Below are 57,671 nucleotides of genomic sequence, written 5' to 3'. Positions count from 1 at the left end.
TCATTGCCTGCCATTGATCGATATCGGAAAAGACGATCCTGAGTTGTTTTTTCGACGCTTCGCTTTAGTGGCCGACATTGACGAGACCGGAATAAGAACGGTTTACCGCATGGCGGCCTTGTTGCTGGGGGCAGATGAGCATCCCTTCGCCGGCTCGCCATTGGGTGCCTCTCTTTTCAAGGAGGCGTTGATCACGGCCTTCATGCAATCATGGCCGCAATCCGTACAAAAGACCGTGATCCAGAGCGCGCGGCCACGCAACCTGAAGCGGGCGCTGGACTGGATTCAGACCCACCTCGGCGACGAGTTCACGGTGCTCGATATTGCAAGAAATGCCGGCCAGAGCGTGCGCAGCCTGCAGCTTTCCTTCCAGCACAACATGGGCATGAACCCTTTGAACTACGTGCAGCGCCTGCGGCTACAGCAGATCCATCACGACCTGCTGCACGGCGATGTGGACGAGAATATATCCGAGATTGCCGCACGCTGGGGTTTTAGTCACATGGGGTATTTCGCTGCCCGCTATCGCGCCATGTATGGTGTATCGCCATCATCGACACGCATCAGCCGTCGCGACTTCCATGCGACTGGCAACATTTGATATCAGAAAAACGCAATCTTATCATTTAATCGCAGTTAATTATAAAATCACCTACAGGTTGAGCATTAATTTAACGCACCGTTAGCCATTTAACGATTTCGTTACCTCAGCCAAGATTCACAATCATTGTGACGCGGCCCTTTCATCAGAAAGGCCTCCAACAATCCTCCAGCCGAAAATCCTGAGTAGATCCGTGGGTGTACCGCGGGCGCTCCGCGGGGTAGCTATGCGCGTCTTCGTAATCGATGACAGTCCTTCCGTCGTGGCCACGCTTCGCCGCGTAGTCGAAGCCATCAAGGGCAGCGAGGTGTTGTCGTTCCTTCATCCGAACGATGCCCTCAAGCGGCTCGACGACCGGACACCGGACCTCATTCTCGTGGACTATATGATGCCCGACATGAACGGGATCGACGTGATCAGCCATGTGCGCAGGAACGCGCTGACGGCCCACGTACCAACCATCATGATCACATCCCGCAGGGAAGCCGATATCCGTTTGGCTGCCATAAAGGCAGGCGCGACCGAATTCCTGAACAAGCCGATCGACGAGACGGAGCTGACGCTGCGTGTCCGCAACATTCTCGACATCGGAGAAGAGCGACTGGCGCTGGCCGCCAAGGCGGCAACATTGCAGCGCGATTTCGACGCTGCGATGCAAAGGATCGAACGGCACGAAGAAGAGATCATCTGGCGCCTTTCCAAGGCCATCGCTTGCCGCCATGGCGAGACGGCCGACCATCTGGACCGCGTCGCGATCGTTGCGCGCATGATCGCTGAAGAGATGGGCCTGGATACCGGCCAGTGCCGCATGATCTTTCTGGCGAGCGCCCTGCACGATGTCGGCAAGATCGGCCTGCCGGATGCCATTCTCTCCAAGCCCGGCCCCTTGAGCCCGGATGAGCGCCGGCAAATGCAGCAGCATGCCGACTTCGGCGCCGAAATCCTGAGCGACAGCTCCAGCGAACTGATCCAGATCGCAGGCAAGATTGCCGAGAGCCATCACGAAAGATGGGATGGCGCGGGCTATCCGAGGGGTCTTTCGGGGGACTCGATCCCAGTCGAGGCCCGCATCGTCGCCATAGCCGATGTCTTCGACGCGCTGTGCTCAAAGCGGGCATACAAGGCCGCTTGGCCGATCGCCGACGCTTTCCGCGAGATCGTCAACAGCAGCGGCACCCATTTCGATCCGGCCTGCGTTGCCGCCTTCTGCCGCCGCTGGACGGATATCAAGGCGCTCTTCGAGTCCCAGCACAGCGACGACACCGCAACAACGGTTTCCACACTTCAGTTATCCCGAGGTTCGGCATGAGCGAGCAATCTGAGATTTTACACCTGCATGGACCGCTGACGATCAAGACGATCACCAATGTCAGAGACATCGTTCAGGTCTATCTCCAGGAAGCGGCGTTACGCAACCACACCCTCGTCATCGATGTCGATGGCGGCGAGGAAATCGACCTCACCCTACCGCAACTGCTTCTCTCCGCACGGCAAACAGCCGCTCGTGCCGGCGTGGCAGTCACATTGAGCAAACCAGCAGACGGCAATTTTCTGACCGTCCTGCAACGTGCAGGTCTCCTTTGCGGAGACCGGCAAAAAAACAGTTTCTGGCTAGAAGGAAAAGCAGCATGAGCGCCAATATTCTCACCGTCGATGACTCCGCCAGCATTCGACTGACCACGCGCATTGCGCTGACCAACGCCGGATATTCCGTCACCGAGGCGGTCGACGGCGCAGACGGCCTCACCAAGCTGAAATCGGGCAATTTCGATCTCATCGTCACCGACCTCAACATGCCGAACATGGATGGCCTGACGATGATCCGTAGCCTGCGGCAGCTGCCGGCATACATGGGAACGCCGGTCATCTTCCTGACCACGGAGTCGGACGGCGATCTCAAGCAACAGGCGAAGGCCGCGGGCGCTACGGGATGGCTGACGAAACCCTTCGATCCCGAAACCCTCATCAAGATCGCGCGCAAGGTTCTCGGCAAATGAACGAACTCGATCCGATCGCCGTTTTCAGGACGGAGGCCGCCGAACAGCTGGAGCTGATCGAGGCAGGCCTCCTCGATCTGATGCGCGATCTGAGCGACCGCGCTCAGATCGATGCGGTCTTCCGGGGCCTCCATACGCTTAAGGGATCGGGCTCGATGTTCGGCTTCGATCAGCTGGCCGCCTTCACCCATCATTGCGAAACCGCCTTCGACCGAGTCCGCAAGGGTGAGGCTCCCGCCACGAAGGAACTGGTGGGCGCCGTTCTCGACGCGCAGGGCCATATGCAGGCGCTTCTGGAAAACCCGAACGGCGATCACGAGACCATGAGTTCCGTGCTCCTCGAAAAATTGCGTCAGGCCGTCGGTGCAGCCGGATCGCATGCTCTAACGACGGCATCTGCCAGCGTGCAGCCGGTTGCGGCCCCTGCTGCAAGCGCCGGCAAAGCAAAGACCTGGCACCTGAAATTCAGCCTGCCGGCCAACTCGATGGTCAATGGCACCAATCCGCTCGGGCTGCTGGACGAGCTACGCGAGCTCGGCGAATGCCGGATCGAAGCCGATACCGGCGCGATCCCGCTGCTTGCGTACCTCGAACCGCGCGATCTGCACGTCGGCTGGACGGTTCATCTGACGACGGAAAAGCCGCGCTCGGATATTGAAGACGTCTTCATCTTCGTCATGGATGACATGGTGATGGAGCTGCAGGAACTTCAAACGCAGACCGAACCGGTCCCTGCATCGGTCGCCGCAAAGCCGGAACAGCCGATCGAGGACGAACCGTCAAAGGCCGTCGCCCCGCCGATCGATGCTGGCAAGGCTCAGCCTGCCGATGCAAAATCGCAGAAGCAGGCAGACAATGTCCGTGTACCCGCCTTGCGCCTCGACGAGATGATGGACCGGGTCGGCGAACTTGTTATCGCCCAGTCACGCCTGAGCCAGATGGCAAATTCGGCCGCCGATCTCGGCCTGCGTTCGGTCTCGGAAGAAATCGAGCGTCTGGCCGGCGAATTGCGGGACACGATGATGGTCCTGCGCATGATGCCGGTCGCAAGCCTCTTCAGCCGCTTCCGCCGTCTGGTTCACGATCTCGCCCGCGAGACGGGCAAGGATATCGAACTCGTCACCGAGGGTGAAGGCACCGAGGTCGACAAGACGGTCATCGACCGCCTGGCCGATCCGCTCGTCCACCTCGTCCGCAACTCGATCGACCATGGACTTGAAAGCCCGGATGACCGCGTTGCGGCCGGCAAGCCCGTGACGGGGCGCGTCTTCCTCTCGGCACATCAGACCGGCAGCGAAGTCGTCATCTCCATCAAGGATGACGGGCGCGGTATCGATCGCCAGAGGGTGCGCGCCAAGGCGGAAGCCAACGGCCTGATCCAGCCCGGCGCCCAGCTGACCGACAAGGAACTGCTGCAGCTGATTTTCCAGCCGGGCTTTTCGACGGCGGAAAAGGTTACGAACCTCTCCGGCCGCGGCGTCGGCATGGACGTGGTCAAGAAGACGATCGAGACGCTGCGCGGAGCGATCGACATTACCAGCGAATTCGGCAAGGGTTCCGAGATCGCACTGCGCATTCCGCTGACGCTCGCCATCATCGACGGCCTTCTCGTCCGCGTCGGCAATGGACGCTATGTGATCCCGCTCGCCGCCGTCGAGGAATGCCTCGAACTTTCGGTCGAACAGGATCTGCGCTCGCGCGGCCGCAGCTTCATCTCGCTGCGCGACGATCTCGTGCCGTTCCTGCGCCTGCGCGAACTCTTCCGGACCGGCACGGAGCCCGATCCCTACCAGAAGGTCGTGGTGATCTCGACCGGCAGCGAGCGCGTCGGCCTTGTCGTCGATCAGATCATCGGCGACCACCAGACCGTCATCAAATCGATGTCGAAGCTTCACGACCACGTCTCGACCTTCTCCGGCGCGACCATTCTCGGTGACGGCAATGTGGCCCTGATCCTCGACGTCGTCCATCTCATCGCCGCCGGACAACACCAGGAGGCGCAATTGCGGGCAGCAGGATGATCGAAGCAGACGTAAAATCGGACCATCGCGCCATCTGGAAAGGCGCCGACGAGCTTTCGGTGCTCACCTTCAGCCTCAATGGCGAGACCTTTGCCATCGAAGCAGTCGTCGTTCAGGAGATCCTCGATCTTCTGCCGGAGACCAGCGTTCCCGGCAGTCTGCCCTTCGTCGGCAGCGTGATCAACTTCCGCGGCAAGGTCATTCCGCTCGCCGATATCCGCATCGCCTTCGGCATGGAGGCGGCCAATGTCACCATCGACAGCCGCATCGTCGTCACCGAACTCGAACTGGACGGCGAGACGACCCTGATCGGCATTCGCACCGACAAGGTGCACGAGGTGACGCAGCTTTCGCAGACGGCGAGCGAACCGCCGCCGGTCATCGGCATGCGCTGGCGCACCGACTATATCCATGCCCTCGTGAAACGCGGCGGCGAATTTATCATCCTGCCGAACCTCCAGGCGATCTTCTCGTCGCAGCGGGCGGTTGCGGTCAGAGCAACAGCATGAATTTCAAGGACAAGGAGGCCATCAGATGCGCTTTACGATCAAGCTCAAACTGCTACTAACGTTTGCTGTCGTCATTGCCATGCTTCTTGGCACGGCCGTCTACAGCATCACGACCCTCGGCCAGGTCAACGACAATTGGTCCGATACGCTATCGGGTCCGGCCGAACGCCTACGGCTCGCCCAGAATCTCGATATTGCCGTCCTGCAGCAGTTGCGGCAGCAAAAGAACATGCTGTCATCCGCATCGGTCAATGAAACCAAGGACTATATTGCAAAGAGCGACGCCGCACGGGCGGAGTTCGACGCCGACCTTGCAAAGATCCTGGCCAATACCACAGCTCAGGACATGGCATTCTGGACACAGATCAAGGATCTCTCTGCCAATTGGCGCAATGCCGACGACCGTATCCGTGCCATGATGCTTGCCGGAGATACTGCCGGCGCGCTGCATATTTCAACGACGGATGCCCGCGACATAAGCACCAAAATCGACAATGTGCTTGCACAGGTCTTCGATTCCGAACGGGCGAGACTGAAACAGGCGGATCAGGATGCCGCCAACGACTATGCGAATGCACGCTTGATCCTGATCGTCATCGCCTCGACGGCATCGATCCTTGCATTTCTTTCGGCAATCTGGATCATCCTCTCGATCAACAAGGGTATCAGCCGCGCAGTTAAGACCGTCCAGACCGTCGCCGATGGCGATCTGACCGAATTCGCGGCAATCACGACCAGGGACGAGATCGGCGAGCTTTTGGGCCACGTCAACTCGATGATCGAGCGGCTGCGCGGCGTGGTTGCCGATGCGCTCTCGGCCTCCGACAACGTCTCGTCCGGCAGCCAGCAGCTGTCTGCAGGTTCCGAGCAGCTGTCGCAGGGCGCGACCGAACAGGCTTCTTCCGCCGAAGAAGCTTCCGCCTCGATGGAAGAGATGGCCGCCAATATCAAGCAGAATGCCGACAATGCGGCCCAGACCGAAAAGATCGCCCGTCAGTCGGCCAAGGATGCCGAGATCAGCGGCCAGGCTGTCGATCGTGCCGTCAACGCCATGCGCACCATCGCCGAGAAGATCTCGATCGTGCAGGAGATCGCCCGTCAGACCGATCTGCTTGCCTTGAACGCCGCCGTCGAGGCGGCACGTGCCGGCGAGCATGGCCGCGGCTTTGCCGTCGTCGCCTCCGAAGTGCGCAAGCTGGCCGAACGCAGCCAGGCGGCAGCAGCCGAGATCTCTAGCCTCTCGGGCGAAACCGTCACGGTCGCGACCGAGGCCGGCGACATGCTTTCGCGCCTCGTTCCCGACATCCGCAAAACAGCCGAGCTGGTGGCCGAGATCTCGGCTGCCTGCCGAGAGCAGGATATCGGTGCCTCACAGATCAACGAGGCGATCCAGCAGCTCGACAAGGTGACGCAGCAGAATGCCGGCGCATCCGAAGAGATGTCGGCAACTTCGGAAGAACTAGCCGCCCAGGCTGAGGAGCTGCAAGCCTCCATCGCCTTCTTCCGCGTCGATCAGGCCAATGCCCGCAAGGCCCAGGCCGCCCATAGCCCGGTCCACGCTCCTGTCCATCACGCCGTCAGCTCGGCCAAGGCCAAGCAGCCACCACTCGGCAAGGCACCGGCTGCTAGACCCGCCGCTACACGCGCTGACAACAGCGTCGCTGCACAGCAGGCTCGTCTCAAGGGCTTCACCCTCGACATGTCCATGGGTGGGCCGGATGCCGATGACAATGATTTTCGCCAGAGCGCCTGAGCGCTTGGCCTGACATCAACAAACACCGGCGCCGGAGGCGCCGGACCAAAGGCCGGCAAATGCTATCGCCGACCTCAAGAACCGGTCCCGGTTCGCGGAAGGGTGAATGTATCGGTCTTCGCGCATCAAGACGGCTCCCCGTCTGACATTTCAAATATCAAACCCTTCATCTCCAGGAGCTTTTCAGAGATGCGCTTCACCATCAAACTCAAACTGGCCCTTGCCTTCGGCCTGCTGATCGTCATGTCGACCGGCATGTCGGTCCTCGCAATCATGAGCCTGTCCTCCCTCAATTCCGCCATCACCGACATCGTTCAGGGACCGGCCAACAATCTGCGCAATTCCGGTGACCTCTCCACCGCCGTGCTGGATGCCATCCGCAACGAAAAGAACGCCATCCTCAACACCGATCCGCAGGCGATCGGCGGTTATATCGACGCCGTTCACGAGAAACAGGCGACGATCGATCAGCTCGTCCGGACGCTGGCGCAAGATCCGGCGATTTCAGATAAGGTTGCCGAGTTCTCCAAGCAGTATCCGGCCTGGAAGCAGATCGACGATCAGATTCTGAAGCTTGCGACTGAGAATACCGACGAAAGCAACCGCAAGGCCGGTGCCCTCTCCATGGGCGAGGGACGCAAGGCAAGCGACCTGCTCCAGGATGCCCTTGAGAGCCTCAACAAAGCAATCCTCGCTGATCTGCACGCGACCGATCTTGCGACCAACGACCAGTATGCTTTTGCACGAAATCTCCTGCTGACGACGCTCGCGGTCATGTTCGTGCTGTCGACCGCCGTCGCCATCTGGATCGCGCTCGGCATCAATCGAGGCCTGAAGAAAATCCAGGCTGTCGCTGAAGGTGTTGCCATCGGCGATCTCGATCAGGATATCGAGATCAAGACCAATGACGAAATCAAGGATCTGGTCAACACGATCAACGTCATGACCAGCAACCTGCGCAATACCGCAACGATCGCCGACCAGATCGCCAATGGCGACCTGACGGTGAAGCCGAAGCCGATGTCGGAGAAGGATACGCTTGGCATGTCGCTGCAGTCGATGGTCGAGCGGCTGCGCGGCGTGGTTGCCGATGCGCTGTCGGCCTCCGACAACGTCTCGTCCGGCAGCCAGCAGCTGTCTGCAGGCTCCGAGCAGCTGTCGCAGGGCGCGACCGAACAGGCATCGTCCGCCGAAGAAGCCTCTGCCTCGATGGAAGAGATGGCCGCCAATATCAAGCAGAATGCCGACAATGCGGCCCAGACCGAAAAGATCGCCCGTCAGTCGGCCAAGGATGCCGAGATCAGCGGCCAGGCTGTCGATCGTGCCGTCAACGCCATGCGCACCATCGCCGAGAAGATCTCGATCGTGCAGGAGATCGCCCGTCAGACCGATCTGCTTGCCTTGAACGCCGCCGTCGAGGCGGCACGTGCCGGCGAGCATGGCCGCGGCTTTGCCGTCGTCGCCTCCGAAGTGCGCAAGCTGGCCGAACGCAGCCAGGCGGCAGCAGCCGAGATCTCTAGCCTCTCGGGCGAAACCGTCACGGTCGCGACCGAGGCCGGCGACATGCTTTCGCGCCTCGTTCCCGACATCCGCAAAACAGCCGAGCTGGTGGCCGAGATCTCGGCTGCCTGCCGAGAGCAGGATATCGGTGCCTCACAGATCAACGAGGCGATCCAGCAGCTCGACAAGGTGACGCAGCAGAATGCCGGCGCATCCGAAGAGATGTCGGCAACTTCGGAAGAACTAGCCGCCCAGGCTGAGGAGCTGCAAGCCTCCATCGCCTTCTTCCGCGTCGATCAGGCCAATGCCCGCAAGGCCCAGGCCGCCCATAGCCCGGTCCATCATGCAGCCAACCCGGTCAAGACCAAACCTGCCGTCAAGGCGCCAGCTACCCGAGCTCCGGCGGCGCGCACCGACAACAGCGTCACTGCACAGCAGGCCCGCCTCAAGGGTTTTACCCTCGACATGTCCATGGGTGGGCCCGATGCGGATGACAACGACTTCAGGGAGAGCGCGTAAATGGCTGCAACCAGCACCGAAGCGCAATATGTGACGTTCGGTCTCGGCGACGAATGCTTTGCCGTGCCCGTCACGGTGGTCCGGGAAATCCTGGACCATCAGGACGCCTTTCGCATTCCGCACGGGCCGGACTATCTGCTCGGCCTGCGTGATGTGCGCGGCCAGGGCGTGCCGGTCATCGATCTGCGTCTGCGCCTGGGCATGTCGGCCACGACGAAGACGCCGCATACGCGGATCCTTGTGATCGACATCCCGACCGCCGAAAAGATCCTGACCCTCGGTCTCGTCGCCGATCGCGTTTTCGAGGTCACATCCTTCAAGCATGAATCGATCGAAAGCGCCCCCGATATCGGGGTGCGCTGGCCATCCGAATACATTGCCGGCGTCGTGCGCCGCGATGGCGGGTTCGTTGTCATCATCGATCTCGCAAAGCTCTTCTCATCGACCGACAAGGTGTCGCTGATGGACGTGGGGACGGGCCTGAGAGCCTCCGAATTGGCCGCTGTTTGAGTGGGACGTAAAGTGGCGTTGCAGGATGTAAGAGACTACGGAGACAATGGGCTGAGCCGGCGGAACTTCGATCAGCTCGCCCGATATATCTATGACTATAGCGGCATCAAGATGCCTCCGGGCAAACGGACGATGCTGGAAGGGCGATTGCGCCGCCGGCTGCGGGCGACCGGAATCGGCGACCTCGACGATTACTGCGACTATCTGTTCAAGCGCGGCGGCATCGATCGCGAAGCGATCCACCTGATCGATGCGGTCACGACCAACAAGACGGACTTCTTTCGCGAGCCGAAGCATTTCGAACATCTCGAGAACTCTGCCGTACCCGAGCTTCTCGCTGCGGGACACGGCCGCCTTAGGATCTGGAGTGCCGCCTGCTCCATCGGCGCGGAGCCCTACACGATCGCCATGGTCATGGAAGATTATCGCGACGCCCACGGCACCCCTGAATACAGCATCCTTGCCACGGATCTGTCGACCGATGTTCTTCGGGCGGCGCGCAGGGGTGTCTATCCCGCCGGGATGATCGACCCCGTCGATCGGCCGCGGCGTTTGCGCTACGTCATGGAAGCGCGCGACCCCGAGCGCGGCGAAGTTCGCATTCATCCCAAGCTGCGCTCAAGGATCGGCTTTGGCCGCCTCAATCTCATGGATCGCGCCTATGAGATCGGCGACAAGGTTCATATCGTCTTCTGCCGCAACGTTCTGATCTATTTCGACAAGCCGACGCAGGAGAAGGTTCTCTCCAGGCTTTGCGAGAAACTGGTGACAGGCGGCTTCCTCTATGTCGGCCATTCCGAGACGATCAGCGGGCTCAATCTGCCGGTCAAGCAGGTCGCCAACACGGTCTTCAGAAAGGTCTGACGCGTATGGCCAGGAAGATCCGCGTGCTCATCGTCGACGATTCCGCCAGTGTCCGGCAGGTCATGACGCAGGTGCTGTCGGCCGATCCGGATATCGAGGTCATGGGCGTCGCGTCAGACCCCTTCATGGCAGCAAAGAAGATCCAGGAAGAAATCCCTGATGTCATTACTCTCGATGTCGAAATGCCGCGCATGGATGGCATCACCTTCCTGCGCAAACTGATGGCACAACGGCCGATCCCGGTCGTCATGTGCTCCTCACTCACCGAAGCAGGTTCGGAAACCTTGATGCAGGCGCTGGAGGCCGGCGCCGTCGATATCATCCTCAAGCCCAAGATCGCCGCCGCCGACCATCTGGCGGAAACGGCTGACATGATCCGCGAAGCGGTCAAGGGTGCCGCTGCAGCACGGCTCGGCGGCACTCGCCGCCGGATCGTCACTCCAGCCGAGCCGACGGCCAAGCTGACCGCCGACGCAGTTCTGCCGCCGCCAAGCGGCAGAGCCATGGCCAAGACGACGGAGATGATCGTCTGCGTTGGAGCCTCCACGGGCGGCACGGAAGCCCTGCGCGAAATGCTCGTGGCGCTTCCGGCCAATACGCCCGGCATGGTCATCGTGCAGCACATGCCGGAAAAATTCACGGCGGCTTTCGCCAAGCGTCTCAACAGCCTTTGCGAAGTTGAGGTGAAAGAGGCCGAACATGGCGATGCGGTCTTGCGCGGCCATGTGCTGATCGCCCCCGGCGGCAAGCACATGCTGCTGGAACGACAGGGCGCTCGCTATGTCGTCGCGATCAAGGACGGCCCCCTCGTTTCACGGCATCGACCCTCCGTCGACGTACTCTTCCGCTCGGCGGCGCGCTCGGCAGCGGGAAACGCCATGGGCGTCATCATGACCGGCATGGGTGACGACGGTGCACGCGGCATGAAGGAAATGCACGATGCCGGCGCCTTCACCGTTGCACAGGATGAGGAAAGCTCCGTCGTCTTCGGCATGCCGAAGGAAGCGATCGCCCATGGCGGTGTCGACAGAACCGTCGGGCTGGATCAGATCGCCCGCGAAATCCTGGCGGCTGATAAACGGCATTGATGATGTTGCCTGCTATCTCTTCGGCTGCTCCCATCTGGAACTAGCAGAAGGGATCTTGCAGAATACCCGCCTTCCAGCAACGCATGCGTTTATTTGCACTCAGTGAAAAACACGATAAGGTTTATTATTTACTGGACAGAATATCTTTGTGCGACGACGCTCTGTTTGTAACAAACAGAGGGGAATCCAATGAAGACCAAAGTAATAATTCTTTCCACCTTAACCGGCCTAGCCGGATGCAACACATTACCCCGCATGCCCGACGCTCAGCCAGAAAGTATAAACAAGCTGGCTGACATCGTTGAGTGCGAGATCTTGACCGTATTTAAAGAGAACAAGAGCCAGGGCGGCTTTGACTTCTCCAATTGGACATCGACTTATGCGATTACTCAAAATGTGACAGCAAACGACGACGCCAACGTCGATCCATTGAAATGGATAGCACCGGCAGGCGTCGACAAGCTTCTATACTCTGCAAATGCCAGCGCTTCGCGTGAAGCCTATCGAAACGGTAAGGTCGAATATAGCGTCTTCGTGCTTGAGAAACGTTCAAAGGCATGCGCGAGAAAAGAGAGCTACAAGGATGTACACGTCGACGTAAAAGACTTCAGATTGCGTGATTGGGTGTCTCAAGTTTCGCATCACACCGAGCGCCAAATGAATAGTTTCAGCTATTCCGTGAGAGTGACCGTCACCACGGGCGCGGGTGTGGGCGCTGACTTCGCCGACGGGAAATGGATCGCGACCGGCGGCATATCTCATGCCAGAACGACCATAGAGACGATTGATTTCACCTTTTCAGAGCTGCCGAAAACGCCGAAGCCAACAAAGGTCATCGTGGTCGCCCCTATTCCGGAAAGCCACACCCTGCCGCCGGGAAAAGAGCTTCAGGGCACTTCTCCTTATATTCTTAAATCGCCGAATATTCTAAATCTGCCATCAAAGAACGATGCCGGTAAGTCGACTCCCGTCGGGCCGAGAAGGGTTCCGGAGTCAGCAGTCGATCGCAATCGCGGCATCATGCAACTGCAGCAACTTGATCGCATTACGCCGGATTTCTTGAATAACTGATCCTTCGTTCATTCCGAAATGGAGGGCTCGCATTTTGCGAGCCTTCTTCCATAGCCAAGCTATATGGCGCGGCAGCTCCCACTGATCGACGACAGAATATGGCAAATCGCCTAACCGGAAAAATACGGACGAAGCGACACCTCGAAGCGCTTACAGCCGCTTGATCCGGTAGAAGGAGTTGACGGATTGGGCCTCATCCAAAAGGGTTTGTTAACCATAGATGGGTAACGATTTGCCCAAGCCATGACAGCTGCCCGCCTGCCCCATTGCGTTGTCCATCCGATCAGCCCAGGAAGCTCCCATGGCCGTTTTGACCTTTGCCAACACCAAGGGCGGCGCTGGCAAGACCACTGCCGTCGTCATCGTCGCTTGTGAACTCGCACGGATGGGCTTTTCGGTAGCCATCCTCGATGCCGACCCGCAATTGTGGATATCCAAATGGCATGAGCGGCTGGGCGAAAGAGCACCTTCTTCGCTTTCCGTCATTCCCTACGTGACGGCGGCCAATCTCGGCCAGCATGCGCGCAAGCTTCGCGACGAGGTCGATTTCCTGCTCATAGACCTGCCCGGCGCCCGCAGTCCGCTTCTTGCACAGGCACTCGGCTATTCGAATTATGTGCTCATTCCCGTGCAAGGTTCGGCCATGGATGCGGAGGGCGCCACCAACGTCATCGAGCTTCTGCAGTATCTGGAGGATCGGGCCGATATCCGCATCCCGCATTCGGTGGTTTTGACACGCGTCAACCCGATGGTCACCACGCGCGCACTGCACTCTGTAAAAGAGCTGCTGTCGAGCCGCCGCGTCCATGTGCTGTCCACACCCATCATCGAGCGCGCCGCCTATCGCGAAGTCTTCGGCTACGGCCAGACCCTTTATTCGATCGATCCAGAAACGGTGAGCAATCTCGACAAGGCGCAGCAGAACGCTCAGACGTTTGCTCAGGAGGTTCTGCGCCGCATTCTGCCCTATACCGAACAGGCGAAAACCGGCGCGTTCAAGCTCTCGGCCTGACAAGCCCCATCCACGGGTCCCGCCTGCCGCGACCACTGCATCGATGTTTCGATGGCAAAAATTTACGTGAGAAAAGATTTTTTATTGACGGGTAGAGGTCGCCTACCTAGGCTCCCCATTGGCGGAGAATTTCCAAGACTCCACCAATGGGGAGGACATCTTGGGACAGAAGCTTGAAGGCAAGGTCGCGCTGGTCACAGGCGCAAGCTCCGGTATCGGGCGAGCAACCGCATTGGCGCTCAGCGAAGAGGGAGTGAAACTCGCACTTGTCGGCCGCTCCGCCGAACGGCTGGAAGCGGTGGCCGCAAAGGTTGGCGGCGACGCGCTGGTGCTGCCAGCGGATCTCACCGAACCGGCTGCCGTCAAGAAGGTGGTCGATGCAGCGATCAAGCGTTTCGGCCAGATCGACATTCTCCTGCCCAATGCCGGCCTTTACATCCCTGGTGACGTCGCAGAAGGCGATCCGGACGCCTGGGATCAACTCATTTCGATCAACGTCAATTCCGTCTTCCGGCTGGCGCGCGCCGTGCTGCCCGATATGATTGCAAATGGTGGCGGGCAGATCGTCGTGACGTCATCCGTCGCCGGGCATCAGGCCATTCATTGGGAGCCGATCTATTCGGCATCAAAGCACGCGATTCAGGCTTTCGCGCACGGGCTGCGGCGGCAGACGATGAAGCACAATATCCGCGTCGGCTCCGTCGCACCCGGCGTCGTGCTCAACGAACTCTGGGGCTATACCGACCCTGCCGCCATCAATGCCAAGGTTGCTGCGCGGGAGGGTTTGAGGTCGGAGGACGTGGCCGATGCGGTGCTCTTCATGCTGACGCGGCCCGCCAACGTCACCATTCGCGATCTCGTGATCCTGCCGCAGATTCAGGATATCTGAGCCTTGCCTGATTTCGACTACATCATCGTCGGTGGCGGTGCTGCGGGCTGTGTGCTCGCCAATCGCCTGAGCGAGGATCCCGCAACTCGCGTCTGCCTCGTCGAAGCGGGCATGGATCGCAATGCGCGCAAGGCGATCGTGCGCATTCCGCTCGCCATGGTCACCTTCATGGCCCCGGCACTCGCCTTTCTGGGCGGCCCGAAATTCATGTCCTGGTTCGAGACCGAACCCGAACCCGGCCTGCAGGGTCGCTCGATCGCCCTGCCGCGCGGCAAGGGCACGGGCGGCTCGACGAATGTCAACGGCCAGATCTTTATCCGCGGCCAGCGTGAGGATTTCGACCATTGGCGCGACCTCGGCAATCCCGGCTGGGGTTACGACGACCTGCTGCCCTATTTTCGCAAGCTGGAGCGTTTCGAAATCCTCGCTGAACCGGGCTCCGCCAAGCACATTCGCTTCGGCGACATGCCGCTCGAAAAGCAGATCGACCTCGCCTACCACGGCGCGGACGGACCGCTGAACATCGCGCCGCTCCGAAGCGTCAATCCGATGGCTGAAGTGTTCCTGGGGGCCGCGCAGCAGGCTGGTCATTCCTTGAATGCCGATTTCAATGGCGCTCGTCAGAATGGCGTCGGTCTCTACACATTTACGCAGAAAAACGGCGAGCGCGTCACCGCGGAAGGCGCCTATCTCGATCCTATACGGCATCGGCCGAACCTGAGCGTGATGAGCGAAACCGAGGTAACGCGCGTCCTTTTCGAGGGCCGAAAAGCGACCGGCATCGCCTTCCGGCGGCAGGGCCAGCATGGAACGCTCGACGCCCGCGAAGTCATCCTCTCGGCCGGTTCCTTCGCGTCGCCGCATCTGCTGATGCTATCGGGCATCGGCAGTGCCAAGGAGCTTGCCCGCCGCGGCATTCCAGTTGTCGCGGACCTGCCCGGGGTCGGAGAAAATCTGCAGGATCATCTCGACGTCACGATCGAATATCGGGCGAAATCCATTGCACCCTATGGCGTCTCGTGGCGTGCCTTGCCGCGCAATGTCGGTCACATACTCAACTGGATCTTCAACAAGCGGGGGCTGTTTTCCTCAACGACGGGCGAAGGCGGCGGGTTTATCTCGACAGATCCTGAAAGCGAACGGCCTGATATCCAGCTCTTCTTCTGCACCGGCCGAGCCAATACACAGTCGGCATCGGGTTTCACCGGCCATGGTTTCCTCATGCATGTCTGCCAGCTTCGACCTGGGAGCATCGGTCGCGTCGCCTTGAAGAGCGCCTATCCCGACGAAAAGCCCGCAATCCTCTATAACTTCTTTCGCGGCGACAGCACGATGGATGTGCTGCGCAAGGGCATCCGGCTCGCACGAAAGATTACCGCGCAGGCTCCCTTTGCACCGCATCTCGATGCCGAGCTCGATCCGGGTCCGGACATCGAAAGCGACGGCGCACTCGACGCCTTTATCCGCGAGCGGGTCGGCACGCTGTTCCATCCCGTCGGCACCTGCGCCATGGGGCGCGGCGATAGAGCGGTCGTCGATCCCTTAACCATGCGCGTGCATGGCGTCGAGGGTCTGCGCGTCGTCGACGCCTCAATCATGCCGAGCATCGTCTCGGCCAACACGGTCGCGGCCACCTATTGTCTTGCCGAGAAGGCCGCCGATCTGATCCGTGCCGATGGCAATAAGCGCGGCTCGACCTAGCAAGACTATATCCTCCTTGAAAGACATGCGCGCGAGGCACTTATCGAGGCGCCATGCCTTGACATGGGTGGCATAGCCGCAAACATGTCGCGGCTCGTATTTGCCGATCGACTCAAACAGGTAGACCTGAAAAATGCGCCTCTCCCTCCTGCTCCCGCTGCTCGTCTCCTTTGCTCCTCCTTCTGCCGTTGCCGCCGGGACGCCCTGTACGGACCTCATCGAAAGCAGTGGTATCATCCAGCATGCGGACGGCTTCGCCATTTCCGATCTGCACGATGGCTGCGCGGTTACGAACGGGCTGTTCAAATCCGGCAGCAGAATCGGATGGACCTTCGAACGCGGCGAGTTCAAGGGAGACGGGCTGGCCGACTTCCTGAAGACCATGGCAAGCAAACCAGATCACCTGCCCACCTGGGGACGATTCTCGGTTGAAGGCGTACGCTTCACGCCGATGCTCGACAACGCCATGGCCAATTACATCACGACGGTCCAGCAATGGCCCATGGACATATCAGGCGCTTTCCGTTTCGATCCGAAGGACGGTTATCTCGATATCCAGGAGCTGCAGCTCACCAATCTGCGCCTCGGCAAGGCCTCGCTCTCGGCCGAACTGAGCCTGCCCAAGAATGCAGGCATGCCGGCTCTGACGCGAGATGGATCGGTCGGCCTCACCCATCTGCGCTTCCGGCTCGATAATATGGGGCTGTTCGAAGGCATGGCGGTGCCATCGCTGGCTGCTTTTCTCCAGCAGATGACAGGTTCGGACGATCCCGCCCAAGGCATCAACCAATTGCGTGATACGACGGTGACAGCGCTGCAGGCACTCCCCGACAGCCGGATCGATGCGGACTCGAAGAAAGCCCTGCTCCGCTTCGTGCAGGATCTGCCGCACCCCACAGGCTTCTTCATGCTCGATCTTGCCTTCGACCAGCCATTGAAAATCGGTGCGCTCGACTTCAATAGCGCGCAGCTGGCACAGACCGCGCTCACCAGCGCCAAGATCTCTGTCAGCTACAAGGCGCGCTGACCTCGCGCCCACAAGCGCGGGTCAGATCGATTTCACCTCGCCGCCATCCATGCGCAGGGCCGAACCGGTCATCCAGTGCGTTCCTGGCGAGACCAGGAAGGCCATCAGCTCTGCGATCTCCTCGGGTTCGCCATAGCGCGCGATCCCGGCTTCCTGCGGGAACTTGGCGGTTGCTTCTTCGACAGTCATGCCATGCAGCGGCGCCCAATGTTCGAGATAGGACTGCCGCCGCCCGGTCATGACCGGGCCGGGCAAGACGCTGTTGACCTGAACGCCATCGGCGATACCGCGATCGGAAAAGGCCTTTGCCAACGCTATGATTGCAGCGTTTATAGTCCCAACGGCCGCATAGGGCGCTTTGGGAAAAATTGCCGAATTGCCCGACATCAGCACGACCGACCCTCGGCTCTTCTTCAATGCCGGCCAGGCGGCAATGGTCAGCCTGCGCGCACCATGCAGTTTCAGCGCCAGGCCATCATCCCATTGCTGATCCGTCATGTCGAAAAGATCGATCTGCGGCACGGCGCCCGCGATATTCAGAAGCGCGTCGATCCGGCCGAAAGTGGATAAGGCTTCATCGACAACGCGCTGAGCCGCCGCTGGTTCGCCAAGATCGGCATCGATCACAAGCACTTTGCTGCCCGCCTCCTCGGCCGCCTTGGCCGTCTCTTCCAGCTTGGCCCGGTTGCGGGCAACGAGGACCAATGCGCCAAAGTCCTGAGCAAGGCGAAGGGCCGTCGACCGGCCGATACCCTGGCTGGCGCCGGTAATAACAGCGACTCTGTCGGACATGATGTTTCTCCTGTTTTCGTAAGATATTGCCCATGCCGCGCCGGCAATCACCGGCGCGGCAGGGTCCGATATCAACCGAGGAAAGTGCGGATTTCAGCTGCGATCTCCGCTGCGTGGGTTTCGAGAGCGAAATGACCCGTATCAAGGAACTTGACGACCGCCTCGGGAATGTCGCGATGATAGGCCTCGGCGCCGGGCGGCAAGAAGAAGGGATCGTGCTTGCCCCAGACGGCCAAGAGACGCGGCTTATGGGTGCGGAAGTAATTCTGGAATGTCGGATAAAGGGCGACGTTGCTCTTATAGTCGCCGAAGAGGTCGAGCTGAACCTTTTCCGCACCAGGGCGGGCCAGATAGAGACTATCAAGCGAGTAGCCGTCTGGCGAGACCCTCGACGGGTCGGGCACGCCGTGCGTGTACTGCCACGCCGTCGCATCCGGCTGCAGAAATGCCTTCAGCGCATTGCGATTTTCCTCGGAAGCCTCACGCCAATAGGCCTCGATCGGGTTCCAACCCTCGCTCAAGCCCTCTTCATAGGCATTGCCGTTTTGAGAGATGATCGCCGTGATCCGCTCCGGATGCTTTACCGCCAGCCGAAAACCGGTCGGCGCACCATAGTCGAAGACATAGACCGCATAGCGGTCGAAGCCGACGACTTCAGTGAAACGATCGATCGTCGCGGCGATGCTGTCGAATGTGTTGCTGCCCTTCGGCGCATCGGATTGGCCGAAGCCCGGAAGATCCGGTGCGATGATGTGATAGCGATCGGCAAGCAGCGGGATGAGATCGCGGAACATGTGGCTGGAAGTCGGAAAGCCGTGCAGCAACAGTAGCTTGTCCGCCCCTGGAGAGCCTGCCTCACGATAGAAGACCTTGACGCCTTCGACATTGACGGTGCGATAGCTGATATCAGTCATGATAAAGCCCTTTCATAACCTTCATAATTGAGTTTATTGAGTTACAAATCCGAAACTCAGATGGTAGCGGCAGCATCCCGGACGACGTCGACGATGGCGGCCGGAGCCGTAATCATCGGCATATGATCGACCGGGATGGAGCGCTGCTGTGCCTTCATGCGTGCCGCCATGAACCGCTGGTTTTCGACCCGGATCATCCGGTCTTCCTCGGCGATCAAGAACCAGGTGGGACGATCCTTCCAGAGCGGACGCCCGACAGGGACGGTGATACATGCCGGCGAGATCGGCCGCTGCGAGGCCGCCAGAACTGCCAGTTCGTCGGCCTTCGCGTTCTGGGCAAAGGCGGTGGCGAACGCGTCCTGCGGAAGATAGATCAGCCCGTGGCTGTCAGGCGCCAATTTTGGCGCCTGCGGGTGAGGCTCGCCGCGATAGAAGACATCGGCAACCGTCTCACCTTCATCCGGTGCGAGCGCTGCTACATAGACCAGAGCCTTGACCTTTTCGCTGGAAACCGCGGCAATCACTGCGCCGGCATAGGCGTGGCCAACCAGGATCACCGGTCCCATCGTCCGTTCCAACGCACGTTCTAGGGCGGCGACATCATCAGCAAATGACGTCAACGGCAGCGGCGCGGCGGTTACCGAAAAGCCGGCGGCCGCCAACGGCGCGATCACCTTTGCCCAGCCCGACCCATCCGCCCAGGCGCCATGGACAAGAACAACATCTACATTTTGCGACAGCATCAGCTTTCTCCATGTGGCTTGGCGTTAGTAACCTGTCAAATTGCGCTAGTAGGGTTACTCCTGATGAGCGTAACTTGTCAAGAGGTCTTTGATAGGTTATATCTCGATCATGTTTTCGAATGGCCGTTCAACATCCTCGTCGGCGGCCGGAAAGGAAGTAGTCCATGGACAACCACTCGCCCGCCATCTTCGTTGGCGATACGCTGGGGCTGGATTTCCTCAATTCGGTCGCAACGCCTGTGGATGTGCCGATCGACTGGATTGACGATGGGGAGGGCTTGCTTCGCTGGCTGGAACAGGCTGGCCTGGTGCCCCGTGAGACGCTCGCTGCCATGCGCGAACGGGCGCTGCCCGGCGAACTCGACAAGGTTGCCGATCAGGCAAGAAGCCTGCGCGAATGGTTCAGGGCCTTCGTAAATTCCCGCAAGGGAAAGCCGCTGACATCGGATGCCTTGAACGATCTGGAGCCACTAAATCGCCTGCTGGAACGCGACGAGGGCTTTAATCGCATTGTCGCAAGGCAATCCGACGAAGAAGAAGGGCTCGGCTTTCAGCCGATGCGGAAATGGCGTTCGCCGGAATCACTGCTATTGCCGATCGGCGAAGCGCTGGGGCGTTTTGTCTGCACGGAGGATTTCTCTGATGTGAAAGCCTGCGAAGGCCACGCATGCACCCTGCTTTTCGTCGACCACACGCGCGGCCACCGCAGACGCTGGTGCAGCATGGCGATGTGCGGCAATCGCGCCAAGCAGGCGGCGCATCGGCACCGGCTCAAGCAGAACTGACGCTTGCCACGCAAGAAAATGGAGGTTTTGCGGAGGGATCGTGAAATCGGCCGGAGCTAAGCACAGCTCGCTCCGGCCCGATTATTATTAAAGTCAGGCCGACAGGCACCCTCTCGGCTCAAGCAGGATCTTCACGATGCAGGTCATGAATGGCGACAGCATCATCACTGAAGGGTGGCAGCAGCCATTCAGTGTGGCGCAGCGTGCGCTTGGTATCTTCCAGTCCCATGTCCCAATGCTCGCGCATCGAGGTGCCGGAGAACTCATAGTCCTTGGCATGGCCTTCGTAATTCTTGTGCTGATAGATCAGATGCACGATGTTGACGACGCCGGCATCGGAATAATCGGCGATCAGCTCTTCCTCTTCCGGGGTCAGCTGATCCTTCGGAACGCGCTTCAGCGCACTCAGGAGCTTCATCTTCAGCCCGTGGATGCGCTTGAAATTGTCGGTGTTCTGCCGCGTACGGCTCGAATACATGATGTCCTTGTGGCGCGACAGCACATCGGGCATGCTGCGCGGCAGGACGCCGCGGGCGCTGAACAAGTCCACCTGGAACACCAGCGAGCTGCGATCCTCCTCCTGATCGAGCAGGTATTGAAGCGGCGTATTGGAGACGATGCCGCCGTCCCAATAATATTCGCCTTCGATGCGGATGGACGGCAGGGCGGGCGGCAGGGCACCGCTCGCCATGATGTGCTCGGGGCCGATGCGGATATTGTCGGTGTCGAAATAGACGAAGTTGCCGGTGCGCACATTCACGGCACCGACGCTGAAACGCTTCTTGCCGTCGTTGAGCACGTCGAAGTCGATCAGCATCTCCAGCGTCTTCTTCAACTCCGAGGAATCGTAGAAGCTGGTCGCGCCTTCCGCACCCGGCAGCTCCAGCCAGGGATTGGGGAAACGTGGCTTGAAGAAGCCGGGCTGGCCCATCGTCATCGTCATCCACGAGCTGGTGCGATTGCGGATATCGCGGAAGAAATCGCCTTCCGGCGTATAGGCCCAGATCTTGCGGCCGGAGATGATCTGCCAGAACTGCTCCAGACGCTGCAGACGCCGGCCCGGCTCGTTACCGGCGATGATCGCGGCATTGACCGCGCCGATCGAGACCCCCGAAAGCCAGGTCGGCTCGCATCCCGCTTCGGCAAGCGCCTGGTAGACGCCAGCCTGATAAGCACCTAGCGCGCCGCCACCCTGGAATACCAGAGCGACGCGATCATATTGCATGGCAATTTCCGGAATAGTCGGGGCTGCGGCCTTAGTATTTCGTTCAAGCACGATCCGTCTCCAGCATGAAATAGCAATGAGGTTTGGTTATCTGCGCTCTGCGAGATAGTCGTGAACGACTTCGCCGAGACCGAGCGTCAGATCGGCGGTGAAATGAACCGCGGAAACCACTTCCAGCACGGGCAGCCGTGCGACGTCGGCCATGACATGCGGCCGAAGATCGAGAGCAGCCGGCGAAGTCCAGGCTTCCTTGATGGTGATATCGGTCAGGTAATAGCGCACCAGCTCGCAGATGCGCGGGGTGGCGTCGACATGCGGCACGATCTTGATCAGGAAATTAGGCTCCGAGAGAGCGGACAGAAGCGGTCCCTGGTCGACCGGCTTGTGCTTGTAGCCCATCGTTCCGGTGGCGCAGAGAACACTGCCGTAATGCAGCGTGCCGACGATGACTTCGCCCTCGTTGACAATCTTCGGGCTGGCAAGCTTCTTCGGAAAACCCCAGATCTCACGGCCGCCGGTGATCGGCGCATCGTCGTCGAGATACATGGAGTGAACATAGCCGCCCTTCTGCCCGCGATATGTGACCGGGATGACCTGCCCGGTCTCTGTATAATCGCCAAAGCCGGTGGAATCGGGCATGCGGATGAATTCGTATTTCACCAGCGGCTCGTCGATTTCGAGCGGCGCGGGTACGACGGCCTCAAGAGCCTCACGCGAGGTGCGGTAGGTGATAATGATGTATTCACGATCGAAGAACCGATAGGGTCCCGGAGGGTAGGAAGGGTTGGTCAGCGGCATCGCATAGGCATGCTTGAGAATGTCTTCGACCTTCATCGTATATTCCGTCGTTGGAGGAAATCGCCGGGCACCGGAGCGAAAACTTGCACGGTTGCATGACAGAGAAGTGTCAGGTGTCGATGGCTCGCGGCACGGAGCAAAATTGCACTGTTATCAAAGCGACATACGAGGCTGGCAGTGTGCGCTCATCTTGGCATTTTCCATTTACCCAACCATGTCATAGACATTGCAGGAGTTGCATCATGGGTTCGTTGACTTCGAAGAATGCGCTGGTCACCGGTTCGACGAGCGGTATCGGGCTTGCGATTGCCCGCGCCTTTGCCGCCGAAGGCGCGAATGTGACGATCAACGGCCTCGGCGATGCCGATGCAATCGAGAAGGAACGCGCTGGCATCGAAGCCGATTTCGGCGTGAAGTGCCGCTACTCCGGTGCCAACATGATGAATGGCGAGGAAGTGACATCAATGGTGCGCGAAGCCGAGGAAGCCTTCGGCAGTCTCGATATTCTTGTCAACAATGCCGGCATCCAGTTCGTCGCCCCGATCGAGGAGTTTCCCGACGACAAATGGGAAGCGATCATCCGCATCAACCTGCTTGCCGCCTTCTACGCGATCAAGGCCGCCATTCCGGGCATGAAGGCGCGCAAGTGGGGCCGCATCATCAACACGTCCTCGGCGCATGCGCTCGTCGCCTCGCCCTTCAAGTCGGCCTATGTTTCGGCCAAGCACGGCATTACCGGCCTCACCAAGACGATCGCTCTCGAAGCTGCTCAGAACGGCGTGACGGTCAACTCCATCGCTCCCGGCTATGTCTGGACGCCGCTCGTCGAAAAGCAGATCCCCGAGACCATGAAGGCACGTAACATGACGGAAGAGCAGGTCAAGCATGACGTGCTTTTGGCCGCGCAGCCGACGAAGGAATTCGTGACCGTCGACGAAGTGGCCGCGATTGCCGTCTTCCTCTGCGGCGACGCCGCCAAGCAGATTACCGGCACGACGCTTTCCGTCGACGGCGGCTGGACCGCCGAGTAATGCCGAAACACAGCCGGCACATGCCTGAGCAGCGCGCCGGCTCTCGCGGCCCCAAGGGCTGCAGCATCAACATGAAAACAGAGCAGGAGGCGCGCAATGACCGAAGAAAACCAGGACCCGCTCAGCCGCATCAAGGATGAAATCGTCGACAGCTTCGACGAAGAGCTGGAGATGCAGCTCGAAGAGGACCGTCTCGACGAGCTGGTTGCCGAAGGCCTGATCAGCGAAGGCGAGGCGACACTTGATCGCCGCGTTTATTTCCGCGAACTCTTCCGCCTTCAGCATGAGCTGGTGCGCCTGCAGGACTGGGTGCAATACAAGAAACTCAAGGTCGTCGTGCTGTTCGAAGGCCGCGATTCCGCCGGCAAGGGCGGCGCCATCAAGCGCGTCACCCAGCGTCTCAATCCGCGCATCTGCCGCGTCGTCGCGCTGCCGGCACCGACCGAGCGCGAGAAGCACCAGTGGTATTTTCAGCGCTATGCCGCCCATCTGCCGACGGCAGGCGAAATGGTGCTGTTCGACCGCAGCTGGTATAACCGCGCTGGTGTCGAGCGCGTCATGGGTTTCTGCTCGTCGGAAGAGCTGGAAGAGTTCTTCCGCTCGGTGCCGGATTTCGAGCGGATGCTGGTTCGCTCCGGCATCATTCTCCTCAAATACTGGTTCTCGATCACCGACGAGGAACAGGAATTCCGTTTCAACATGCGCATTCAGGACCCGCTGAAGCAGTGGAAGCTTTCGCCGATGGATCTGCAGAGCCGCGTGCATTGGGAAGAATACACCAAGGCCAAGGAAGAGATGCTTGAGCGCACCCATATTCCGGAAGCGCCGTGGTGGGTCGTCCATGCCGTCGACAAGAAGAGGGCACGTCTCAACTGCATCGCGCATCTGCTGACGCAGATCCCTTACGAGGCAGTTCCGAAGCCGGAAATCATCCTGCCGGAGCGCATGCGCAACGCCGACTATCATCGCACACCGGTGCCGCCGGAAATGTACGTGCCGGAAATCTACTGACGATATCGACTAGACGGGCTCGCCTCAGCGAGCCCGTCATCCGCCAAAGACTATAGCAAGCGGCACCGCAACTGATGATATGATGCGAATCTAAAATTCGTGTCATCGGCTGAGGAGACCGTCATGACTGCGCCGCATCCGTCCAAAACGCATATCGGCAACCACCCCCTCCATCCCGAAACCCAGATGCTGAATTACGGCTACGACCCTGAGCTCTCCGAGGGCGCGGTCAAGCCACCTGTTTTCCTGACCTCCACCTTCGTCTTCAAATCGGCCGAAGACGGTCGCGATTTCTTCAATTACATCTCCGGCCGCACCGAGCCGCCGGCGGGCACGGGCGTCGGGCTCGTCTACTCGCGCTTCAACCATCCCAACAGCGAAATCGTCGAGGATCGTCTCGCCGTCTATGAAAAAGCGGAAAGCGGCGCGCTGTTTTCCTCCGGCATGTCGGCAATCGCGACGACCCTTCTCACCTTCGCACGACCTGGCGATGCGATCCTGCATTCGCAGCCGCTTTACGGCGGCACGGAAACACTGGTCGCCAAGACATTCCTCAATCTCGGAGTGGCTGCCGTCGGCTTCGCCGATGGCGTCAGCGAAAGTTCGGTGATGGCGAGTGCGGAGGACGCCATGGCCAAAGGGCGCGTCTCCGTCATTCTCGTGGAAACGCCTGCCAATCCGACGAACAGCCTCGTCGATATCGCGATGATCCGCCGCGTTGCCGATGCGATCGGCAAAAAGCAGGGGCACACACCGATCGTCGCCTGCGACAATACGCTGCTCGGCCCTGTCTTCCAGCGGCCGCTCGAGCACGGGGCCGATATCTCCCTCTACTCGCTGACCAAATATGTCGGCGGCCATTCCGATCTGATCGCCGGTGCCGCCCTTGGCTCCAAGGCTGTCATCAAGCAGGTGAAGGCACTGCGCGGCGCGATCGGCACGCAGCTCGACCCGCATTCCTGCTGGATGCTCGGCCGCTCGCTGGAAACGCTGCAGATCCGCATGGAGCGGGCAAACAGCAATGCCCGGGCGGTCGCCGATTTCCTGCGGGATCACCCGAAGGTCGAGCAGATCCATTATCTGCCCTATACCGATCCATCTTCGGCGACTGGTCGCATCTTCGCCGCCCAGTGCAGCGGTGCAGGCTCCACCTTCTCCTTCGATATCAAGGGCGGTCAGCCGGCATCATTCAAATTCCTGAATGCGCTGCAGATATTCAAGCTTGCTGTCAGCCTCGGCGGCACGGAATCGCTGGCTTCCCATCCTGCCACAACCACACATTCCGGCGTTCCCGTGGATGTACGCCACCGCATCGGCGTGCTGGAATCGACGATCCGCCTGTCGATCGGGATCGAGCATCCCGACGATCTGATTGCCGATCTGGCTGCGGCACTCGACGCCGCCTGACCTAAGATACGAAGAGGGCGATAGATCAGCGGCTAACCGTCAGAAGATTCGCATCGCGAGCAAGACGCCACCAACCGTCAGCCTCCTTGCGCAGAAGCGTGAGCGTATAGCCCGACCGATGAACGGCGTCGCCATCAGGCGGTGTCACTGTCATGTCGATATGGTTGCGGATATAGGCCCAGTCGCCGAGCACCTGCAGTTCGACGATCTCGCTCGCACCCTCCATCGTCATACCCTCCATGCCTTTCGACGCCGCAGCAAATGCCTCTTTACCAAAGGGCTCCTGGCCAGGAACCATGAAGATAACATCGTCCGTCATCAACCCGAGGACCGTGGCCGTATCGCCTTGCCTGCTTGCGGCAGTCCAGGTTTCCACGACTTTCCGGATTGCCTTTTCATCATCGGTCATTCCGAAATCTCCTCCATATGCAATGCCGGGCTTCGCAGCTGCAATGGTGCCGCGCATGCTCAATCATCCGGCCATGCCTCGATATCCCGATCGACGATATAGTGCGCTCCGTCATGCCAGACATAGGCGATCAGCAAAGCCTTCTTGCCTAAACCCGTGACGACATCGTAGCGACACATCAATCGATAAGGTCCCTTATGATCCCGCAATAACCCGCGCTCGCTGGTAAAGGTTCCCGCGCCATCGTCAACCTCGCCGGTAACATGCAGCTTGCCATCCCCACGCAGCTTGCGCAGCTCAGCCTGGACTACATCAAGAGGCGCGCAAGCCCCATCAGTTTCTGGAGGTCTTCCCGTTCGATCCAGAACGACCTGCCAGCGTTGGTCGGCAAGCCGAAATGGAATGGTTTGAACGAAATCGGTTCCTTCCGCCTTCAGCGCACAAAGGCGAATGGTCATCGGTCTTCCGAAGGCAGGGATGCAGCCGAAAAACTCGCGGATTCGCGCAAGTCCGGGCTTTACCTCGTCGAGAGCAGATTGCAGCTGCTGCATGGTCGGAAGTTGAGGCGCGGTTGCTGCCGGCGACGCCAATGCAGGCTTCATGCTCTCCGCCAGAACAACGACGACGCAAAAGGCACAGGAAAGCGGGGACTTTATTGTCATCGATCGGCTCGAGCCATGTTGCGGTCTTCGCATTTATGCCCTGCCTGCCGGCAGGCGCAAGGAGCCGGGATTCTCTGGCCAGCTCTCGAATTCGCTAAACACATGCTGAAAACATTCTGGCAGACGGCGACATGGGCCTCGCGCCATTTTCTTGCGCGCAGGAAATCGATTATTCCGGCTCATCCAGTTTGGCGACGCGCAGGGCGTCACTAAGCTCCATTCTGGCCGTTCCGATCAGCTGCTCCATGGCAAAACGTGCGGCATCGGGTCGGCGCATTCGGATCGCATCCAGGACATCCTGATGACGGGCGATCGCGTAGTCATGCGACTGGCTGGCGCGGTTTGTCAGGCGAAAACTCGCGAGCAAAGCGGCGCGGATCGCCGTGGCGAACTGGCGGAAGACCCAGTTGCCGCTGGCATTGATGATGGCCGTGTGAAACTCCAGATCCGCCTGGCTCCATGCCTCGTTGTCCCGCGCGTTGGCAGCGACCATGTCCTCAAAAGCCTCGGCGATCTGTGCGAGCTGCTTGGCCGTGGCGTTGGCGGCTGCCTGCGCCGCGGCGGCGGGTTCCAGCACTTGCCGCGCATCGAGCAGAGAATCGTAGAAACTTCGGTCGTTGCTGAGGGCAAGCGTCGCGTCGAGAACCAGCGGGTCCAGATAGTTCCAGTTTTCCCGCGGCAGGACCGTGGTGCCGGCGCGGGTGCGCGAGCGAACCATCCCCAGCGCCGACAGATATTGCATGGCCTCGCGCAGGCTGGTGCGGCTGACGCCATAGACCTCTGAGAGCTCGGCTTCATTCGGAAGGATCGAGCCCTCGGCGAGAGCGCCCGAGACGATCTGGCCGATGAGTTTCTTCAACAACTCCTCGCGCACGGTGCGCCTGCCCTGTTCGGGCGCGGCCCCGCCATGAGCCCGTAAAGATCCCAAACGCGTACTCATCACTTGCACTCCCTTCCGCTGCCCGGCAGCGATCATGAGCGGCACCATGCCCCGGCATCAATCCGCAACTGCAAGTCCGGCAAACTTCTCCCCAAACTTCTCCAAGCAAGTCTGGTCACATGCGGCTGCCGCGCCCTGCTGCCGACGATCGCAGATTGTCCAACAGAACAGCAATCAGCAGAATGCAGCCACGCACGAGATATTGATAGAAGGCCTGGATGTTGAGCAGGTTCATCACATTCTCGGCAATACCCATGATGAGGACACCCACGATCACGCCGGTCATTGCCGCACGGCCGCCGGCGAGAGAGACGCCGCCGAGAACGCAGGCCGAGATGACCGAGAGCTCGAGGCCCGTTGCCGCATTCGGCTGGCCCGAGGTGATGCGCGAGGCGAGCAGTATGCCGGCGATGGCGCAGACCAGGCCCTGCAGGGCGAAGATCCAGATCCGCATATTGACGACGTTGACGCCGGCGAGACGCGAGGCCTCGGGATTGCCGCCGATTGCCAGCGTGTTCTTGCCGAAAACGGTGCGATTGAGCGTGAAGCCGAATATGATGAACAGCGCCACCATGATCCAGATCGGCGTCGGCACCGTCAGGAAGCGCGACAGCGCCAGCTGATAGAAGGCCGGATCGTTGATGCCGACGGCGCGGCCGTCGGACGCGATCAAGGCGAGGCCGCGTACGATCTGCATCGTGGCAAGCGTGGTGATCAGCGCGTTGATGCGGAACTTGGCAATGACGACGCCATTGACGACGCCGACGACGCTGCCGCAGATCAGCGCCGCGAGCAGGCCGAGCGGAATGGAGCCGGTGGAGTTCGACACCATGACGGCGATCATGCCCGAAAAGGCGACGGTCGAGCCGACCGACAGGTCGAAGTCGCGCGAGGCAAGGCAGAACATCATGGTGCAGGCGACGATGCCGATCGTCACCACCGACTGCAGCAGGCCGAGCATGTTGCGCTCGGTCAGGAAACTCGGAACGAAAAGCGAGACGATCACGAAGGCGATCGCGAAGATCACCACCAGACCCTGTTCGCCGAGAAGGATTTTTTTCAACGAATTCATCACTACCATTCCTGAACTAGATTGTGCCGGCGGCATTCTTGTCGGGCAGGGCCGCGGTCAGAATGGCCCGCTCGTCGAAATCGGCACGCACAACATCGGCGGCGACGCGGCCCTGGCACATGACCATGATGCGATCGGAAATGCCCATGACCTCGGGGAGCTCGCTGGAGATGACGACGATCGCCATGCCGCCGGCCGCCAGCTCATAGAGGATTTCATAGATTTCCGACTTGGCGCCGACATCGATGCCGCGCGTCGGCTCGTCGATGACGAGAACCTTGACACCCTGCTCCGAAAGCCAGCGGCCGAGAATGACCTTTTGCTGGTTGCCGCCCGAGAGATTGACGATATCCTGCTTGCGCGAGGGCGTGCGGACCCTGAGCTTGGCGATGAACTGATCGGCGACCGAGGCTTCCTTCTTCGGATTGAGGATGCCGAAGGGCGAGAAATGCCGCCGCGAGGAGATGGCAATGTTTTCCTCAATCGATCGCCCCTGAACAATGCCGTCGAACTTGCGATCTTCCGGGCACAGAACCATGCCGGCGCTGATGGCCGCCTTCGGATTGTTCGGCGAAACGGCGATGCCGTCAATCAAGACGCTGCCCTGATGGCGATGATCGGCACCATAGAGAAGGCGAGCCATCTCGCTTCGGCCGGCACCGATAAGACCGAAAAAGCCGAGAATTTCACCCCTGCAGACCGAGAAGCTGACGGGATTGCGCAGCTTCGATCCCGAGAGCCCCTTGGCTTCGAGACGCACCTCGCCAAGCGGACGTTCGCGCCAGCCCCAGATATTGCTGATCTCGCGGCCGACCATCTGCGAAATGACCTGCTCGCGCGTCGTATCGGCGACCTTTGGATGATGCGCGGCGAGCTTGCCGTCGCGCAGCACGGTGAGACTGTCGCAGAGCCGGAAGATCTCATCAAGGCGATGCGAGACATAGAGGATGACCGTGCCATTGGCTCTCAGCCGGTCGATCAGGGAAAACAGGATTTCGCTCTCGCGTGACGATAGCGACGAGGTCGGCTCGTCGAGTGCGATCACCCGCGCATCGACCATGACGGCCTTGGCGATCTCCACCATCTGGCGGGCGCCGATCGACAACGAGGAAACCTTGGCTGCCGGATCGACATCAATGCCGATTTCCGTGAGCCTGGTGCGAACGGTTTCGATCAATGTCCTGCCGTCAATCACACCGGCCTTGCCGGGAAAACGGCCGAGCCAGAGGTTTTCGGCGACGGTCAGTTCCGGCACCAGCTGCAGCTCCTGATGGATGACGATGACGCCCGCATGAAAGGCATCACGGACCGAGCTGTAATGCTGCTCCACACCATCGATGACGATGCTGCCAGTATCAGCTGCCTGATCGCCCGAGAGAACCCTAATCAGCGTCGACTTGCCGGCGCCGTTTTCGCCCATCAGCCCATGCACGGCGCCTCTTTCGACATCGAAAGAGACATCGGACAGCGCCTGGACGCCAGGATAGCCCTTGGAAATGCCCTTGAATTCAAGGAAAGCCATACTTGCTCCATCGAGAGAAGGTCCGGCGGCAACAAGCCACCGGACGGACATCATCCTGGCAGGACGATCATTCGATGCCGAGATCCTTGCGAACCTTCTCGTAGTCGCCGCGCAGTGCGAGGGAGCCGGAGGTGAGTGTCAGCTTCGGCGGCTCCTTGCTGTTGGCAATCCAGTCATACATGTTGATGGCCGTCTCGTAGCCGTGGCGCTTCGGCGAGATGATGACCGTACCGAAGAAGCCGGTTGCCGCGGGCTTCTTGAACTCGTTGATCGCCGAATCCGCGCCGCCGATACCGACGCCGATCATGTTCGCTGCGGGAATGCCGACCGATTCCGAGGCGCGGACAGCGCCAAGCACAGCTTCATCGTTAAGGCCGAAAGCGACCCAATACTTGATATCGGCATGCTTGTTGAGAACCGTGGTCGCGGCATTGAGCGCAGCTTCCGTATCGGTCTTTGCCTGCGGCGCGTCAAAAATGTTCGCAGCCGGGAAACCAGCCGTCTTCAGAACCGAGATTGCGCCTTCGACGCGGTCGACGGCGGTCGGCAGCTGATCGTAGGAAACGCGGATCGCGCCGACATTCTTCATGTCCCAGCCGCGCTTCTTGATTTCATCGACGATCGCCTGGCCGACGGTCTCGCCGATCTTGGTGGCGGAAATGCCCATATGCGGCACGTCTTCGAGCGGCTTGCCCTCGGCATTGACCAGGCGATCATCGACAGTCATCAGTTTCAGCTGGTTGGCTGCGGCCTTGGCGACGATGCCTGGGCCGAGCTTCACATCCGGCGTGCAGATGATGAAGCCCTGCGCGCCCTGTGCACCGAGATTATCGATCGCCGACTGCACCTTCTCGCCATCCTCGGCGCCGATCTTCACCAGCGTGAAGCCCTTCTCCTTGGCGGCCTGATCGGCGAATTTCCATTCGTCCTGGAACCAGGGCTCTTCGGGCTGCTTGACGATGAAGCCGATCTTGACGTCCTCCGCGAAAGCGGAGCCGGCCGCCAGAACGGCAAAGGTGCCTGCAAGGATTGCCGCTTTGAAAAAGCGCATGATCTCTCTCCCTTTGTTGGCGCGTTCCCATTCATCTCCCGGGAACCGCTCGACTTCCCTAAGTTATATTGTAATATGAGTCAATTATTTGTATAACAATTAAGCCACATTTGCAGCCCAATGGACCCGAGACCTTGAATATGAAAAAACATCATACCAGTCAATATTTATGTATGATTATTTATGCCGCCACAGCAATTGAGGCTTCGCTTAAAATACTAGATACGGAAAAATCGTAAGGATATTGGCGAAAATGCCGGAGATGACCCAAAAATAAATCATATATATGTTGACATGGAACCCGGCGAATATAGGGTGCGATCCATTCGGCACCGGCCTTGGTTGTGAGGGGAAGGCAACCGCTTAATGACCATTATCGATTTGCAGGACGGTTCGCTTTCGGTTCGCGTTTCAACCTTCGGCGGCACATTGCTTGATTACGCCTGGACAGTAGACGGTCGCAGGATTGCGCTATTGAGACCCGCTCCGGACGATGCTCATGCGTCCGCCTCCGCCTGCTATCCCCTCGTCCCCTTCGGCAACCGCGTGCGAAACAATCGCTTCGTATTCGAGGGGCGCGACTACCAGCTCAGGCCGAACACGGCTTCAGATCCTCACTACCTTCACGGTGACGGTTGGCAGGCCGAATGGTCCATCCTCTCCCGCAGCAGCAACGAATTGCAGATCGGCCTTCGTCATAGGGAAGGCGATACGCCCTATAGCTACGAGGCGAGACAGATCATCGCTCTGTCATCTGAAGGGCTGATGCTTCACATGAGCGTTGAGAATACCGGCAAGAAGGCGCTGCCCTTCGGGCTTGGCTGGCATCCATACTTCCCGATGACCCCTGAAACGACGCTCTTTGCGCCGGCGCAGCAATTTTGGACGGAGACGGAAGGCTGGCTCCCGGGGGAACGCACCGAGATTCCAGCCGATCTCGACTTCTCCGAGCCCTCACCCCTGCCCCGCCGCTGGGTCAACAACGGCTTCGAAGGATGGAGCGGCGAGGCGGAGATCGTCTGGCCGGAGAGACTTGCAAGCCTGCGGCTGACTGCCGACATCTCAGTCAGGCACGCGTTCATCTTCATTCCCGACACGAGCTTCAACCCGGCCTTTCGCCATGACTATTTCTGCTTCGAGCCGATGTCCCACATCGCCAACGGTCATAATCTCCCCGATCTTGGGGATTTGAAGATCCTGCAGCCGGGAGAGATCTTTGCAGGATCAATCCGTCTGCAGCCACAGGAATATTCGCGATAGCCTGCAAAAGGAACACTGAATGCCAAACCGCCTTTCTGGAAAACGGATCTTCATTACCGGAGCCGCGCAAGGGATCGGGCTGGCCATCGCCGAGGCGTGCGCGGCCGAAGATGCGAGCCTCTTCCTTATCGATCGCGACGAAGCTCTGCTGGAACAAAGCGCCGGCAAGCTCAGGGAAGATGGCGCTAACCTTGGCTATCAAGCCGCCAACATCACCGATGCCGAAGTCGTGCGCGCCGCCGTGGCCAGGGCGGCCGGCGAAATCGGCAGCATCAATGCACTCGTCAACAATGCCGGCGTCAACGTCTTTGCCGAGCCGCTGCAGGCAACGGACGAGGATTGGCAGCGCTGCTTCGACATCAACCTCAAGGGCGCCTGGAATTGCTGCCGATCCGTGCTGCCCGAGATGATCGCCCGGGGCGGCGGCGTCATACTCAACATCGCCTCGACCCACGCCTTCACGATCATTCCGCACACCTTCCCCTACCCGCTTGCCAAGCATGCGCTTCTTGGCATGACCAAATCGCTGGGGATCGAATATGCCTCGAAGAACGTGCGCGTGAACGCGCTCGCGCCCGGCTACGTCGCAACGCAAAAGGCCATCGATTACTGGAACAGCTTTCCCGATCCGGAAAAGGCGAAGGCCGAGACGATGAAGCTGCATCCGGGCGGCCGCATCGCCACTCCCCAGGAGATCGCCATGGCCGCGGTCTTCATGATCTCGGATGAATGTCCCTTCATGAATGCCGCCTGCCTGACCGTGGACGGAGGCCTGAGCGTATTGCAGCACCAATAGCATCAAAGACGAAGACATCACTGCGATCACGCAGTGGCGCTAGAGCCTCTGTTTTTGCGTAACTCCGGGCGGAAAAGCATTATCGCGATCTGAGTTGGGCTATCGAGAGCATGAGGTCCGCGCTCATGCTCGTCTTGGAGCCTCGCGTGAGAATGGCGGATGCTGGGGAAGTCGTGCTCCCGCCATTTGCCGCATCATAGACGGCCGAGAAGCGCTTGAGCAGGTTGTTCACCTTGCCGGCATCATGCAAATCCTTAATCGGGAACAACTTTTCGAGCATCGCCGCCTGGCGGGTCACGTCCATGTTCGACATGGATGCGGGCAGCGAATAGGTCGTCTTGATCACATTGTAGAGCGCCGGATCCGACATGATATCGTAGACGGAATTGACCTGCGGCGCCTTGCGCTGAAAGTAGAGCGCGAGGCGAACGCCCTCATTGGAGCCCCCCTGCTGCGTTTCGAGCGTCTGGTGAAGATAGAGATCGTTGGTGGCGAGACGCGCACCCTTGTTCTGTCCCGGCTCGATCTTGGCTGTGGTCAGATTTCCCTTGGCGTCGAAATTGAAGGCGTTCACCATCGCCTTGAATTGCTGGCCAGCCTGTGTATTCAGAAAACCCTTGGCATCCTCGGGGTCTGCGGTGAAGGCCTTCTTCAAGGTATTCTTGTCGACCGTCTTGGGATCGATATTGTTCGCAACGAGGATAAACTCCGTCAGCTTCTTGTCGGCCAGGAGTTCGTCGACGGTCTTGATCTTGGCGATCGACTTGCTGAATTCGGTCGCCGCGTCCTTCGCATCCTTAACTGCCTTGTCCCGCATCTCGCCGGTCAACCCGAAGATCTTCGACTTCGAATAGGCGGAAATCAGGCTGTTGATCGAGGTCTGCGACAGGGGCACGACCGGCGCCCGCAGATTGCCCTCGCTGTCGAAATTGAATGCTTTGGCAAGCTCGACGAATCTGTCGTCTTTCAACGAATTGACGTAGCTCTTGCTGTCATAAGGATCGCTCTCCAGGATCTTGCGCAGCTGATCCCTGGAGACCTCATTCTTGTCAATCCCAAAGGCGCGAAGCGCCATGTCCTCTATGGTTGGAAGATTCTTGTTCTTCGTGTCGTTGGCGGCAAAGAAGTCCGCGATCGTCTTTATCTCGCCGACCGCGGTCTTGTAGTGTTTCTCGGCGTCGTCGAACAGGGCCTGTTTCGCACCTTTGGCCTCGTTTATATATTTGGTCGAGATATCGTCGATAGCCTGTTGTGTCTGCGCCGGCTGACCGGTCGGCAGCGTTCCGTCGGACGCAAACTGGAAGTGCGAAACCATGTCCGCCATTCCGGTCACGGCGGCATAATCGGAGTTCGTGAAGGCGAGGTTGAATTGGACCGGAGTGAGCTTGGGATTGAGATTGAATGCGGTCTTTATATAGGAAAACAGCCTGTTATCGCCGGTAATATCGCTGATCGATTGAACTTTCGTGATCGCCTGACGATAGTAGTCGTCATTGCTGGTGGCCGCAGCCGAGGTCAAGAGGCTCGGAACCATGCTATCATATCGCGAGATCATGGCCTCCTTCTGCTCCGTCGTCTGCGCAGTCGCACCGGAAAGCGTTCCGTCGGCATTGAAGCTGAACTGCGACGCGATCAGCTTGTATGTCGGCTGCGCCGATGCCGTCGAGAAATTGCTCGCCGTGTTGACGAAGCTGTTCGGATCGTTGACATCGCCGGTCAGAACCGACTTCAGGAACGCCTTCGAGATATTGTCCGGGTTTAAACCGTGCGCCCGCAGGATATAGTCCGTCATCCTGCTGCTGTTGACGATATCGTCGACATTCGACACTTTGTCGATCCAGCTATCGTAGAACTTGCTTTCCTTCTTGGCCAAGGCCGTTTCATTGGCGAAGGATTGCTCATAAAGCCCGATCGTATCGCTCTTCTGGGAATCGCTCTGAGCCGATTGATTTTTTGAGGTAGCGCCAAAATTGAAAGCAGCGGCGAATTGCCGATAGCGGCTGTCCGTCAGTTTGTTTGCAAAGCTGCTCGTATCGCTAAGATCGCTGGCCAGGACCTTTTTCATGAAGGCCTTGGCATAAGTCATGTCCTCAAGGCCATAGGCCTTCATCGCATAGCTGTACAGCTTGTAGTCGCTCAGAAACTCATCGACATTCTTAACCTTGCCGATATGCGCATCGTAATATTGCTGGTCGCTCTTGACCGTCGCTTGCTTGGCGATGCGCGCAAGCGTTGATGCCATGTCCTTTGTCGCGGACACGTAGCCGAGATACGTCGAAATCATTGATCGCCCCCACAGCGCAGTTCACCGATATTCGCCCCACATGGACCATCGCAACCAGACCTTGCGCGAGACTAAATCGCAATCTGTGGGCCTAATTTCACGGAACCGCATCTGGGTCGGCAAGGCGGACATTTCTGTCAGAATATTGCATCCACCACCCTCCCCGACGTCGCGCGTGTGGGAGTGATGACGCCGTACGAGATACATGTTGCAGACTGGCCGGTCGCATCCGTCAAAGGTTCAGCTTGCAAATTCGGCCGATCGCGATTGATTGAAGGACAACCGCACGACGAGCCCCGAAGGCGAGTTGTCTGCAAAGGAAATGGTTCCGCGGTGACGGGATACGACATCGCGTACGATGGAAAGACCCAATCCAAATCCGCTTCTTCCGATCAGGGATCGCGCATCGTCTGCAACATAGAAAGGCTCCAACACCTTGGCGCGGTGTTCTTTCGGAATACCGGGGCCGTTGTCGGATATCCGGATTTCAAAGCCGCTTGCACCTCGGCTTTCAAGCAGTACGACGACCTCTGTCCCATGCTTGATCGCATTATCGATCACATTGGAGAGCGCGCGTCTCATTCCCAATTCCTCGCAGAAGTAAGCCATTCTGGCAGGCCCCTGATATCGTATATCGAAGCCTAAATCCGCAAACTCGTTACAGATGGTCTGAATGAGGCTCGGCATGTCTATGACATATCCGGCGCGCCGGTCGTTCTGCTCGCGCAGATAATGCAGCGTTTCCGAGATCATGTTGTCTATGATTTCGATTTCATCGATCATGCTGCCCAGTTTCCCGGTCTGGACTCCGCGCTCAAGCTTCAGGCGCAGGCGCGTCAGCGGAGTGCGAAGATCGTGGCTGATTGCAGCCAGCATGCGGGTCCGTTCTTCTATCAGGGACTGCAGACGCCCATGAAGATGATTGAGAGCCCTCGCCACTTGAATGACTTCCTGCGGCCCTGCATCGTTGATCGGCTGGGCCTGGGTCGACACGTGGCCAAGAGCGTCAGCCGCCGCTGCTATCGACGAGAGTGGCGCCATAAGCCGCTTGATGATGTAAACGGCCAGGAAAAGCACCACGATCATGACCGTCGCAACGACGAAGCCAAGCTGTATGAAGATGAACCGCTGCATCGGCGGGCGGTGCGTCGTCTGGAAAATCAAAGCGTATTGATTGTTGATCTTGACGACGACCGAGTTGCCCGTGGAGATCGAGATATCCGATGACGACAGGTTCCAATGGGAGAGAAGCTCGCTTCGCAGTTCGTCGGCAAAGCCGCTTTCCTGCTCGGTGCGCTTTTCTGCCGAGGTAAATTCGGGGCTGGAGAAAAACACGGCACTCGGAACGATTTCTATATGCATCTCAAGCCATCGCGAAGCCTTGATGGTCTTTTTCAGCTCCTCGAGTGACGCGCTCTGGCGGGCGTCGTCGGCGATCGTGGCTATGCGCGCGGCCGCCGAGGCCGCCGCAAGCTTGAGATTGGTCTCATTATGCCATCCATAAGAGAGAAAGAGAAACGCCACCGAGGTGCATACCGTCCCCAGAACAACGGCTGCAAGCACAACCGCAATCATCTGCGTGACAATGGACTTGTGATTGATGAAACGAAGATACCCCGTCATAATATCTCTATGCTGGGCGTAAAGACGTAGCCTCCCAAGCGAACGGTTTTGATGAAGGTCGGAGAGCGCAGGTCGGGTTCGATCTTCTGGCGTATTCGACTGATATGGACATCAACGCTGCGGCCGATCGGGCCGGCTATGCCGCTGTGCGTGAGCTCCAGAAGCTGCTCCCTCGTCAGAATACGCCTTGAGTTCTGACAGAACGCCAGAAGAAGGTCGAACTCCGTGCTTGTCAGCGTCACGCGGGCGCCCTCCGGGCTGAACAACTGCCGCTGCCCCGGCTCGACGCGCCATCCCTCGAAACGGAAGGCGGAATGGAAAGGATCGTTTGGCGGTCTGCTGATATGGGAACGTCTCAGGAGTGCGTGGATTCTCGCAAGAAGCTCTCGATGGTTGAAAGGTTTGGTGACATAATCGTCGGCGCCGATTTCCAGCCCTATGATCCTGTCCACATCCTCCGAACGCGCCGTCAGCATGATGATCGGGACCAATGACGTCGCTCTCAACCGGCGGCAGATGCTCAATCCGCTCTCGCCGGGCAACATCACGTCGAGAATGACAAGATCGGCCGTATTGTCTTCCAGATACGCATCCATCTTCTCGGCGGAGGCGGCCCACATACTGTTAAAGCCGTTTTCGGCCAGAACTTCCGACAGTATCTTCGCGATCTCGCTATCGTCCTCCACCAGAAGGATCGACTGCTTCTGCTCCTTGTTTGCAGTTCTAATGGTATTCATGGGCACCTTTACTGCAGCTCAGATCAATTCGGGAACATTTCGATGCTCTCAAGGCATGCGTTTAATGTTCTTTCGAGCCAGCTCGGCTGTTCCCGCACAAGGTGTATTGTACATTAGGCAGCCTGCACCTAATTTTGTCGAGCTTGTGGCAGGTACCGTCCACGCAGTTGGCAATACTGTCACTTTGTTTCGGAAATTGCATAAATTTACATAGAGAAACATAAAATAAATAAGCAGAAATATACAGAAACATAAATTAACGCAACTTAATCCAAAGCGTAGCTATCTTCGTCTATTCCTTGCCAAATGGCAATGGAGTCCGAAATCGTGCGTCCAGCTACGCATAGTGTTGCAGTATCCCAGCAGGAAGGCCGGGCAGGTACAAGCCCGGATAGTCAAGCAGAATTCGATTGTAAGGTTCAGGTAATTCAATGGCTATCAACTGATCGAAGCACGGCGGAAATCAAAAGTATTTCTCCATTATCTCACCACGGAATGACAAGTAGTCAGTCAAGAAAGAACATATCTCCTAAAGGAATCGCTATCGCACGCAGGCGGAACGAGATACACAAAGAGATACCAGCATTTCTCGCGCTATTTGCGGAGTACCGCATTTGAGACGCATAGCTCCGTTGTCCTCAAACCGAGCCGCTATGGCTTGGTCGTTCACCATCATCGCCACATGTGCAGCCAGTGATCATTCACTTGCGCAAGGGCAATTTCAGCGACAACCGGCAGGTCAGACGTCGACACTACCGACCACGACAAACGTTAAGATTCCGGATGGGACGAAGCTGCTCTTACAGGCGAACGAGGCTATTTACAACAAAGATACGCAGATAATAACCGCACGCGGCGCAGTTCAAATCCACTATGGCGGCTATAAATTGGTAGCCAATCAGGTCGACTACAACCAGATCACAAAAAGGATGACTGCGACAGGAAATGTGGAATTGATCACCCCTGATGGCAACCGTACCTACGGTGACAGAATGGACGTGACCAATGATTTCTCCAATGGATTTATCGAGGCTCTGCGGGTTGAAATGCCCGACAATACGAGAATGGTGGCAATCAAGGGCGACCGCGTCGGCGGCTCCAAGGTTATCCTGACCAAAGGCGTCTACACCGCCTGCGCTCCGTGCTCGGAACAGGGCCGCGCTCCGCTGTGGCAGGTGAAGGCAGAGAGGATTATCCAGAACGGCATCACTCATACGATAAGACTGGAGCATGCAAGGCTTGAACTTTTCGGCCAGCCGATCGCCTATATTCCCTGGATGACCGTGCCCGACAATACCGTAAAGAGAAAGTCGGGCTTTCTGTTTCCAACCTTCAGCGTCTCCCAGAATCTCGGCTTTGGCGCGGCAATCCCCTATTACTATGTGATTTCGCCGAGCATGGACGCGACGGTTACCGCGACAGGATATAGTAATCAGGGTTTGCTATTGCAGGGCGAGTTTCGCCAGCGGCTTGAAAACGGCACCTATGATCTGCGCGCAGCCCTCATCGATCAGGCCGACCCGGGTGCGTTTGACACCGGAACCACCGATGTGAATGCCAAGCTCAGGACGCTCATAGCTTCCAAAGGCGATTTCAGGATCAACCCACGCTGGACCTTCGGCTGGGATGTCATGGCGCAGAGCGACAACGACTTTGCCCGAACCTATAATATCGAGGGGCTCAATCAAGCCACACATACCAATCAGGCCTACTTGACCGGCATCGGCAAACGGAACTTTTTCGATATGCGGTTCGCCTACTACAATGAGCAGGACGCCACAACCGGCAGCACCTTGCAAAAGCAGCAGGCCGTCGCCTATCCGGTGATCGATTATCACGCGATCGCGCCACAGCCTGTTCTCGGTGGAGAACTGTCGCTGACCAGCAATTTCACGAATGTCTCGCGCAGCACCGCGGACGTCGTCGTCAATCCCGACAACTCAGACCGCTTTCTCGGGCTTACTGGCGATTATGCGCGGCTTACGACCGAAATGCAGTGGCAGCGCTCCTTCGTGACGCCTCAGGGGCTGGAGTTGACGCCGCTGCTTGCCGCCCGTGGAGATACGATGGCTCTTGGGATGGATGGGCCGAACTCCATCAGCCCCTCATATGTCTATGCCGGTAACTACGACGACAATGGCGCTGCCGCGCGGAAAATGCTGACGGCCGGGCTAGAGGCCAAATATCCGATCCTGGCGACCACGGAGCACTCCACGCAGGTCTTCGAACCCATAGCGCAGATTTATCTCCGACCCGACGAGCAGCTTGCCGGTCAGTTGCCGAACGAGGATGCTCAAAGTTTCGTATTCGATGCGACGAACCTCTTCGACCGGGATAAATTCTCCGGCTTCGACCGCGTGGAAGGGGGAACGCGTGCCAATGTCGGCATGCGTTACACCGGCAGCTTCGACAGCGGCTACAAACTGGACAGTGTCGTTGGCCAGTCCTACCAGCTCATGGGAATGAATTCATTTGCAACGCCGGACCTGGTCGGCGCCGGCCTCGAATCGGGGCTCGAAACGGCACGATCGGACTATGTGACGATGTTCGGCATAACCATGCCGCACGGCATTTCAGTTTCGACGTCCTATCGGCTCGACCACGACAATTTTGCGCTAAAGCGCGGCGATACGACGATTGGTTATGTCACGCCGATTCTCGATACGCAGTTGACCTATACGCATATCGAGGCTCAGCCCGATTACGACATACCCACCAATGAGGATGAGCTCCAACCGCAGGTGAAATTGAAACTCTCGGATCAATGGTCAGTCAACACGACGCTCGGATATGATCTACGCGCCAAGGATCTCAGCGAACACGACTTCGGCGTAACCTATTCCGATGAATGCACGACTGCCAGCCTAGTTTACGACTGGAAAAAGGATACCTCCAGCACGACGGGCGTCGATTGGTCCATAATGCTGCACCTGACGTTCCGCACGCTGGGGGAAGTCAAGCTCGGCGGCAATTAGATCATTTCAGATTTGATCCGCAGCTTTCGGATCGCTTCAGACAAGATCGCGAACCGCCTTGCGATGAAGCAGTTTTGGTCGACATGCCGGGATCCCGATGTACTTCGGGGTTCCGCGCGCGATCGGCAAGACGGAGACCCAATCGAAATATTACTTAACATTACTTAACACCGAAGAGCACGGAGAAGTGATAGTGCTCTTTCTACGTCACAGGCAGATTCTCCGACCGCATGGATATTCATTTCTCTGAAAAACCCGCGGAACAGCTCCATTTGGAAATGCAAGGTAAAAGCGTAGATGAACTCTGATTTACCGCGGTCAAAGTTAAAACGTTCAAATTCGACAATTGCCATTTTAGCATTCATAAGCACAGCCATAGCCGCGCCTCTGTCTGCGCAGGCAGCTATGGTAAGTGATATACGGGTGGTTGGTGCCGAGCGCGTTGGACCGACCGCAGTAAAGGACAATATAACGATCGCTCCTGGCAAGAGCTTTTCAGATGCGGATATCGACCAATCGATCAAACAACTCTATGCAACTGGCTATTTTTCCGATGTACATATATCGGTAGAAGGCCATAGTCTCGTTATCTCCGTACACGAGAACAATCTCATCAATGCAGTTGTATTCAACGGGAACAAGAAGATAAAGGACGATAAATTGGCCGAGCTGGTTAAGTCCAAGGCGGCTGGCCCATACAGTGAAAGTCAGGTTCAAGACGACATAAAGTCGATCAAGGATGCCTATGCCGCGATCGGGCGCAACAATGTCCAAGTGACGCCGCAAGTCGTCAACATCGCGAAGAACAGGGTCAATCTCGCTTTCGTCATTAACGAAGGCGACCGCACGACAATCAGCAAGCTGACATTCTCCGGAAATCATGCTTTCAGCGGCGGTCGTCTCGCCGCGGTGATCAGCACAAAGAAATCCACTTTCCTGTCGTTTCTGACGCGCAAGGATATTTATAGCGAAACGAAGAAAGACGCCGACGAGGACGCACTTCGTAAATTCTATTACGATCACGGATTTGTCGATTTCAGGCTGGTGTCCGATAATGCAACCTTCGACAGCGCGACGAACAGCTACGACGTCAGCTTCGTTGTCGATGAGGGCGAGAAATATCGCTATGGCGATATTTCAGTGACATCAACCGTGCAGGGTATCAATGCCGACGACCTGAAAAGCCTCGTCATCACGCGCAAAGGCGATACCTATAATGCCGAGGATATCCAGAAGTCGATTGACGCAATCTCGAAACGCATAGAGGCAGCCGGCTATCCATTTGCCAAGGTAACGCCGCGCGGCAATCGCAACCCCGAAGATCATTCCGTCTCGATAGAATACATCGTCGATCAGGGTGAACGCGCCTATGTGGAGCGCATCGAAATTCGCGGCAACACACGAACGAGGGACTATGTCATTCGGCGTGAATTCGACCTCAACGAAGGGGATGCCTTCAATGAGCAGATGATTGCGCGCGCCAAACGCCGCCTGGATGCGCTCGGCTATTTCACGTCGGTGAAGATCTCGACACGTCCTGGCAGCGCTCCGGATCGGGTCGTCATCATCGTCGATGTCGAAGATCAGCCAACCGGCTCCTTCGGTATCGGCGGGGGCTACGCTGTCGGCGTCAACGGTGGTCCTTTGCTGGAAGCCTCCGTGGAGGAGAAGAATTTCCTCGGACGCGGCCAGTATATCAAGGTTGCGGCAGGCGCGAGCACGAGCGGAAGCCAAACCTACACTCTCTCCTTCACCGAGCCATATTTCCTTGGCGAACGCCTCGCCGCCGGCTTCGACCTTTTCAAGAGCGTCACCACCAGCAGCGATTACTACGACTACGGCGAGGAAGGTATCTCGCTGCGGATCACGGCGCCTATCACCGAGGACCTTTCGACGACGCTTCGCTACACCTACAAGCAGATTACCTATACTGGCGAGAGCGACTGGCAGGACAATCTCTCCGCACCGTACCAGAACCTGATCAACAACGGTCCCTGGACGCAATCGAGCGTTTCCCAGACCTTCACCTACAATACTCTTGACGATCAGAACCTACCGCGTGACGGCTTCATCGCCAAGGTCACGCAGGAAGTCGCCGGTCTTGGCGGCGACTCGAACTATTACAAACTCAGCGGCAAGGCGCGCTACTACCACACACTTTCGGACTCACAGGATATCATCGGTTCGATAACCCTTGGTGCCGGCTACATGACTTCGACAAATGGTCAGGACTTGAACATTTTCGATCAGTTCATGATCGGCGGCAGCGAGATTAGAGGCTTTGAAGATGCGGGCATCGGTCCAAGGACGTCCGACGGCGATCCGCTCGGCGGAACCAAATACTTCACCGCCTCGGTGGAAACGAGCATGCCGACGCCGGGCATGCCGCAGGATCTCGGCTTCCGCAGCTCCGTCTTCCTGGACGCGGGAACGCTCTATGGCAATGATGCCAATCTTTATGGTGATGTCCTGCACGATGGATCGGCGCTGCGCGCATCGGCCGGCATCGGACTGACCTGGGCGTCACCATTCGGCACAATCAATCTCAGCTACGCCGTGCCGTTCCTCAAGCAGGACTACGACAAGGTGGAAAACTTCCGCTTCGGCTTCGGCAACCAGTTCTGACGCAATCCGGATCAGCGCCCGGCTGCTAAGACGCAAGAAGTCTTCGGCGCCTCCAATGTGCGATGCACAGAGCTTTAAATTCTCCGGCAGGAATTGCCTGGAACGAATTTCGGCGTCAGCACGAAATCCTGCGGCGGCTCGACCGCACCTTGCGGATTGGTGATGCGGTGCATCAGGCGGCGCGCGATGATGCCGCCGAGCGCCAGCGTGTCCTGAACCACCATGGTGATGCGCGGCGTGATGACCGAGCTCCATTGCACATTGTCGATCATGGCGAGCGAGATGTCCTCGGGACAGCGGAAGCCTAGCTCCTGCATGGCCTGCAGCGCCGAAAGCGCCACGGTATTGTTGGCGCCGAGGATCGCGGTGGGGCGCTCGGGCTGGATCAGCAAGCGCATGGCTGCCTCATAGCCGGCCGTGCGTGTGAACTGGCCGTCGACGATGAAGTTCGGGTTCACCTCGATGCCGGCATTGGCCATAGTCTCGGCAAAGCCACGATATCTCTCCGTTGCCGTGTGCATATGGCTCGGGCCGGTGATGAAGGCGATGCGCCGGTGGCCGAGCTGCAGGAGATGCTCGGTCAACATCGCGCCGGCGAGATAGTTGTCGGAGCCGACGAAATCGCGCTCGATGCCGGCGACCTTCTGGTCGAAACAGACGATCGGCACGTTCAAGCCGGCGATGAAGTCAAGATAGTCCTGGTCGTAGCCTGACGGCGCAAGCGCCAGGCCCGCGGTCTTGAGGCCGATCAGGTGCTCGACCATCGCTCTCTCGCGATCCGTCTTGCCGGAGGAATCGGTGACGACGACGAAATGCTGGTGGTCGAGCGCATAGTTTTCCAGCTCACGCCGGATATCCCCGAAAAATGGATTGCCGACATTGCCGACGACGAAACCGATCATGCGGCTGCGGCCGCGCGCCAGACTTTGCGCAAGCGGATCGGCAACGAAGCCGACAGCGGCAATCGCCTGACGAATTTTTTCCAGCGTCTTCTGGCTGACACGCGCCGGATTGCTCAAAGCCAACGACACCGTCGAGACGGATACGTCAGCGAGTTTGGCGACATCGCGAATTGTGGCCATGAATTTTTCGAACCGTTTCTATCGCCTTCAGCGTTCCAATCGAAGATACCTTCCTCAATGAATCGCTGTCATAAATCTAACATTTGTCGGCCATGAAGCAATATGCAGAAAGAGATTTCAACAGCGCGCTTGACATATAGGGCAAGTGGATCGATGATTAAATCGAACCGGTTCGATTAAGCCTTAACACTTGGGAGGATAGTGTGAGCGACGCAGCGATCAGTGGCGGCCAGAATGTGGCCGATGGCAAAACATGGTTTGGACACGACCGCTTCGGCATGTTCATCCACTTCGGACTTTACGCTCTCGGTGCACGCCACGAATGGCTGAAGAACCGCGAGGAATTCACCACCGAGGCCTATCAGAAGTATTTCGACAACTTCGATCCCGATCTCTACGACGCCCGCGAATGGGCACGCCGCGCTCGCGAGGCCGGCATGAAATATGTGGTTCTGACCGCCAAGCACCATGAGGGCTTCTGCCTGTGGGACAGCAAGGTTACCGACTACAAGGTCACCAACACGCCCTATGGCAAGGATCTGATCGGCCCTTACGTCGAAGCGCTTCGCGCCGAGGGATTGAAGGTCGGTTTCTACTATTCCCTGGTCGATTGGCATCATCCGGATTTCCCGATCGACGGGCACCATCCGCAGCGCAACCATCCCGATGCCGCAAAGCTCAACGAGGGCCGCGACGTCAAGCGCTATGCGCAATATATGCGCGACCAGGTGACTGAACTCCTGACGAACTTCGGCAAGATCGACGTCATCTGGTTCGATTTCAGCTATCCCCGCCGCACCTACAAGGGCCTACCGGGCAAGGGCCGCGCCGACTGGGAGAGCGAGGACCTGATGAAGCTGGTACGCCAGCTGCAGCCTGAGATCATCGTCGGCGATCGCCTCGACCTGCCGCGTGACGCCGATCACATGCCCGATCTGGTGACGCCAGAACAATATACGCCACGCGTCGCTCCGACCGTCGCAGGCCTACCGGTGCGCTGGGAAGCCTGCCACACCTTCAGCGGCTCCTGGGGCTATTATCGCGACGAGACCAGCTGGAAGGATGCCGGCCAGCTTATCAACATCCTGGTCGATACGGTTTCGCTCGGCGGCAACCTTTTGATGAATGTCGGCCCGACCGGCCGCGGCACCTTCGACGCCCGCGCCATCACGGCACTCAACACCTATGGCGAATGGCTGCGGCTGAACGGCCGCGCGATCTATGGCGCCGGTCCTTCCACCCATAAGGCGCCGAGCGGTTGCCGCTTCACCCAGAAGGGCAACCGGCTCTACCTGCACATCCAGACTTGGCCGTTCCGCCACATCCACATCGAAGGGCTGGGGCGCAAGGTCAAGTATGCGCAATTCCTGCACGATGCCAGCGAGCTGCACTGGCTCGATCCGGATGCCGAGGTCGATTCCAATATCGGCGTCGCCGTCGGCGAAGGTATCCTGACGCTCGAACTGCCGGTTCTGAAGCCCGACGTCGTGACCCCCGTCATCGAGCTGATCCTCAAGGATTAAGGAGAGAACGAAGCCCAGCCGCCCGGTGCCGTCATGAGCCGCGAAGCCGAACTCATTGCCGCGATGACCCCCTTGATCGCCGATCTGGCGGAAGACGGCAATGGCGCCGTCGCGCTCGCCGGCTCGCGCGGCAAGGGACGGTCGGATGCGCAATCGGATTTCGATTTCCGGGTCTATGCCGATGCCTATCGCGGACCGGAGGTTCGCCAAACCGCAGCGTGGCGGCGCTTCGATGCCGCGCTGCAAAGTTGGCAGGCAGAAGGCATCCGCATGGATGGCGTCTGGATGCGGCGGTATGCCGGCGTGCAGCGCGATCTGGACTCCTGGCTTGCCGGCATCGTCGTGCCGAAGAGCTTCGAATGGACGATCTGGGGCTATCACCTGCCGACAGATCTTGTCAGCCAGCAGATCATCGCCGACCCCAGTGGCTTGCTGACCGGCTGGAAGCAGCAGCTGGCGCAGTACCCGGAAGCGCTGAGGGCCTCGGTCCTCAGCCAGTACATGGATATCCTGCGCTATTGGGCCAGGGATTATCATTATGAGAGCAAGGTCGTTCGCCGCGATCTCGTCTTTCTCGTCGGGCTGACGGGCAAGCTTGCCAACGCCATCCTGCAGACGGTTTTTGCCTTCAACCGGGTCTATTTTCCGGGCGACGGCTGGAACCTGCCGATGGCGGCCGAACTGGAGCGGCTGCCGCCGGACTTTCTCCAGCGCATGACCGCCATTCTCGAGCCGGGACAGGATCCTGATCCATGGCGGCGCCAGCGAACCGAACTGATCGGCCTGATCGCCGACCTGGAGGTCATGATCGCGGCCTGAACGGCCCGCAAGACCAAACCGGAGGGGAGCGTCCGGATAGTGATGAACGTCACTGTAATGAAAGTCATTAAGGAGGAGGAACAATCATGAAGCGTTCATTGATATTTGCCGCCGCCCTTGCGGCGAGTTCACTACCCGGCATCGGCGCCAAGGCGCAGGATGCCCCCGTGACACTGACCTGGCAGATGTGGGGTCAGCCGAACGATGCCGAGCTGTGGCAGCAGTTGGCCGATCTCGTTAATAAGCAATATCCCAACATCAAGGTCAATCTGCAGCTTTCGGGCTGGACGGATTACTGGACGCGACTGCCGGTTCTGGCGGCATCGGGACAGGTCGCCGATATCGTTTCGATGCAGTCGATGCGCATGCCGAATTTCTATTCGATCCTGACGCCGCTCGACGATTATGTGAAAAGCAGCGACGTGAAGGTGGCGGACTTCGAGACATCGATCATGTCCGGCCTTTCACAGGACGGCAAGCTCTATGCCCTGCCCTACGATGTCGGCCCGTGGATGGTCTTCTACAATCGCGACAAATTCGCCGCTGCCGGTTTGAAGGAGCCCGCCAAGGACTGGACGTTCGACGATTTCAAGGCCGACGCCAAGGCGCTGACCAAGGACGGAACCTACGGCTACGGAACCCAGGCCTTCGATTTCATCGCCGGCCCCGTCGCGCTTGGCGCGGATTATTTCAACGCCGACAATGAATTCGACCTCACCAATGCCGGTTTTGTCGATGCCTTCAGCAAGTATGCCGATCTCACCGCCAAGGACAAACTCTCGCCGGTCTTTGCCTCCGCTGCCGATGCTTCCGCCGCAAGCGGCCGCTTCGCCTCGGGCAATGTCGCCATGTATATCGACGGTCCCTGGTCGCTGATTACCGGGCAGGCCAATGTCAACTTCAAGATCGGCATCGCGCCGCTGCCGCGCGGCACCGGTCCCTCGCGCTTCATTACGGCAGGCTCCGGCTGGGGCATTTCCGCCACCAGCCAGCACAAGGATGCCGCCTTCAAGGCGCTACAGGTGCTGACCGGCCCGAAGGCTGCCGAAATCCTCGGTTCGGCCGGACGCGCGCTGCCGGCCCGGCTTGCACAGCAGACCGCCTGGTATGACGGAGCGGCGAAGAATGTCAGCGGCACCCGCGACACGCTCGAATATATGTTCGCCCATACCACGCCGTTCCGCATCAACGAGAAATGGAACCAGTTCGAGAATCTGGTGATGCAGTACGTGCCGCTGGCACTGACGGGGGACTCGAAGCCCGAAGGCGTATTGAGCGATATTCAGAGCCAGCTACCATAGACCGGGCACCTGGCCGGCCTGCGGTCGGGCCATCGGCTCGACCGCAGCGCTACTGCCGAAAAGGAGAGGCCCATGATGCTGGGCAAGCACACCGACATGATCGCAAGACCAAGGCCACGCTCGCGCAAATGGTTCAGAGGCGAGGGATGGACGGCGTTGTTCTTCCTGTTGCCGGGCCTGATCGGCATCGTCCTGTTTCTCGTCCTGCCGATCCTCGCCTCGATCGCGCTCAGCTTCACCAATTGGCAGCTGCTTGGCACGCCACGCTTCGTCGGTTTTTCCAATTATGTACGCCTGTTTACGACCGACCCGCAATTCTGGACGGTCATGCGCAACACCATTTTCTTCACGGTCGAATATCTGGTGCTCAATATCGTCATCTCGTTGGGGCTGGCGACCTGGATTTCGAGCCTGAAGATCGGTCAGCGCTGGTTCCGCGTCATCTTCTTCTTGCCTACCTTCACCCCGCTCATCGCCGTTGCCATGGTCTGGATGCTGATCTTTACCAGCGGCGGCCTGTTCGACAGCATGATGGCGGCGTTGTCCCTGCCGTTCTCGGGCGTGCTGAACGATCGCACGCTTGCTATGCAGGCCGTCGTCCTCACCTCGATCTGGGCTGGCGTCGGCTACAATACGGTTCTCTTCAATGCCGCGCTCGACATGGTGCCGGCAACTTATCTGGAAGCGGCGCGCATCGACGGCGCCACGGCCTGGGACCGCTTCTGGAAAATCCGCCTGCCCTTGATCTCGCCGACGCTATTCTTCGGCACCGTCATGACGGCGATCACCTCGCTGCAGGTCTTCGACCAGATTTTCGTCATGACCAAGGGTGGGCCGGGATCGTCGACCGCGACGCTCGGCTATGCCATCTACCAACGCGGTTTTCAGAACTTCCAGATGGGCTATGCCTCGGCCATCGCCTGGGTGATGTTTGCGCTGATCATGGCGCTGACCGCCCTGCAATTCCGGTTCCAGCGCAAATGGGTGCATTATGACGCTTAAATCCGAAGCCAGAGCACGCCGGAAGCTGGTGCTCGATATCGTCAATCACCTGGCAATCACACTCGTCGCGATCGCCTTTCTCTTTCCGTTCTTCTGGATGGTCTCGAATGCGGTGCGCTCCAATGCCGAGGTGACGGCAATACCCCCGCGTATCCTGCCCGACGTCTTCGAATGGGGTAACTTTGCCGCCGCCTGGACCCAGCTGCCCTTCGGCCGCTTCTTCCTCAACAGCGCCATTATCGCCATCTGCGTGACGGCCATCACCGTCGTCGTCTCCTGCCTGTCCGGCTACGCCTTCGCGCGGCTGAAATTCAGGGCGCGCGAAACGCTGCTGCTCGGCTATATCGGCACGCTGATGGTGCCGCCGCTGATGCTGATCATTCCGCTGTTTCTGATCGTCAACAAGCTCGGTCTGGTCAACACTTTCCCCGGCGTGATCCTGCCGATCTCCTTTGGCACCTTCGGCGCCTTCCTGATGCGGCAGTTCTTCCTCTCCATTCCCATGGAGCTCGAGGAGGCGGCAAGGATCGACGGCGCTTCGCGCCGGCGCATTCTCGTCAGCATCATCGTGCCGCTGTCCATGCCGGCGATCGGGCTTCTGTCGCTCTTCACCTTCATCGGGCAGTGGAACAATTTCCTCTGGCCGCTGATCGTCATGACCGGTGCCGACAATGCCACCCTGCCCGTCGGTCTTACCCTGTTCCAGACGCAGCAAGGCACACAATGGAACTACCTAATGGCCGGCGCCACCCTTTCCATGCTTCCGGGCATCTTCCTCGCGATCATCCTGCAGAAGCTCATCTACAACAGCATCGCCCTCAATGCGGGCATGGGCGGGCGCTGACGCGCCGGCCGACATTTTTGGGAGAGATATCCATGGCGAAACTGACCATTCGCAATGCCATCAAACGCTACGGCGCGCTCGAAGTGCTGCACGGCGTCTCCGTCACGGCACAGGACGGCGAGTTCATGGTGCTTGTAGGACCTTCGGGCTGCGGCAAATCCACCTTGCTGCGCATGATCGCCGGGCTTGAAGGCATCAGCGATGGCGAAATCGAAATCGGCGACCGCGTTGTCAACGATCTCGAGCCGAACGAACGCGATATCGCCATGGTGTTCCAGTCCTATGCGCTCTATCCGCATATGACGGTGCGCGACAACATGGCCTTTTCGCTGAAGCTTGCGCGCCGCAGCAAACACGAAATCGAGCAGAAGGTGAACGATGCGGCTGCGATCCTCGATCTCTCCGCCCTCCTCGATCGCTATCCCCGGCAATTGTCGGGCGGACAGCGTCAGCGCGTGGCGATGGGCCGCGCCATCGTCCGCAACCCTGCCGTCTTCCTCTTCGACGAACCGCTGTCCAATCTCGATGCCAAATTGCGCGTGCAGATGCGCACTGAGATCAAGACGTTGCACCAGCGTCTCGGCACCACCATGGTCTATGTCACGCACGACCAGATGGAGGCCATGACCATGGCCGACCGTATCGTCGTCATGCGTGGCGGCCATATCGAGCAGATCGGCTCGCCGCTCGAAATCTACGATGCGCCGGCCAACAGCTTCGTCGCCGGCTTTATCGGCTCGCCGTCGATGAACTTCATAGATGGCCTCGTCATCGATCGAAACGGAAGGTTGGGGCTGCAGGACGCGGAAAACCTGCATTGGCCGCTGCCGGAAAGCGCCCGCCGCCATCTCGGCCGATCCGTCCAGCTCGGCATCCGCCCGGAACATATTGCCGTCGACGCAAATGGCGTAGAGGCCAAGGTCATCATTATCGAGCCGACTGGCTCGGACACGCATCTGCAATTGCAGGCCGGCGCGCAATCGATCATGGCAGCCATCAGGGACCGCCCTTCGGTGTCTCCCGGCCAGCCGATCCAGCTCAGGATCGATCCGGCAAAGGCACATCTGTTCGATCCGTCGAATGGCCAGCGCCTGCATTGATTGCGAGGCCTTTGTTCTCCGGGTTATTGCGGCAGATAAAATCTTCTGTCCGCACGGCTTTTGGGTTTCAAAATCTAGAGCATTTCCCGGAAAAGTGCGCAGCGGTTTTCCGTCCGGAATGCGCCAAGAAATAAAAGGATAGAGTGGTTTCGCGATTCGAAGAAAAGCAGAACTGCGCTAGCCATGGACCGCAGTCCAGCTTAAAGACGGGGCACGTTTTGAATAGCCTGGAGAGAAAGCTGATGAGCCAGCAAGGTCAGAAGACGATCGCCACATGGTATGTCGACCCGGACGCCGAAGACAGGATGGCCGATGGGCATGCGCCGATCTGGAGACATCTGATCGACCTGATCGTCGAGCGTGATCTATCCGCCAAGAGCGTCGTCGATTTCGGCTGCAACCAGGGCGGCCTGCTGCGTCATCTCTATGCCATCAGGCCGTTTCGCAAGGCGCTGGGCATCGACATCGCCGAACAGTCGATCGCCAAGGCTGAATCTTTCAAGAGCAACCTGCCGGTCCAGCATGCGGTGAGCGGAACGCTCGAAGGCTGGGTGGAAGAATTCGATCTTGCGATCAGCCACGAGGTCATCTATCTCGTCGAGGATATCCATGCCCATGCCGCGGATATCTGGAAGGCATTGAAGCCCGGCGGTGTCTATTATGCCGTCACCGGTTGCCACACGGACAACCCGCTTTGGCCGAAGTGGCGCGACCTCGTCGCCAAGCGCACCAACACCGTCGTCCAGGATCGCTCGATTTCCGATTACGGACGCGCTTTCTCAAAGGCAGGCTTCGCAGTCTCCGGCCGGAAACTGGAATATGACGGCTTCATCCCCTTCGTCGAGGATGGCTGGACGCCCGACTTTGCCGATGCGCTCGACTATTACACGCAGACGAAAATCGTCTTCCGGCTCGTCAAGCCCCTCAATGGCTGAGCCGCGTCAGCTCGACATCGAAATGCGGCGGCACGTCGGGGCTCACCTGGACGAACCGCCCTTTCACTCGAAATGTCTTCTCGATCAGGCCGCTTTCGGCAAGCGCCCTCGGCTCGCCGTCGAAGCGAAGCTCGCCCTTCTCCAGCAATGAGATGCGGTCGCTGACGGCAATCGCCTGATTGATATCGTGGATCGCCATGATGATGGTGACGCCCCTCTCGCGGCTGAGGCGATGAACGAGATCCAGAACCTCGACCTGATAGCCTATGTCGAGGAACGAAGTCGGCTCGTCGAGCAACAATATGCCGGCTTCCTGCGCGAGCGCGGCTGATATCCATGCCCGCTGTCGCTCGCCGCCGGAAAGCTCTTGCAGTGTGCGACCGGCGAGGCTCGAAAGCCCGGTGCTTTCCAGCGCCCATTCGATCGCCTCTTCATCCCTGCGATCATAGCTGCGAAAAAGTCCGACATGGGCGAAACGACCTTGCCGCACGAGTTGCGCGATCGTCATCTCGTCCGGTGCCGACGGCTGCTGCGGCAGGAAGGCAAGCTTCTTGGCGATCGTACGGCGGGACATGGTTGCGACCGAGATATCCTCGATTGTCACCTGTCCCTCTGCCGGGGCAATCAGGCCGGCAAGCGCTTGCAGGGCCGTACTTTTGCCCGAGCCGTTCGGGCCGATCAGCGCCCGGATCTCTCCCTTATGCATGGAGAGTTTAAAGCTGTCGAGTGCCTTGCGGCGGCCGTAAAAGACAGACAATTGCGAACAGGAAAGTGGCATGGGCGATCTCAGGAAATTTTTCTCAAAAGCATAAGCAGCACGGGCACACCGACAATCGCGGTGACGACCCCGATCGGCACTTCCTCCGCCTGCCCGACAAGACGGCCGATAAGATCACCCAGCGTAACGAAGATAGCGCCAAGAACAATCGTCAAAGGCAGAACCAGAGGGAAATGCCGGCCGGCAAGGAAGCGGGCGAGATGCGGAACAACCAGCCCGACGAAAACGATCGGGCCTACGGCACCGACCGCGCTTGCTGCTAGGGCGCAGGACACCAGCAGCACCAAGGAAAACTGCCTGCGATAGGCAAGGCCGAACGAACGGGCGACCTGCGCATCGAATTGCAGCATAACCAATGGCCGGTAGATCAGCGGCAAGATAAGCAGACCTGCGATCGTAAACGGCAGGAGAAACAACGCATGGTCCCAGGTGCGCGCATAAAGGCTGCCCGAAAGCCATTCGAGAATGATCTCGATGCGCGCCGATCCCCAGCCGGCGATGAGGCCGACGGCGAGCGCATGCAGGACCGCGCCGATGGCGACACCACAGAGCGTGATGCGCAGCGGACTGAGTTCGAGCCGGAAGGCGAGCAGGTAGATGATACCGCCGGCGAGCATTCCGCCCGCAAGACCTGCGACCGGAAGCCAGGCGATCGGCAGTTCCGCCACCGTATTCTCGCCGGGATTGAAGATGTAGACCGTGAAGAGAAGGAACAGCGTGACGGTCAGCGTCGCACCCTGCGACACCCCCATCAGGGAGGGATCTGCGAGCGGGTTTCTCGTTATCGTCTGGAGCAGCAAGCCGGCGACGCCGAACTGGATGCCGGCAAGAATACCGGTGACGATGCGCGGCAGCCGGATATCGAGAATGATCGACTGCGCCTCGGGCGAACCCTTGCCGCTCAAGACAGCAAGCACATCCGCCGCCGGCAGATCGACGACACCGAGGAATGTCGCGGCAATCAGCGAAAGAAGCGCGATGAAGATGATAATCGGCAACATCCCTCTTCGCGGCATATGAGAGACGGAGGCGTCCACAGTCATGGGCCATGCCCCCTGAATTGCAGGCGGCCGCGTTGGATGAGGTAAATAAAGACCGGCCCGCCGATCAATGCCGTGATGATGCCGACGGGAAGTTCTTTCGGAATGGCGACCGTGCGAGCGATGAGATCGGAAACCGTCACGATCAGCGCGCCGATGGCAGCGCAAAGTGCGATTTCCCATGACGCGCCGCGCGGCCTCAGCAGACGCGCAATATGGGGCGCCGCCAGCCCGACAAAGGCGACCGGCCCCGCAACGGGTGCGACACCGGCAACGGGACAGGCGCCGAGCACGAGCAGCACCGGCTTCCATAGATTGAGCTGCACGCCCATGCCGGCGGCGGCATGATCGCTAAGCGCGAACATGCCGATCACGCGATGCAGTGCCAACGCGCCCCCAACGCCGATGACGACCCAGGGGAGCATATAGCCAAGATGCGGCCAGGAGCGTCCCTGAAAGCCGCCGGAGAGCCAGAACAGAAGCGATGTCGATTGCGGCCCGGTCAAAAGCAGCACGTAAATCGTGATTGCACCGAGAAACAGCGAGATGCTGACGCCGCCGAGCGCCAGATGCAACGGCCGCCCCTGCCCGCCCTTAGAAACCCAGAAGGTGACGGCCGCTGCCGCCAAGCCGCCCGCAAGACCGACGAAAGGGTAGAGGGCGGAGGACAGCCAGGGAAGGAAAACGAAACAGCAGACAATCGGCGTGATCGCGCCGGCGGTGACGCCGGTAATTCCAGGATCGGCGAGCGGGTTTCGCGTCAAGGTCTGCAGGAGATAGCCGGAGATCGCGAGCCCGGCACCGGCGAGCGCCGCTGCAAGACTTCGCGGTAGTCGCAGCGTCCAGACAAGGATGGAATTGACCTTGCCGTCCGGTGAGAAGAGGGCGCGGGCCGCGTCCGTGATCGTCAAGACCTTTGCGCCGGGCAGCAAGCCGATGAAGACGAGCAGCAGGGTCGCGGCAACGAGGAGTGCGATCACCGCCAGTGATTTGCGCGCATCCATCGTGGCCACGGCCCGAAGCATCTTACTTCTGAATATCGGCGGGAATGATCTTGGCGGCTTCCGCCCTCACATCGACGGCCGGGAAAGCATCTGGGTAGAGATAATGGGCCGCCTCGCGCAGCACGATTTCGCGCGCGATCGGGCCATTGGTTTCGACCCACTGATCCCCAACGTAGAATACCCGCTTGTTCTTGACGGCGGTCAATTCCTGCCAGATCGGATTGCCTTCCTGCGGCCGGTCCGGCCCGGAATCATAGATGAACAGGACCTCCGGGTCCTTCTCCAGCATGGTTTCCAGGCTCATATCGATGCCGAAGGGGCCACCAGCCGTCTTCGGTCCGGCGATATTGTCGCCGCCGATGGCGGCAACGATCGAGGCTGCGGTGTTTTCGGTATGGAAGGCAAAGGGCGTCGCGCCGCCCCACATGATCGCAAAGCGCGGATGGACGTCTTTCGGCGCCTTGGCCGCGATCTCGTCGAGGTGCTTGTGGAAATCGGCGTTGAGCTGCAGGCCGCGTTCAGGCTTGCCGAGGATCTTCGAGAATTCGGCGATTTCCTTGTCGCTCTCGGTCAAGAGCTCCATGTTGTAGGCGAGGTAGGGCGCGATCTTTTCCAGCTGCGGCGCGTTACCGACCGTGTAACGGCGGATAGCCACAATGAGATCGGGCTTGGCCTGCGACAGCAGCTCCAGATTGGGCTTGGCGCGCTGGCCGATCTGCGCCATCTGCGCGGTCAGGCCGAGAAGGAAATCCGGCTGCCGGCCCGCTGTCATATAGGTGCTGGCGACTGGCTTGATGCCCAGGGCGAGCGCGACGTCGTCGGCAAAATAGGAGATTGCGGCAATCCGCTTCGGCTGGACGGGCACATCGACCTTGACGCCACGATCATCCATCACGGAAACGGTTTTCGTATCTTCCGCCAAGGCCGAACTTGCAGCCAGAACGGCGAGCAGACCAAAAACAGAAGCGATTTTACGTGCGCTGTTCGCCATTACGGGATCCTCCATCAGACACGCGACATGGCTTAGTCAATAAAGAGGAGTTTTGCAATCCAGTTTTATCTCGTCTTTTGCGAGCAAAAGCCCGCGCTAACGGACGAACTTGTCGGTGGCCCGTCGTCGATCCAACGGCCAAAGCCCGCGATAGTTTGCTTGCTTCTGCCAGCTAAGCGTCAGGCGCGCAGCGCCGCCGCCGGGCTGGAGCGTAACGCACTGAAGGCCGGCACGATGGAGATGATCGCGGCAACCGCCGCAAACCCGCCAACGAGCCAGAGATCATCGAAGGAAAAGCCGACGGGCAAACGAACGGCGGTCGATGCCGCCAGCCTGGCGGAGATGACCAATGCTGCGGCATAGCCGAGCACGATGCCAAGCAGGATGCCGGCGGCGAACAGGACGAAGAGTTCGCCCCAGACGAGCGTGACGATCGAGCGGACCGGTGTTCCAAGCGCCCGCAGGGCGCCGATCTGCCGGCGTCGCGAACCGACATGCATGATGGTTACCAGCACGATCGCGGCAATCACGATCGCCTGCGTGCCGAGCGCAATCGCCAGAAGCAGGCTGCGGGCATCGCCGAGCGTCGCATAGAGCCTGGTCAACACCTCCGCCGGAAAGACGCCGAGCGTCGTGCCGGTGCGATATTCCTGCCTGAGGCGGTATGCATCGGCAATTGTCTTCGGCTTGACGAGAACGGCCGGAACGCCAGGCGTCTGCACGTCGAATTGCTCATCGAGCGGCGCATCCGCATCGACGTGGCCAGGCTCGTGGTCATGGTCTTCATGATGATCCTGTTCTGGGCTGGCTGCGCCATGCGCATCCGCCTCCTCGGCATCATGATCCTGATGGTCCTCGCCATGCATGCCGTGCAGCTGCCAGACGGCGCGGATCGGCACGAGGATCGCCCGATCCCAGGCCGTGCCGGTCGGCGCCATGCGGCCGGTGACCTTATAGGCAATCGCCGTATGGGTTTCGCCGCCGGTTTCAGCTGTTCCATGCATCGGCTTGATCTCGGCACCGGCCGACAAGGCGACATCGGAGCCGACCACTGCTTCACCAAGGCGCGAGAACATCACCCCCTGCGAGAGCGATGGCGAAAGGGATGAGATCAGGCTCGTGGTCGTGCCGACGATCGGATGGCCGTAAGCGGAATCGCCAAAGCCGACAGGTGCCGCCAGTTCGACACGCGGATCGTTGGTCAAGCGGGAAAGGACGGCGCCCTCCATCAGCGGCAGTGGCGCCGGCTGTAGGAAGACCGCGGAAAGCGCCAGTTGCGTCTCGCTGCCGGCAGCGCCGACAAGCAGATCGAACTTTTCCGCAGCGCGCGCACTGCCGAGGCGGACCGCCCGCTCCTGCAGCGTCACTGTCACGCTCAGCGCGACCGACAAGGCGATCAACACCACGACGGCCAGCGCTCCACTCCAGAAACGCCTGAGGTCGGCAAGGATGAAGGTAATCATTGCGCGGCAACCTCTTGGCTGTCTTCTTCGATGCGTCCGCTCGCCAGATTGATGCGGCGGCCAAG

At 59.1% G+C, this 57,671-nt stretch carries 52 protein-coding genes (2 of these 52 only partly in view); 31 read left to right on the top strand and 21 right to left on the bottom strand.

Annotated elements, in window-relative coordinates; translation table 11 throughout:
* The 16 genes from ABOK31_RS22440 to ABOK31_RS22365 all read left to right on the top strand — a co-directional run.
* Window positions 1-601 carry the 3' portion of an AraC family transcriptional regulator gene (locus ABOK31_RS22440; protein WP_350019301.1) on the top strand. Its footprint begins 401 nt before the window's first position, so only the last 601 of its 1,002 coding nucleotides appear in the window; its start codon lies off the left edge, out of view; its stop codon occupies window positions 599-601.
* Window positions 602-827: 226 nt separating this feature from the next.
* The gene (locus tag ABOK31_RS22435) at window positions 828-1,910 is read left to right on the top strand and encodes an HD domain-containing phosphohydrolase (protein ID WP_349960926.1); all 1,083 of its coding nucleotides are present in this window, start codon (window positions 828-830) and stop codon (window positions 1,908-1,910) included.
* The gene (locus tag ABOK31_RS22430; protein ID WP_174181710.1) at window positions 1,907-2,233 is read left to right on the top strand and encodes an STAS domain-containing protein; all 327 of its coding nucleotides are present in this window, start codon (window positions 1,907-1,909) and stop codon (window positions 2,231-2,233) included. The genes ABOK31_RS22435 and ABOK31_RS22430 overlap by 4 nt, the downstream gene beginning before the upstream one ends.
* Complete coding sequence (locus ABOK31_RS22425) at window positions 2,230-2,598, top strand: response regulator (RefSeq protein ID WP_047631891.1); 369 nt, start codon at window positions 2,230-2,232, stop codon at window positions 2,596-2,598. The genes ABOK31_RS22430 and ABOK31_RS22425 overlap by 4 nt, the downstream gene beginning before the upstream one ends.
* Entirely contained in the window at window positions 2,595-4,619 is a 2,025-nt protein-coding gene (locus ABOK31_RS22420) for a chemotaxis protein CheA (RefSeq protein ID WP_349960923.1), read from the top strand. Before ABOK31_RS22425 ends, ABOK31_RS22420 begins: the two co-directional genes overlap by 4 nt.
* A complete protein-coding gene (locus tag ABOK31_RS22415) occupies window positions 4,616-5,128 on the top strand; it encodes a chemotaxis protein CheW (RefSeq protein ID WP_349960921.1) in 513 nt (170 codons plus the stop codon). The genes ABOK31_RS22420 and ABOK31_RS22415 overlap by 4 nt, the downstream gene beginning before the upstream one ends.
* Before the next feature lie 25 nt (window positions 5,129-5,153).
* Complete coding sequence (locus ABOK31_RS22410) at window positions 5,154-6,881, top strand: methyl-accepting chemotaxis protein (protein WP_174181704.1); 1,728 nt, start codon at window positions 5,154-5,156, stop codon at window positions 6,879-6,881.
* A gap of 189 nt (window positions 6,882-7,070) precedes the next feature.
* On the top strand, window positions 7,071-8,900 hold the full coding sequence (locus tag ABOK31_RS22405) for a methyl-accepting chemotaxis protein (protein ID WP_349960918.1): 1,830 nt from the start codon (window positions 7,071-7,073) through the stop codon (window positions 8,898-8,900).
* Window positions 8,901-9,410 carry a chemotaxis protein CheW gene (locus tag ABOK31_RS22400; RefSeq protein WP_349960915.1) on the top strand — a complete coding sequence of 170 codons (510 nt, stop codon included), beginning with the start codon at window positions 8,901-8,903 and terminating at the stop codon, window positions 9,408-9,410.
* Window positions 9,411-9,422: 12 nt separating this feature from the next.
* Window positions 9,423-10,274: a CheR family methyltransferase gene (locus ABOK31_RS22395; RefSeq protein WP_174181698.1), complete on the top strand. Its 852-nt coding sequence runs from the start codon at window positions 9,423-9,425 to the stop codon at window positions 10,272-10,274.
* Between the two features lie 5 nt (window positions 10,275-10,279).
* Window positions 10,280-11,362: a chemotaxis response regulator protein-glutamate methylesterase gene (locus tag ABOK31_RS22390; protein WP_349960913.1), complete on the top strand. Its 1,083-nt coding sequence runs from the start codon at window positions 10,280-10,282 to the stop codon at window positions 11,360-11,362.
* A 189-nt stretch (window positions 11,363-11,551) separates the two neighbouring features.
* Window positions 11,552-12,433 carry a hypothetical protein gene (locus tag ABOK31_RS22385; protein WP_349960912.1) on the top strand — a complete coding sequence of 294 codons (882 nt, stop codon included), beginning with the start codon at window positions 11,552-11,554 and terminating at the stop codon, window positions 12,431-12,433.
* Between the two features lie 301 nt (window positions 12,434-12,734).
* Window positions 12,735-13,445 carry a ParA family protein gene (locus ABOK31_RS22380; RefSeq protein WP_349960910.1) on the top strand — a complete coding sequence of 237 codons (711 nt, stop codon included), beginning with the start codon at window positions 12,735-12,737 and terminating at the stop codon, window positions 13,443-13,445.
* A gap of 160 nt (window positions 13,446-13,605) precedes the next feature.
* Window positions 13,606-14,334, top strand: a complete 729-nt coding sequence (locus ABOK31_RS22375; RefSeq protein ID WP_349960909.1) for an SDR family oxidoreductase — start codon at window positions 13,606-13,608, stop codon at window positions 14,332-14,334.
* 3 nt (window positions 14,335-14,337) lie between these two features.
* Entirely contained in the window at window positions 14,338-16,035 is a 1,698-nt protein-coding gene (locus ABOK31_RS22370; RefSeq protein ID WP_349960907.1) for a GMC family oxidoreductase N-terminal domain-containing protein, read from the top strand.
* Between the two features lie 133 nt (window positions 16,036-16,168).
* Complete coding sequence (locus ABOK31_RS22365) at window positions 16,169-17,062, top strand: hypothetical protein (protein WP_349960905.1); 894 nt, start codon at window positions 16,169-16,171, stop codon at window positions 17,060-17,062.
* Window positions 17,063-17,083: 21 nt separating this feature from the next.
* Here the strand turns inward: ABOK31_RS22365 and ABOK31_RS22360 are convergent, their stop codons facing one another.
* The 3 genes from ABOK31_RS22360 to ABOK31_RS22350 all read right to left on the bottom strand — a co-directional run bounded on the left by ABOK31_RS22360 (window position 17,084) and on the right by ABOK31_RS22350 (window position 19,511).
* Complete coding sequence (locus tag ABOK31_RS22360; protein ID WP_349960903.1) at window positions 17,084-17,854, bottom strand: SDR family oxidoreductase; 771 nt, start codon at window positions 17,852-17,854, stop codon at window positions 17,084-17,086.
* 71 nt (window positions 17,855-17,925) lie between these two features.
* Window positions 17,926-18,768: an alpha/beta hydrolase gene (locus ABOK31_RS22355; RefSeq protein WP_349960901.1), complete on the bottom strand. Its 843-nt coding sequence runs from the start codon at window positions 18,766-18,768 to the stop codon at window positions 17,926-17,928.
* 56 nt (window positions 18,769-18,824) lie between these two features.
* Window positions 18,825-19,511 carry an alpha/beta hydrolase gene (locus ABOK31_RS22350; RefSeq protein WP_349960899.1) on the bottom strand — a complete coding sequence of 229 codons (687 nt, stop codon included), beginning with the start codon at window positions 19,509-19,511 and terminating at the stop codon, window positions 18,825-18,827.
* A 164-nt stretch (window positions 19,512-19,675) separates the two neighbouring features.
* Here ABOK31_RS22350 and ABOK31_RS22345 point away from each other — a divergent pair, with 164 nt between their 5' ends.
* Window positions 19,676-20,296: an ABATE domain-containing protein gene (locus tag ABOK31_RS22345; RefSeq protein WP_349960897.1), complete on the top strand. Its 621-nt coding sequence runs from the start codon at window positions 19,676-19,678 to the stop codon at window positions 20,294-20,296.
* Window positions 20,297-20,414: 118 nt separating this feature from the next.
* Here the strand turns inward: ABOK31_RS22345 and ABOK31_RS22340 are convergent, their stop codons facing one another.
* Both ABOK31_RS22340 and ABOK31_RS22335 read right to left on the bottom strand, forming a co-directional pair.
* Window positions 20,415-21,572: a patatin-like phospholipase family protein gene (locus tag ABOK31_RS22340; protein WP_349960895.1), complete on the bottom strand. Its 1,158-nt coding sequence runs from the start codon at window positions 21,570-21,572 to the stop codon at window positions 20,415-20,417.
* A 36-nt stretch (window positions 21,573-21,608) separates the two neighbouring features.
* Window positions 21,609-22,355, bottom strand: a complete 747-nt coding sequence (locus ABOK31_RS22335; protein ID WP_075852790.1) for an acetoacetate decarboxylase — start codon at window positions 22,353-22,355, stop codon at window positions 21,609-21,611.
* Between the two features lie 206 nt (window positions 22,356-22,561).
* Between ABOK31_RS22335 and ABOK31_RS22330 the strand changes: the two genes are divergently transcribed.
* The 3 genes from ABOK31_RS22330 (at window position 22,562) to ABOK31_RS22320 (ending at window position 25,768) form a co-directional block, all read left to right on the top strand.
* Entirely contained in the window at window positions 22,562-23,350 is a 789-nt protein-coding gene (locus tag ABOK31_RS22330) for a 3-hydroxybutyrate dehydrogenase (protein ID WP_174181675.1), read from the top strand.
* Window positions 23,351-23,446: 96 nt separating this feature from the next.
* The gene (gene ppk2, locus ABOK31_RS22325) at window positions 23,447-24,361 is read left to right on the top strand and encodes a polyphosphate kinase 2 (protein ID WP_092707273.1); all 915 of its coding nucleotides are present in this window, start codon (window positions 23,447-23,449) and stop codon (window positions 24,359-24,361) included.
* 123 nt (window positions 24,362-24,484) lie between these two features.
* Window positions 24,485-25,768 (top strand): cystathionine gamma-synthase family protein, encoded by a 1,284-nt coding sequence (locus ABOK31_RS22320; protein WP_349960892.1) that lies wholly within the window; start codon window positions 24,485-24,487, stop codon window positions 25,766-25,768.
* Window positions 25,769-25,793: 25 nt separating this feature from the next.
* Here the strand turns inward: ABOK31_RS22320 and ABOK31_RS22315 are convergent, their stop codons facing one another.
* The 6 genes from ABOK31_RS22315 to ABOK31_RS22290 all read right to left on the bottom strand — a co-directional run bounded on the left by ABOK31_RS22315 (window position 25,794) and on the right by ABOK31_RS22290 (window position 31,424).
* Window positions 25,794-26,177: an SgcJ/EcaC family oxidoreductase gene (locus tag ABOK31_RS22315; protein WP_174181673.1), complete on the bottom strand. Its 384-nt coding sequence runs from the start codon at window positions 26,175-26,177 to the stop codon at window positions 25,794-25,796.
* Between the two features lie 59 nt (window positions 26,178-26,236).
* Complete coding sequence (locus tag ABOK31_RS22310; RefSeq protein ID WP_349960888.1) at window positions 26,237-26,839, bottom strand: hypothetical protein; 603 nt, start codon at window positions 26,837-26,839, stop codon at window positions 26,237-26,239.
* A gap of 169 nt (window positions 26,840-27,008) precedes the next feature.
* Window positions 27,009-27,779, bottom strand: coding sequence for a FadR/GntR family transcriptional regulator (locus ABOK31_RS22305; protein WP_349960887.1), 771 nt, complete (start codon window positions 27,777-27,779; stop codon window positions 27,009-27,011).
* 115 nt (window positions 27,780-27,894) lie between these two features.
* Window positions 27,895-28,851 (bottom strand): L-arabinose ABC transporter permease AraH, encoded by a 957-nt coding sequence (gene araH / locus ABOK31_RS22300; RefSeq protein ID WP_174181670.1) that lies wholly within the window; start codon window positions 28,849-28,851, stop codon window positions 27,895-27,897.
* Window positions 28,852-28,867: 16 nt separating this feature from the next.
* Window positions 28,868-30,373 (bottom strand): L-arabinose ABC transporter ATP-binding protein AraG, encoded by a 1,506-nt coding sequence (gene araG / locus ABOK31_RS22295; protein WP_349960884.1) that lies wholly within the window; start codon window positions 30,371-30,373, stop codon window positions 28,868-28,870.
* Between the two features lie 67 nt (window positions 30,374-30,440).
* Window positions 30,441-31,424: an arabinose ABC transporter substrate-binding protein gene (locus tag ABOK31_RS22290; protein WP_174181668.1), complete on the bottom strand. Its 984-nt coding sequence runs from the start codon at window positions 31,422-31,424 to the stop codon at window positions 30,441-30,443.
* Window positions 31,425-31,790: 366 nt separating this feature from the next.
* On the opposite strand from ABOK31_RS22290, the gene ABOK31_RS22285 reads away from it, so the two are divergent.
* Both ABOK31_RS22285 and ABOK31_RS22280 read left to right on the top strand, forming a co-directional pair.
* Window positions 31,791-32,684: an aldose 1-epimerase gene (locus tag ABOK31_RS22285; RefSeq protein WP_349960882.1), complete on the top strand. Its 894-nt coding sequence runs from the start codon at window positions 31,791-31,793 to the stop codon at window positions 32,682-32,684.
* 19 nt (window positions 32,685-32,703) lie between these two features.
* On the top strand, window positions 32,704-33,480 hold the full coding sequence (locus tag ABOK31_RS22280) for an SDR family oxidoreductase (protein ID WP_349960881.1): 777 nt from the start codon (window positions 32,704-32,706) through the stop codon (window positions 33,478-33,480).
* Between the two features lie 79 nt (window positions 33,481-33,559).
* Here the strand turns inward: ABOK31_RS22280 and ABOK31_RS22275 are convergent, their stop codons facing one another.
* From ABOK31_RS22275 to ABOK31_RS22265, 3 genes are all read right to left on the bottom strand, one after another.
* On the bottom strand, window positions 33,560-35,764 hold the full coding sequence (locus tag ABOK31_RS22275; protein WP_349960879.1) for a DUF1217 domain-containing protein: 2,205 nt from the start codon (window positions 35,762-35,764) through the stop codon (window positions 33,560-33,562).
* 240 nt (window positions 35,765-36,004) lie between these two features.
* A complete protein-coding gene (locus tag ABOK31_RS22270; protein WP_349960877.1) occupies window positions 36,005-37,387 on the bottom strand; it encodes an ATP-binding protein in 1,383 nt (460 codons plus the stop codon).
* The gene (locus ABOK31_RS22265) at window positions 37,384-38,124 is read right to left on the bottom strand and encodes a response regulator transcription factor (RefSeq protein ID WP_174181657.1); all 741 of its coding nucleotides are present in this window, start codon (window positions 38,122-38,124) and stop codon (window positions 37,384-37,386) included. Before ABOK31_RS22265 ends, ABOK31_RS22270 begins: the two co-directional genes overlap by 4 nt.
* A 653-nt stretch (window positions 38,125-38,777) precedes the next feature.
* Between ABOK31_RS22265 and ABOK31_RS22260 the strand changes: the two genes are divergently transcribed.
* Entirely contained in the window at window positions 38,778-41,099 is a 2,322-nt protein-coding gene (locus ABOK31_RS22260; protein ID WP_349960874.1) for an LPS-assembly protein LptD, read from the top strand.
* A gap of 405 nt (window positions 41,100-41,504) precedes the next feature.
* Window positions 41,505-43,724 carry an outer membrane protein assembly factor BamA gene (gene bamA, locus ABOK31_RS22255; protein WP_234910357.1) on the top strand — a complete coding sequence of 740 codons (2,220 nt, stop codon included), beginning with the start codon at window positions 41,505-41,507 and terminating at the stop codon, window positions 43,722-43,724.
* Window positions 43,725-43,798: 74 nt separating this feature from the next.
* Here the strand turns inward: bamA and ABOK31_RS22250 are convergent, their stop codons facing one another.
* Complete coding sequence (locus ABOK31_RS22250) at window positions 43,799-44,806, bottom strand: LacI family DNA-binding transcriptional regulator (RefSeq protein ID WP_174181651.1); 1,008 nt, start codon at window positions 44,804-44,806, stop codon at window positions 43,799-43,801.
* Window positions 44,807-45,084: 278 nt separating this feature from the next.
* Here ABOK31_RS22250 and ABOK31_RS22245 point away from each other — a divergent pair, with 278 nt between their 5' ends.
* The 7 genes from ABOK31_RS22245 (at window position 45,085) to ABOK31_RS22215 (ending at window position 52,330) form a co-directional block, all read left to right on the top strand.
* Entirely contained in the window at window positions 45,085-46,329 is a 1,245-nt protein-coding gene (locus ABOK31_RS22245) for an alpha-L-fucosidase (protein ID WP_349961264.1), read from the top strand.
* 33 nt (window positions 46,330-46,362) lie between these two features.
* Window positions 46,363-47,148 carry a DUF4037 domain-containing protein gene (locus tag ABOK31_RS22240; protein ID WP_349960872.1) on the top strand — a complete coding sequence of 262 codons (786 nt, stop codon included), beginning with the start codon at window positions 46,363-46,365 and terminating at the stop codon, window positions 47,146-47,148.
* 86 nt (window positions 47,149-47,234) lie between these two features.
* Window positions 47,235-48,449: a sugar ABC transporter substrate-binding protein gene (locus tag ABOK31_RS22235; RefSeq protein WP_174181646.1), complete on the top strand. Its 1,215-nt coding sequence runs from the start codon at window positions 47,235-47,237 to the stop codon at window positions 48,447-48,449.
* Between the two features lie 75 nt (window positions 48,450-48,524).
* Window positions 48,525-49,451, top strand: coding sequence for a sugar ABC transporter permease (locus tag ABOK31_RS22230; RefSeq protein ID WP_349961263.1), 927 nt, complete (start codon window positions 48,525-48,527; stop codon window positions 49,449-49,451).
* Entirely contained in the window at window positions 49,441-50,295 is an 855-nt protein-coding gene (locus ABOK31_RS22225) for a carbohydrate ABC transporter permease (protein ID WP_349960869.1), read from the top strand. The genes ABOK31_RS22230 and ABOK31_RS22225 overlap by 11 nt, the downstream gene beginning before the upstream one ends.
* Before the next feature lie 32 nt (window positions 50,296-50,327).
* Complete coding sequence (gene ugpC, locus ABOK31_RS22220) at window positions 50,328-51,395, top strand: sn-glycerol-3-phosphate ABC transporter ATP-binding protein UgpC (protein WP_349960867.1); 1,068 nt, start codon at window positions 50,328-50,330, stop codon at window positions 51,393-51,395.
* Between the two features lie 242 nt (window positions 51,396-51,637).
* Window positions 51,638-52,330 carry a class I SAM-dependent methyltransferase gene (locus ABOK31_RS22215; RefSeq protein ID WP_174181640.1) on the top strand — a complete coding sequence of 231 codons (693 nt, stop codon included), beginning with the start codon at window positions 51,638-51,640 and terminating at the stop codon, window positions 52,328-52,330.
* On the opposite strand, the gene ABOK31_RS22210 is transcribed toward ABOK31_RS22215, so the two are convergent.
* From ABOK31_RS22210 to ABOK31_RS22185, 6 genes are all read right to left on the bottom strand, one after another.
* Window positions 52,320-53,108, bottom strand: a complete 789-nt coding sequence (locus tag ABOK31_RS22210; RefSeq protein WP_349960866.1) for an ABC transporter ATP-binding protein — start codon at window positions 53,106-53,108, stop codon at window positions 52,320-52,322. The genes ABOK31_RS22215 and ABOK31_RS22210 overlap by 11 nt on opposite strands.
* Before the next feature lie 8 nt (window positions 53,109-53,116).
* A complete protein-coding gene (locus tag ABOK31_RS22205) occupies window positions 53,117-54,109 on the bottom strand; it encodes an iron ABC transporter permease (RefSeq protein ID WP_349960865.1) in 993 nt (330 codons plus the stop codon).
* Between the two features lie 38 nt (window positions 54,110-54,147).
* On the bottom strand, window positions 54,148-55,152 hold the full coding sequence (locus ABOK31_RS22200) for an iron ABC transporter permease (protein WP_349961262.1): 1,005 nt from the start codon (window positions 55,150-55,152) through the stop codon (window positions 54,148-54,150).
* Between the two features lie 22 nt (window positions 55,153-55,174).
* Complete coding sequence (locus tag ABOK31_RS22195) at window positions 55,175-56,143, bottom strand: ABC transporter substrate-binding protein (protein ID WP_349960863.1); 969 nt, start codon at window positions 56,141-56,143, stop codon at window positions 55,175-55,177.
* 179 nt (window positions 56,144-56,322) lie between these two features.
* Entirely contained in the window at window positions 56,323-57,606 is a 1,284-nt protein-coding gene (locus tag ABOK31_RS22190) for an ABC transporter permease (RefSeq protein ID WP_349960861.1), read from the bottom strand.
* Window positions 57,603-57,671 carry the end of an ATP-binding cassette domain-containing protein gene (locus tag ABOK31_RS22185; protein ID WP_349960859.1) on the bottom strand. 618 nt of this gene lie beyond the right edge of the window, so the window shows 69 of its 687 coding nt (coding positions 619-687); its start codon lies off the right edge, out of view; its stop codon occupies window positions 57,603-57,605. The genes ABOK31_RS22190 and ABOK31_RS22185 overlap by 4 nt, the downstream gene beginning before the upstream one ends.

The organism is Rhizobium sp. ZPR4 (assembly GCF_040215725.1).
In the GTDB taxonomy this organism is placed as follows: Bacteria; Pseudomonadota; Alphaproteobacteria; order Rhizobiales; family Rhizobiaceae; genus Rhizobium; species Rhizobium rhizogenes_D.
This window is presented reverse-complemented; position numbering and strand designations above follow the sequence as displayed.

Bases quoted from the DNA above. Each gene is read 5' to 3' on its own strand.
- ABOK31_RS22420 (WP_349960923.1), top strand. From the start codon at position 2,595: ATGAACGAACTCGATCCGATCGCCGTTTTCAGGACGGAGGCCGCCGAA.
- ABOK31_RS22260 (WP_349960874.1), top strand. From the start codon at position 38,778: ATGGCTTGGTCGTTCACCATCATCGCCACATGTGCAGCCAGTGATCAT.
- ABOK31_RS22290 (WP_174181668.1), bottom strand. From the start codon at position 31,424: ATGCGCTTTTTCAAAGCGGCAATCCTTGCAGGCACCTTTGCCGTTCTG.
- ABOK31_RS22210 (WP_349960866.1), bottom strand. From the start codon at position 53,108: ATGCCACTTTCCTGTTCGCAATTGTCTGTCTTTTACGGCCGCCGCAAG.
- ABOK31_RS22335 (WP_075852790.1), bottom strand. From the start codon at position 22,355: ATGAAGGTCGAAGACATTCTCAAGCATGCCTATGCGATGCCGCTGACC.
- ABOK31_RS22270 (WP_349960877.1), bottom strand. From the start codon at position 37,387: ATGACGGGGTATCTTCGTTTCATCAATCACAAGTCCATTGTCACGCAG.
- araG (WP_349960884.1), bottom strand. From the start codon at position 30,373: ATGGCTTTCCTTGAATTCAAGGGCATTTCCAAGGGCTATCCTGGCGTC.
- ABOK31_RS22195 (WP_349960863.1), bottom strand. From the start codon at position 56,143: ATGGCGAACAGCGCACGTAAAATCGCTTCTGTTTTTGGTCTGCTCGCC.
- ABOK31_RS22345 (WP_349960897.1), top strand. From the start codon at position 19,676: ATGGACAACCACTCGCCCGCCATCTTCGTTGGCGATACGCTGGGGCTG.
- ABOK31_RS22355 (WP_349960901.1), bottom strand. From the start codon at position 18,768: ATGACTGATATCAGCTATCGCACCGTCAATGTCGAAGGCGTCAAGGTC.
- ABOK31_RS22315 (WP_174181673.1), bottom strand. From the start codon at position 26,177: ATGACCGATGATGAAAAGGCAATCCGGAAAGTCGTGGAAACCTGGACT.
- ABOK31_RS22190 (WP_349960861.1), bottom strand. From the start codon at position 57,606: ATGATTACCTTCATCCTTGCCGACCTCAGGCGTTTCTGGAGTGGAGCG.
- ABOK31_RS22390 (WP_349960913.1), top strand. From the start codon at position 10,280: ATGGCCAGGAAGATCCGCGTGCTCATCGTCGACGATTCCGCCAGTGTC.
- ABOK31_RS22205 (WP_349960865.1), bottom strand. From the start codon at position 54,109: ATGTTGCCGATTATCATCTTCATCGCGCTTCTTTCGCTGATTGCCGCG.
- ABOK31_RS22310 (WP_349960888.1), bottom strand. From the start codon at position 26,839: ATGACAATAAAGTCCCCGCTTTCCTGTGCCTTTTGCGTCGTCGTTGTT.
- ABOK31_RS22305 (WP_349960887.1), bottom strand. From the start codon at position 27,779: ATGAGTACGCGTTTGGGATCTTTACGGGCTCATGGCGGGGCCGCGCCC.
- ABOK31_RS22415 (WP_349960921.1), top strand. From the start codon at position 4,616: ATGATCGAAGCAGACGTAAAATCGGACCATCGCGCCATCTGGAAAGGC.
- ABOK31_RS22235 (WP_174181646.1), top strand. From the start codon at position 47,235: ATGAAGCGTTCATTGATATTTGCCGCCGCCCTTGCGGCGAGTTCACTA.
- ABOK31_RS22330 (WP_174181675.1), top strand. From the start codon at position 22,562: ATGGGTTCGTTGACTTCGAAGAATGCGCTGGTCACCGGTTCGACGAGC.
- ABOK31_RS22215 (WP_174181640.1), top strand. From the start codon at position 51,638: ATGAGCCAGCAAGGTCAGAAGACGATCGCCACATGGTATGTCGACCCG.
- araH (WP_174181670.1), bottom strand. From the start codon at position 28,851: ATGAATTCGTTGAAAAAAATCCTTCTCGGCGAACAGGGTCTGGTGGTG.
- ABOK31_RS22285 (WP_349960882.1), top strand. From the start codon at position 31,791: ATGACCATTATCGATTTGCAGGACGGTTCGCTTTCGGTTCGCGTTTCA.
- ABOK31_RS22350 (WP_349960899.1), bottom strand. From the start codon at position 19,511: ATGCTGTCGCAAAATGTAGATGTTGTTCTTGTCCATGGCGCCTGGGCG.
- ABOK31_RS22275 (WP_349960879.1), bottom strand. From the start codon at position 35,764: ATGATTTCGACGTATCTCGGCTACGTGTCCGCGACAAAGGACATGGCA.
- ABOK31_RS22265 (WP_174181657.1), bottom strand. From the start codon at position 38,124: ATGAATACCATTAGAACTGCAAACAAGGAGCAGAAGCAGTCGATCCTT.
- ABOK31_RS22250 (WP_174181651.1), bottom strand. From the start codon at position 44,806: ATGGCCACAATTCGCGATGTCGCCAAACTCGCTGACGTATCCGTCTCG.
- bamA (WP_234910357.1), top strand. From the start codon at position 41,505: ATGGTAAGTGATATACGGGTGGTTGGTGCCGAGCGCGTTGGACCGACC.
- ABOK31_RS22410 (WP_174181704.1), top strand. From the start codon at position 5,154: ATGCGCTTTACGATCAAGCTCAAACTGCTACTAACGTTTGCTGTCGTC.
- ABOK31_RS22245 (WP_349961264.1), top strand. From the start codon at position 45,085: ATGTTCATCCACTTCGGACTTTACGCTCTCGGTGCACGCCACGAATGG.
- ABOK31_RS22405 (WP_349960918.1), top strand. From the start codon at position 7,071: ATGCGCTTCACCATCAAACTCAAACTGGCCCTTGCCTTCGGCCTGCTG.
- ABOK31_RS22365 (WP_349960905.1), top strand. From the start codon at position 16,169: ATGCGCCTCTCCCTCCTGCTCCCGCTGCTCGTCTCCTTTGCTCCTCCT.
- ugpC (WP_349960867.1), top strand. From the start codon at position 50,328: ATGGCGAAACTGACCATTCGCAATGCCATCAAACGCTACGGCGCGCTC.
- ABOK31_RS22430 (WP_174181710.1), top strand. From the start codon at position 1,907: ATGAGCGAGCAATCTGAGATTTTACACCTGCATGGACCGCTGACGATC.
- ppk2 (WP_092707273.1), top strand. From the start codon at position 23,447: ATGACCGAAGAAAACCAGGACCCGCTCAGCCGCATCAAGGATGAAATC.
- ABOK31_RS22280 (WP_349960881.1), top strand. From the start codon at position 32,704: ATGCCAAACCGCCTTTCTGGAAAACGGATCTTCATTACCGGAGCCGCG.
- ABOK31_RS22400 (WP_349960915.1), top strand. From the start codon at position 8,901: ATGGCTGCAACCAGCACCGAAGCGCAATATGTGACGTTCGGTCTCGGC.
- ABOK31_RS22435 (WP_349960926.1), top strand. From the start codon at position 828: ATGCGCGTCTTCGTAATCGATGACAGTCCTTCCGTCGTGGCCACGCTT.
- ABOK31_RS22320 (WP_349960892.1), top strand. From the start codon at position 24,485: ATGACTGCGCCGCATCCGTCCAAAACGCATATCGGCAACCACCCCCTC.
- ABOK31_RS22225 (WP_349960869.1), top strand. From the start codon at position 49,441: ATGACGCTTAAATCCGAAGCCAGAGCACGCCGGAAGCTGGTGCTCGAT.
- ABOK31_RS22200 (WP_349961262.1), bottom strand. From the start codon at position 55,152: ATGGATGCGCGCAAATCACTGGCGGTGATCGCACTCCTCGTTGCCGCG.
- ABOK31_RS22230 (WP_349961263.1), top strand. From the start codon at position 48,525: ATGCTGGGCAAGCACACCGACATGATCGCAAGACCAAGGCCACGCTCG.
- ABOK31_RS22425 (WP_047631891.1), top strand. From the start codon at position 2,230: ATGAGCGCCAATATTCTCACCGTCGATGACTCCGCCAGCATTCGACTG.
- ABOK31_RS22240 (WP_349960872.1), top strand. From the start codon at position 46,363: ATGAGCCGCGAAGCCGAACTCATTGCCGCGATGACCCCCTTGATCGCC.
- ABOK31_RS22380 (WP_349960910.1), top strand. From the start codon at position 12,735: ATGGCCGTTTTGACCTTTGCCAACACCAAGGGCGGCGCTGGCAAGACC.
- ABOK31_RS22385 (WP_349960912.1), top strand. From the start codon at position 11,552: ATGAAGACCAAAGTAATAATTCTTTCCACCTTAACCGGCCTAGCCGGA.
- ABOK31_RS22360 (WP_349960903.1), bottom strand. From the start codon at position 17,854: ATGTCCGACAGAGTCGCTGTTATTACCGGCGCCAGCCAGGGTATCGGC.